Annotated in this window: 60 protein-coding genes (1 of these 60 only partly in view); 23 read left to right on the top strand and 37 right to left on the bottom strand. The window is 39.7% G+C overall.

All coding sequences use genetic code 11. The annotated features are described in order from the left end of the window. Positions 1–113: 113 nt before the first annotated feature. A complete protein-coding gene (gene tyrS / locus BLS33_RS07075; RefSeq protein ID WP_089886775.1) occupies positions 114–1,409 on the bottom strand; it encodes a tyrosine--tRNA ligase in 1,296 nt (431 codons plus the stop codon). Positions 1,410–1,512: 103 nt separating this feature from the next. Between tyrS and BLS33_RS07070 the strand changes: the two genes are divergently transcribed. Continuing rightward, positions 1,513–2,520 carry an NAD-dependent epimerase/dehydratase family protein gene (locus BLS33_RS07070; protein WP_089886774.1) on the top strand — a complete coding sequence of 336 codons (1,008 nt, stop codon included), beginning with the start codon at positions 1,513–1,515 and terminating at the stop codon, positions 2,518–2,520. Here BLS33_RS07070 and BLS33_RS07065 read toward each other — a convergent pair. From BLS33_RS07065 to BLS33_RS07055, 3 genes are read right to left on the bottom strand one after another with little or no spacing between them, the layout of a single operon-like run. After that, positions 2,501–2,935, bottom strand: coding sequence for a DUF4296 domain-containing protein (locus BLS33_RS07065; protein ID WP_089886773.1), 435 nt, complete (start codon positions 2,933–2,935; stop codon positions 2,501–2,503). The genes BLS33_RS07070 and BLS33_RS07065 overlap by 20 nt on opposite strands. Next, complete coding sequence (locus BLS33_RS07060) at positions 2,932–4,266, bottom strand: dihydroorotase (RefSeq protein WP_089886772.1); 1,335 nt, start codon at positions 4,264–4,266, stop codon at positions 2,932–2,934. Before BLS33_RS07060 ends, BLS33_RS07065 begins: the two co-directional genes overlap by 4 nt. A 2-nt stretch (positions 4,267–4,268) precedes the next feature. Further along, positions 4,269–4,997 (bottom strand): polyprenol monophosphomannose synthase, encoded by a 729-nt coding sequence (locus BLS33_RS07055; RefSeq protein WP_089886771.1) that lies wholly within the window; start codon positions 4,995–4,997, stop codon positions 4,269–4,271. A 235-nt stretch (positions 4,998–5,232) separates the two neighbouring features. Between BLS33_RS07055 and BLS33_RS07050 the strand changes: the two genes are divergently transcribed. The 3 genes from BLS33_RS07050 to BLS33_RS07040 are packed head-to-tail and all read left to right on the top strand — an operon-like array spanning position 5,233 to position 8,314. Then, a complete protein-coding gene (locus BLS33_RS07050; protein WP_089886770.1) occupies positions 5,233–6,903 on the top strand; it encodes an ArnT family glycosyltransferase in 1,671 nt (556 codons plus the stop codon). A 2-nt stretch (positions 6,904–6,905) separates the two neighbouring features. Further along, on the top strand, positions 6,906–7,562 hold the full coding sequence (locus BLS33_RS07045) for a DUF4271 domain-containing protein (protein ID WP_089886769.1): 657 nt from the start codon (positions 6,906–6,908) through the stop codon (positions 7,560–7,562). Between the two features lie 5 nt (positions 7,563–7,567). Continuing rightward, positions 7,568–8,314, top strand: coding sequence for a uroporphyrinogen-III synthase (locus BLS33_RS07040; RefSeq protein WP_089886768.1), 747 nt, complete (start codon positions 7,568–7,570; stop codon positions 8,312–8,314). A 43-nt stretch (positions 8,315–8,357) separates the two neighbouring features. On the opposite strand, the gene pckA is transcribed toward BLS33_RS07040, so the two are convergent. Beyond that, positions 8,358–9,956, bottom strand: a complete 1,599-nt coding sequence (gene pckA / locus BLS33_RS07035; protein WP_089886767.1) for a phosphoenolpyruvate carboxykinase (ATP) — start codon at positions 9,954–9,956, stop codon at positions 8,358–8,360. Between the two features lie 88 nt (positions 9,957–10,044). Next, a complete protein-coding gene (locus BLS33_RS07030) occupies positions 10,045–10,431 on the bottom strand; it encodes a DUF423 domain-containing protein (RefSeq protein WP_089886766.1) in 387 nt (128 codons plus the stop codon). A gap of 81 nt (positions 10,432–10,512) precedes the next feature. Here BLS33_RS07030 and BLS33_RS07025 point away from each other — a divergent pair, with 81 nt between their 5' ends. Both BLS33_RS07025 and BLS33_RS07020 read left to right on the top strand, forming a co-directional pair. After that, positions 10,513–11,886 (top strand): saccharopine dehydrogenase family protein, encoded by a 1,374-nt coding sequence (locus BLS33_RS07025; RefSeq protein ID WP_089886765.1) that lies wholly within the window; start codon positions 10,513–10,515, stop codon positions 11,884–11,886. A 74-nt stretch (positions 11,887–11,960) separates the two neighbouring features. Then, on the top strand, positions 11,961–12,953 hold the full coding sequence (locus BLS33_RS07020; RefSeq protein WP_089886764.1) for a Gfo/Idh/MocA family protein: 993 nt from the start codon (positions 11,961–11,963) through the stop codon (positions 12,951–12,953). Positions 12,954–12,955: 2 nt separating this feature from the next. Here BLS33_RS07020 and BLS33_RS07015 read toward each other — a convergent pair whose 3' ends face one another. After that, a complete protein-coding gene (locus BLS33_RS07015; RefSeq protein WP_089886763.1) occupies positions 12,956–13,393 on the bottom strand; it encodes a Rieske (2Fe-2S) protein in 438 nt (145 codons plus the stop codon). Between the two features lie 254 nt (positions 13,394–13,647). Between BLS33_RS07015 and greA the strand changes: the two genes are divergently transcribed. Beyond that, on the top strand, positions 13,648–14,124 hold the full coding sequence (greA, locus tag BLS33_RS07010; protein WP_089886762.1) for a transcription elongation factor GreA: 477 nt from the start codon (positions 13,648–13,650) through the stop codon (positions 14,122–14,124). 54 nt (positions 14,125–14,178) lie between these two features. Beyond that, entirely contained in the window at positions 14,179–14,571 is a 393-nt protein-coding gene (locus tag BLS33_RS07005) for an HIT family protein (RefSeq protein ID WP_089886761.1), read from the top strand. 56 nt (positions 14,572–14,627) lie between these two features. Here the strand turns inward: BLS33_RS07005 and BLS33_RS07000 are convergent, their stop codons facing one another. Both BLS33_RS07000 and BLS33_RS06995 read right to left on the bottom strand, forming a co-directional pair. Then, positions 14,628–14,981 carry a hypothetical protein gene (locus tag BLS33_RS07000; protein ID WP_089886760.1) on the bottom strand — a complete coding sequence of 118 codons (354 nt, stop codon included), beginning with the start codon at positions 14,979–14,981 and terminating at the stop codon, positions 14,628–14,630. A 2-nt stretch (positions 14,982–14,983) separates the two neighbouring features. Further along, positions 14,984–16,132 (bottom strand): sensor histidine kinase, encoded by a 1,149-nt coding sequence (locus BLS33_RS06995; protein ID WP_089886759.1) that lies wholly within the window; start codon positions 16,130–16,132, stop codon positions 14,984–14,986. A 114-nt stretch (positions 16,133–16,246) separates the two neighbouring features. Here BLS33_RS06995 and BLS33_RS06990 point away from each other — a divergent pair, with 114 nt between their 5' ends. From BLS33_RS06990 to aat, 4 genes are all read left to right on the top strand, one after another. Then, positions 16,247–17,116, top strand: coding sequence for a flavin reductase family protein (locus tag BLS33_RS06990; protein ID WP_089887137.1), 870 nt, complete (start codon positions 16,247–16,249; stop codon positions 17,114–17,116). Next, positions 17,116–17,919 (top strand): hypothetical protein, encoded by an 804-nt coding sequence (locus BLS33_RS06985; RefSeq protein ID WP_089887136.1) that lies wholly within the window; start codon positions 17,116–17,118, stop codon positions 17,917–17,919. The genes BLS33_RS06990 and BLS33_RS06985 overlap by 1 nt, the downstream gene beginning before the upstream one ends. 40 nt (positions 17,920–17,959) lie before the next feature. Further along, positions 17,960–18,337: a DUF3127 domain-containing protein gene (locus BLS33_RS06980; RefSeq protein WP_089886758.1), complete on the top strand. Its 378-nt coding sequence runs from the start codon at positions 17,960–17,962 to the stop codon at positions 18,335–18,337. Positions 18,338–18,639: 302 nt separating this feature from the next. Further along, positions 18,640–19,305, top strand: coding sequence for a leucyl/phenylalanyl-tRNA--protein transferase (aat, locus tag BLS33_RS06975; protein ID WP_089886757.1), 666 nt, complete (start codon positions 18,640–18,642; stop codon positions 19,303–19,305). On the opposite strand, the gene BLS33_RS06970 is transcribed toward aat, so the two are convergent. The 3 genes from BLS33_RS06970 to BLS33_RS06960 form a co-directional block, all read right to left on the bottom strand. Beyond that, complete coding sequence (locus BLS33_RS06970) at positions 19,302–19,895, bottom strand: hypothetical protein (RefSeq protein ID WP_089886756.1); 594 nt, start codon at positions 19,893–19,895, stop codon at positions 19,302–19,304. The genes aat and BLS33_RS06970 overlap by 4 nt on opposite strands. Continuing rightward, entirely contained in the window at positions 19,882–20,445 is a 564-nt protein-coding gene (locus BLS33_RS06965) for a DNA-3-methyladenine glycosylase I (protein ID WP_089886755.1), read from the bottom strand. The genes BLS33_RS06970 and BLS33_RS06965 overlap by 14 nt, the downstream gene beginning before the upstream one ends. Before the next feature lie 117 nt (positions 20,446–20,562). Continuing rightward, positions 20,563–20,943, bottom strand: coding sequence for a hypothetical protein (locus BLS33_RS06960; RefSeq protein WP_089886754.1), 381 nt, complete (start codon positions 20,941–20,943; stop codon positions 20,563–20,565). Between the two features lie 120 nt (positions 20,944–21,063). On the opposite strand from BLS33_RS06960, the gene BLS33_RS06955 reads away from it, so the two are divergent. Together BLS33_RS06955 and BLS33_RS06950 are read left to right on the top strand one after the other, a co-directional pair. After that, a complete protein-coding gene (locus tag BLS33_RS06955; protein WP_089886753.1) occupies positions 21,064–21,744 on the top strand; it encodes a TetR/AcrR family transcriptional regulator in 681 nt (226 codons plus the stop codon). 111 nt (positions 21,745–21,855) lie between these two features. Then, entirely contained in the window at positions 21,856–22,491 is a 636-nt protein-coding gene (locus BLS33_RS06950; protein ID WP_089886752.1) for a thioredoxin family protein, read from the top strand. On the opposite strand, the gene BLS33_RS06945 is transcribed toward BLS33_RS06950, so the two are convergent. From BLS33_RS06945 to BLS33_RS06925, 5 genes are all read right to left on the bottom strand, one after another. Then, complete coding sequence (locus tag BLS33_RS06945) at positions 22,468–23,199, bottom strand: hypothetical protein (RefSeq protein ID WP_089886751.1); 732 nt, start codon at positions 23,197–23,199, stop codon at positions 22,468–22,470. The two genes, BLS33_RS06950 and BLS33_RS06945, sit on opposite strands and share 24 nt — an antisense overlap. 69 nt (positions 23,200–23,268) lie before the next feature. After that, the gene (gene truB, locus BLS33_RS06940) at positions 23,269–23,982 is read right to left on the bottom strand and encodes a tRNA pseudouridine(55) synthase TruB (protein ID WP_089886750.1); all 714 of its coding nucleotides are present in this window, start codon (positions 23,980–23,982) and stop codon (positions 23,269–23,271) included. 48 nt (positions 23,983–24,030) lie between these two features. Continuing rightward, positions 24,031–24,825 (bottom strand): undecaprenyl-diphosphate phosphatase, encoded by a 795-nt coding sequence (locus BLS33_RS06935; RefSeq protein ID WP_089886749.1) that lies wholly within the window; start codon positions 24,823–24,825, stop codon positions 24,031–24,033. 2 nt (positions 24,826–24,827) lie between these two features. Then, the gene (locus BLS33_RS06930) at positions 24,828–25,097 is read right to left on the bottom strand and encodes a DUF3098 domain-containing protein (protein ID WP_089886748.1); all 270 of its coding nucleotides are present in this window, start codon (positions 25,095–25,097) and stop codon (positions 24,828–24,830) included. Between the two features lie 124 nt (positions 25,098–25,221). Next, a complete protein-coding gene (locus BLS33_RS06925; protein ID WP_089886747.1) occupies positions 25,222–26,100 on the bottom strand; it encodes a cell division protein FtsX in 879 nt (292 codons plus the stop codon). 80 nt (positions 26,101–26,180) lie between these two features. Between BLS33_RS06925 and BLS33_RS06920 the strand changes: the two genes are divergently transcribed. The 3 genes from BLS33_RS06920 to BLS33_RS06910 all read left to right on the top strand — a co-directional run bounded on the left by BLS33_RS06920 (position 26,181) and on the right by BLS33_RS06910 (position 30,648). After that, positions 26,181–29,240 (top strand): leucine--tRNA ligase, encoded by a 3,060-nt coding sequence (locus tag BLS33_RS06920; RefSeq protein WP_089886746.1) that lies wholly within the window; start codon positions 26,181–26,183, stop codon positions 29,238–29,240. Between the two features lie 303 nt (positions 29,241–29,543). Then, the gene (locus BLS33_RS06915; RefSeq protein WP_089887133.1) at positions 29,544–29,798 is read left to right on the top strand and encodes a SemiSWEET family sugar transporter; all 255 of its coding nucleotides are present in this window, start codon (positions 29,544–29,546) and stop codon (positions 29,796–29,798) included. A gap of 154 nt (positions 29,799–29,952) precedes the next feature. Then, positions 29,953–30,648, top strand: coding sequence for a zinc metallopeptidase (locus tag BLS33_RS06910; RefSeq protein WP_089886745.1), 696 nt, complete (start codon positions 29,953–29,955; stop codon positions 30,646–30,648). A gap of 84 nt (positions 30,649–30,732) precedes the next feature. Here the strand turns inward: BLS33_RS06910 and BLS33_RS06905 are convergent, their stop codons facing one another. From BLS33_RS06905 to BLS33_RS06885, 5 genes are all read right to left on the bottom strand, one after another. Beyond that, complete coding sequence (locus BLS33_RS06905; protein ID WP_089886744.1) at positions 30,733–31,245, bottom strand: ferritin; 513 nt, start codon at positions 31,243–31,245, stop codon at positions 30,733–30,735. Positions 31,246–31,444: 199 nt separating this feature from the next. Next, the gene (locus BLS33_RS06900) at positions 31,445–31,771 is read right to left on the bottom strand and encodes a hypothetical protein (protein ID WP_089886743.1); all 327 of its coding nucleotides are present in this window, start codon (positions 31,769–31,771) and stop codon (positions 31,445–31,447) included. Between the two features lie 40 nt (positions 31,772–31,811). Then, on the bottom strand, positions 31,812–32,285 hold the full coding sequence (locus BLS33_RS06895; protein WP_089886742.1) for an Lrp/AsnC ligand binding domain-containing protein: 474 nt from the start codon (positions 32,283–32,285) through the stop codon (positions 31,812–31,814). 13 nt (positions 32,286–32,298) lie between these two features. Then, on the bottom strand, positions 32,299–32,895 hold the full coding sequence (gene pnuC / locus BLS33_RS06890) for a nicotinamide riboside transporter PnuC (RefSeq protein ID WP_089886741.1): 597 nt from the start codon (positions 32,893–32,895) through the stop codon (positions 32,299–32,301). An 83-nt stretch (positions 32,896–32,978) separates the two neighbouring features. Further along, positions 32,979–35,153, bottom strand: a complete 2,175-nt coding sequence (locus tag BLS33_RS06885; protein ID WP_089886740.1) for a TonB-dependent receptor — start codon at positions 35,151–35,153, stop codon at positions 32,979–32,981. A gap of 326 nt (positions 35,154–35,479) precedes the next feature. Here BLS33_RS06885 and BLS33_RS06880 point away from each other — a divergent pair, with 326 nt between their 5' ends. Continuing rightward, positions 35,480–37,951 (top strand): hybrid sensor histidine kinase/response regulator, encoded by a 2,472-nt coding sequence (locus BLS33_RS06880; protein ID WP_089886739.1) that lies wholly within the window; start codon positions 35,480–35,482, stop codon positions 37,949–37,951. Here BLS33_RS06880 and BLS33_RS06875 read toward each other — a convergent pair. From BLS33_RS06875 to BLS33_RS06835, 9 genes are all read right to left on the bottom strand, one after another. Continuing rightward, positions 37,926–39,311, bottom strand: coding sequence for a sigma-54-dependent transcriptional regulator (locus BLS33_RS06875; RefSeq protein ID WP_089886738.1), 1,386 nt, complete (start codon positions 39,309–39,311; stop codon positions 37,926–37,928). The two genes, BLS33_RS06880 and BLS33_RS06875, sit on opposite strands and share 26 nt — an antisense overlap. A 339-nt stretch (positions 39,312–39,650) precedes the next feature. After that, on the bottom strand, positions 39,651–39,953 hold the full coding sequence (locus BLS33_RS06870; RefSeq protein WP_089886737.1) for a hypothetical protein: 303 nt from the start codon (positions 39,951–39,953) through the stop codon (positions 39,651–39,653). Positions 39,954–40,301: 348 nt separating this feature from the next. Beyond that, entirely contained in the window at positions 40,302–40,604 is a 303-nt protein-coding gene (locus tag BLS33_RS06865; protein ID WP_089886736.1) for a hypothetical protein, read from the bottom strand. 338 nt (positions 40,605–40,942) lie between these two features. Further along, positions 40,943–41,236, bottom strand: a complete 294-nt coding sequence (locus BLS33_RS06860) for a hypothetical protein (RefSeq protein ID WP_245731311.1) — start codon at positions 41,234–41,236, stop codon at positions 40,943–40,945. Between the two features lie 257 nt (positions 41,237–41,493). Beyond that, on the bottom strand, positions 41,494–43,035 hold the full coding sequence (locus tag BLS33_RS06855) for a DUF4301 family protein (RefSeq protein ID WP_089886734.1): 1,542 nt from the start codon (positions 43,033–43,035) through the stop codon (positions 41,494–41,496). Next, entirely contained in the window at positions 43,032–43,595 is a 564-nt protein-coding gene (locus tag BLS33_RS06850; protein ID WP_089886733.1) for an AAA family ATPase, read from the bottom strand. The genes BLS33_RS06855 and BLS33_RS06850 overlap by 4 nt, the downstream gene beginning before the upstream one ends. Next, positions 43,550–44,188, bottom strand: a complete 639-nt coding sequence (pnuC, locus tag BLS33_RS06845) for a nicotinamide riboside transporter PnuC (RefSeq protein ID WP_089886732.1) — start codon at positions 44,186–44,188, stop codon at positions 43,550–43,552. Before pnuC (BLS33_RS06845) ends, BLS33_RS06850 begins: the two co-directional genes overlap by 46 nt. Further along, complete coding sequence (locus BLS33_RS06840) at positions 44,172–44,432, bottom strand: thiamine-binding protein (RefSeq protein WP_089886731.1); 261 nt, start codon at positions 44,430–44,432, stop codon at positions 44,172–44,174. Before BLS33_RS06840 ends, pnuC (BLS33_RS06845) begins: the two co-directional genes overlap by 17 nt. 87 nt (positions 44,433–44,519) lie before the next feature. Beyond that, positions 44,520–45,152 carry a 4'-phosphopantetheinyl transferase family protein gene (locus tag BLS33_RS06835; protein ID WP_089886730.1) on the bottom strand — a complete coding sequence of 211 codons (633 nt, stop codon included), beginning with the start codon at positions 45,150–45,152 and terminating at the stop codon, positions 44,520–44,522. Positions 45,153–45,238: 86 nt separating this feature from the next. Here BLS33_RS06835 and ahcY point away from each other — a divergent pair, with 86 nt between their 5' ends. Next, entirely contained in the window at positions 45,239–46,555 is a 1,317-nt protein-coding gene (ahcY, locus tag BLS33_RS06830) for an adenosylhomocysteinase (protein ID WP_089886729.1), read from the top strand. 268 nt (positions 46,556–46,823) lie between these two features. Here ahcY and BLS33_RS06825 read toward each other — a convergent pair whose 3' ends face one another. The 5 genes from BLS33_RS06825 to BLS33_RS06810 all read right to left on the bottom strand — a co-directional run bounded on the left by BLS33_RS06825 (position 46,824) and on the right by BLS33_RS06810 (position 50,670). Next, positions 46,824–48,161 (bottom strand): Gfo/Idh/MocA family protein, encoded by a 1,338-nt coding sequence (locus tag BLS33_RS06825; RefSeq protein WP_089886728.1) that lies wholly within the window; start codon positions 48,159–48,161, stop codon positions 46,824–46,826. 533 nt (positions 48,162–48,694) lie between these two features. Next, entirely contained in the window at positions 48,695–48,856 is a 162-nt protein-coding gene (locus BLS33_RS24815; protein ID WP_176801349.1) for a hypothetical protein, read from the bottom strand. Positions 48,857–49,124: 268 nt separating this feature from the next. After that, a complete protein-coding gene (gene rpmA / locus BLS33_RS06820; protein ID WP_089886727.1) occupies positions 49,125–49,385 on the bottom strand; it encodes a 50S ribosomal protein L27 in 261 nt (86 codons plus the stop codon). A gap of 36 nt (positions 49,386–49,421) precedes the next feature. Beyond that, a complete protein-coding gene (gene rplU, locus BLS33_RS06815) occupies positions 49,422–50,120 on the bottom strand; it encodes a 50S ribosomal protein L21 (RefSeq protein WP_089886726.1) in 699 nt (232 codons plus the stop codon). Positions 50,121–50,217: 97 nt separating this feature from the next. After that, positions 50,218–50,670, bottom strand: coding sequence for a DUF4199 domain-containing protein (locus BLS33_RS06810; protein ID WP_089886725.1), 453 nt, complete (start codon positions 50,668–50,670; stop codon positions 50,218–50,220). A gap of 177 nt (positions 50,671–50,847) precedes the next feature. On the opposite strand from BLS33_RS06810, the gene BLS33_RS06805 reads away from it, so the two are divergent. The 4 genes from BLS33_RS06805 to BLS33_RS06790 all read left to right on the top strand — a co-directional run bounded on the left by BLS33_RS06805 (position 50,848) and on the right by BLS33_RS06790 (position 56,448). Next, the gene (locus tag BLS33_RS06805; RefSeq protein ID WP_089886724.1) at positions 50,848–52,170 is read left to right on the top strand and encodes a M16 family metallopeptidase; all 1,323 of its coding nucleotides are present in this window, start codon (positions 50,848–50,850) and stop codon (positions 52,168–52,170) included. Between the two features lie 21 nt (positions 52,171–52,191). After that, positions 52,192–54,264 carry a M16 family metallopeptidase gene (locus BLS33_RS06800; protein ID WP_089887130.1) on the top strand — a complete coding sequence of 691 codons (2,073 nt, stop codon included), beginning with the start codon at positions 52,192–52,194 and terminating at the stop codon, positions 54,262–54,264. 114 nt (positions 54,265–54,378) lie between these two features. Then, positions 54,379–55,848, top strand: a complete 1,470-nt coding sequence (locus BLS33_RS06795) for a sulfatase (protein ID WP_089886723.1) — start codon at positions 54,379–54,381, stop codon at positions 55,846–55,848. Between the two features lie 171 nt (positions 55,849–56,019). Further along, on the top strand, positions 56,020–56,448 hold the full coding sequence (locus tag BLS33_RS06790) for a hypothetical protein (protein WP_089886722.1): 429 nt from the start codon (positions 56,020–56,022) through the stop codon (positions 56,446–56,448). Here BLS33_RS06790 and BLS33_RS06785 read toward each other — a convergent pair. After that, a protein-coding gene (locus tag BLS33_RS06785) for an MBL fold metallo-hydrolase (protein WP_089886721.1) crosses the window boundary here: on the bottom strand, positions 56,441–57,425 show its 3' portion. It continues 125 nt past the right edge of the window; the window shows 985 of its 1,110 coding nt (coding positions 126–1,110); its start codon lies off the right edge, out of view — the gene reads right to left on this strand; the stop codon is at positions 56,441–56,443. The genes BLS33_RS06790 and BLS33_RS06785 overlap by 8 nt on opposite strands.

Here is a 57,425-nt window from a genome sequence, read left to right as displayed (position 1 = left end):
ACGTTACAATACCGAAAATATTTGGTTACAAAAACATAAAAAGACGGCGCAAGTGTAATATTACATCTGCGCTGTTAAATGAATAGGATTTTAATCAAAAGGAAATCGGATAATTACTGTGCGGTCAAAACAAAATAATTCTTTTTGCCCCGTTGTAAAAGCACGAATTTATCATTGATCAGGTCAGCAGTTGAAATAACATAATCTTCTTTGACCTTTTCTTTGTTCACCGAAATTGAATTCTGTTTTAATTCACGACGCGCCTCTCCGTTAGAACCAAGAAAACCGGTCTTCGCGGCCAAAGCCCCGATCATATCGAGTCCATTTTCCAGTTCAGAAATGGGAATCTCGGCTTGAGGAACACCGTCAAATACATCTAGAAAAGTCTTTTCATCCAGTTTTTTTAAATCTTCAGAAGTCGATTTTCCAAAAAGTATCGCACTTGCCTGAACGGCATTATCCAAATCTTCTTGCGAATGTACCATCACCGTAATCTCTTCGGCCAAACGCTTTTGTACAATCCGCAGATGGGGCATTTCTTGATGTTCTTGTATCAGCCCATCAATTTCTTCCTTTGATAAAAACGTGAAAATTTTGATATATTTCACGGCATCTTCATCCGAAGTATTCAACCAATACTGATAGAATTTATAAGGTGATGTCCGTTGTGCATCTAACCAGACATTGCCACTTTCAGTTTTACCGAACTTCGTGCCATCGGCTTTCGTAATCAGCGGGCAGGTTAAGGCATACCCCTTTCCTCCACCAATACGTCGAATAAGCTCTGTGCCCGTAGTAATATTGCCCCATTGATCGCTACCACCCATTTGCAAAGAACAATCGTACTCTTGAAAGAGGTGTAAAAAGTCATAACCTTGCACCAATTGGTAGGTAAACTCAGTAAACGACATACCTTCTTTGGCTTCGGCCGACAAGCGCTTTTTAACCGAGTCTTTGGCCATCATGTAATTAACGGTAATATGTTTGCCAACATCACGAATAAAATCAAGAAAGGAAAAATCTTTCATCCAGTCGTAATTATTTACCAAGACTGCCGCATTGGCTGCATCGGATTCAAAATCTAAAAACCGGGACAGTTGCGCCTTTAATGCATCTTGATTGTGTCGAAGTGTCTTTTCATCTAAAAGGTTACGTTCCGATGATTTCCCAGAAGGATCACCGATCATGCCCGTAGCACCGCCGACTAAAGCATACGGTTTGTGCCCGGCTAATTGAAAATGGCGCAACATCATAACCCCAACCAAATGACCAATATGCAACGAGTCAGCTGTGGGATCGATGCCTACATATGCCGATTGCATATCTTTTAACAAATGTTCTTCCGTGCCGGGCATTACATCGTGCAACATGCCCCTCCATTTTAGTTCTGCTACAAAATTTGTCGCCATTGGTTTTTATTCTTTAAATAATCGCTGCAAATATAAGGCAATTCAAGAGCTTTGTCTTGAAGAAAACCCGAATTTATCCATATCATTTGGCTAAATTAGCCCCATGATTTTAGTAACTGGGGGTACGGGTTTAGTAGGTTCACATCTACTATTGCAATTGGTCAGATCAGGCTTTACCGTGCGTGCAACATATCGACAGAACAGCAACTTAAAAAGAATTGAAAAAGTATTCGCATACTATGACCAAAAAGCTGGAGAACTCTTTGCCAAAATAGAATGGATTTTGGCGGACCTCAATGACATACCCAGCTTGGAAACGGCGTTTCAAGGCATCACCCATGTGTATCACTGCGCCGCATTAATTTCTTTCGACCCCAAAGATTATGACATATTACATAAGATAAATACACAAGGCACCGCTAACATTGTTAATCTGTGCCTTGCCAAAAACATTGAAAAACTATGTCATGTAAGCACTATTGGTGCCATCGGTAAAAGCTTGGACGGCAACGTTGCCACCGAAGAAAATGAATGGGCAGAAGAAGACACCAATGTATATGCAATGACAAAGCATGCCGCGGAAATGGAGGTTTGGCGCGGTTCGCAAGAAGGCCTGTCCGTAATAATTGTCAACCCTGGAGTAATTGTAGGACCAGGCTTTTGGGAAGATGGCAGTGGCAAGCTCTTTACAACGGCACACAAGGGTTATGCATATTTCCCTCCAGGGGGAACCGGTTTTATAACCATAGCGGATTTAATTCGGATTATGACAAAGCTTATGGATTCTTCGTCGATGAATCAACGCTACATTACGGTTGCCGAAAATGTCACCTTTGAGCATATGTTGGGTATGCTCACCAAGTACTTGGGCAAGCCTAAACCCACTAAAAAACTTGCCTTTTGGCAACTTGAAATCGGGCGTGTTTTCGATATGTTTTTTAGCTTTTTTACAGGAAGGGCAAGGCGTATTACCAAAAATTCGATCAAGTCACTAAAAACCCGGGATATTTATGACAATACAAAAATCAAAAAGGAATTGAATTTTGAGTTTGCGCCTTTAGAAGAAACCTTAAGCTTCTGTTGCGCTCGGTTTATGGAAGAGAATCTTTGATTTTTTTATCGGAAGTCTTAGATTTAACGTCAGCACTCTTTTTTACCGCGGCCAAACTATCATTCAATTGCCTCGCTTCTTCCAAACGCTTGGATTCATTCTCCAATTTTTGTTCCACCGCTTTGTAAATTGACTCGTATTCGCCACCTGGCAAAGAAGCATAATACGTATCGCTTTGGGTAAATTGAACGCTGTCTATTCCATGTTTTTCAAAAACATAGGTTGTCGGTTCTATATCGTTCTCCCGCAGAATAACAATATTTGTATTCTTAGCTGCATTGGCAATCGCCAAATCTTTTAATACCTCGATCATCTTCTCTTTGGCAATAAGGTTTTCAGGCTTATCAATGAGCTTTTCATTGCAAGAAAAAAACAACATTAAAGAAATCAAAAGAACAATCTTATTTAAGCTCATCGATTGAATGTTAGGCGTTGGCCAAATCGACCAACTGAAAACGCACCGTTATCGTAGGCCAAATGCCCGTTTACAAAAGTATGGGTTATTTTTGACCCAAACGTCTTACCTTCAAAAGGCGACCAACCACACTTATAAGCCACGTTACCTTGTTCAACTTCCCAAGGACTATTTAAATCTACAACGGCCAAGTCGGCGTAATATCCTTCCTTTATAAAACCCCGCTTTTTTACTTGAAAGAGAATAGCAGGATTGTGGCACATTTTCTCGGCAATTTTTTCCAGAGATATAACACCTTCATGGTATTTTTCCAACATTGCAGGGAGCGCATGTTGTACCAACGGGCCACCAGAAGGGGCTTTGGTGTACACATTATTCTTCTCTTCCCAAGTGTGCGGAGCATGATCGGTAGCTACTACATCAATACGGTCATCAAGCAACGCACTCCACAACAACCCTCTATCTTCCGCTGTTTTTACTGCCGGATTCCATTTAATGAGCGTACCCAAACTATCGTAATCGGCATCTGAGAACCAAAGGTGATGAATACAGACCTCTGCCGTTATTTTTTTCTCCGCTAAAGGAATGTCATTACGGAATAATTCAGTTTCCTTTCCTGTTGAAACATGAAAGACATGAAGTCGGGCACCAGTTTTCTTGGCAAGTGCTATCGCTTTTGATGAAGACAAGTAACAAGCTTCTGCACTTCGAATCAGCGGATGACATTTAATAGGAATATCTTCACCATACTGCATTTTGAATTTCTCAAGATTTCGTTTGATGGTCGTCTCATCTTCACAATGTGCTGAAATCACCATTTCAGTACTGCTGAAAATCTTTTCAATGACATCGGCATCATCGACCAACATATTTCCGGTTGAAGATCCCAGAAACAATTTCACTCCCGAACAGGCATTTTTATCCAATCGTTTTAACTCTTCCAAATTATCATTGGTACCCCCGAACAAAAAGGAATAGTTGGCAAAAGAGGTTTCCCTTGCTCTTTCGAACTTTTCTTCCAACTTTTTAATAGTGGTTGTTTGGGGGATGGTGTTCGGCTGTTCCATAAAAGAGGTGACGCCCCCAGCTATGGCTGCACGGCTTTCAGAAACTATATCACCTTTGTGGGTGAGACCAGGTTCCCGAAAATGTACTTGGTCATCTATTACGCCAGGAAAAACATGCTTGCCCTTCACATCAATAACTTGGGCATTGGGTTCAATAATATGCCTATCCAATTCTAGAATGACCCCATCACCTAATAAAATATCACTTTCGAATACCCGGCCTTCATTAACTACCACCGCATTTTTTATCAATGTTTTCTTCATGGTTAAAATTTACTTTTCTGAAAAAGACTACGCATTTTCATCATAAAAACTCCATAAATGGCCTCACTAACAATAGAGGAACTCATTTTCGATTTGCCCCTTACCCTGTCACGGAAAATAATCGAGACTTCTTGAATCTTGTAATTTTTAAGATAGGCCCTAAACTTCATTTCAATCTGAAATGCATAACCCACAAAGCGTACAGAATCTAAATCAATTGTCTCTAGAACATGACGCTTATAACAAACAAAACCTGCAGTAGGGTCATGAACGCGCATACCTGTAATTATTTTGACATAAAAAGAAGCCCCATATGATAATAAAACGCGATATAATGGCCAATCCACTACATTCACGCCCTTTTTATAACGTGATCCTACGGATACGTCGGCACCATCGGCGCAGGCGCGATATAACCGTTGCAGATCTTCAGGATTATGTGAGAAATCGGCATCCATCTCAAATATATAATCATATTTTCTCGCGATGGCCCATTTAAATCCGTGAATGTATGCCGTTCCCAGACCCGATTTTTCTTTTCTTACCTCTAAAAATAGCCTATCAGGAAAGTCCTTTTGCATACTTTTTACCTGGGATGAAGTACCATCAGGAGAATTATCGTCAACAATCAGCACATGAAAATTCTTCTCCTGTTTAAAAACAGCTTGTATAATAGCCTCGACATTTTCAATTTCGTTGTAAGTAGGAATTATAACTAAACTGTCTGACATTGATCCATTTGAATTTTAGCAAAAATAGTGTTTTCCAAACTTGACTAAGAAGACATTTTTGTGATTTAGCATTTTTTTTGGTCACTTTTGCGGGCATTTAGATTATAAATCCATTAAAACGCATAGAATTTGTAATTTTGGCGCCAAAGGTCACGCTTGGCACTTTCTCAAAAACGACAATCTCGGGTTTGTAGGTAAATAAAAGAGTTAAGTGAGTGCAAATCAACAAACCAGAATGCCGTTAAAATCACCAAAACTATTTCTATACTTTTTGAGTGCCGTTTTTGCCATTAATTTGTTGCAATCTTATTTCACCGAACTCATTTTTGACGAAGCCTACTATTGGCATTATGCTCAAAAAATGGCTTGGGGCTATTTCGACCACCCTCCAATGGTGGCTTTCTTAATACGGTTGAGCAGCTACTTTTTTGATGGGGAACTTGGGGTTCGTTTTATGAGCTGTCTACTTTCCGTTGGAACGCTTGTATTGCTGTGGCTGATGATCGACAATCCGAAAAAACGCGATTACGTACCACATTTCTTTATTTTGACCTTCTCCATGACCCTGCTCAATGCCTACGGGTTCTTTACGTTGCCCGATACACCCTTGTTGTTTTTCACCGCCCTCTTTTTGTGGATTTACAAAAAATTCATCGCCAATGCAACAGTGCTGTCGGCGATTTTTTTAGGCATTGTAATGGCTGCTTTAATGTATAGTAAGTATCATGCCGTTTTGGTCATTTTCTTTGTATTGCTTTCCAACCTCGCATTACTCAAAAACAAATATGCATGGTTAGCTGTAATTATTGCTCTTCTGTGTTATATCCCACACTTTTTATGGCTGTATGAAAATGATTTCGTCTCGATAAAATACCACCTCTTTGAAAGACCCAATGGGGCTTATGATTTCAACAAATACACCTTGGGCTTTTTCGTGAATCTCGTCGCTATCTTCGGGTTTACTTTCCCATGGATCTATAAAGCACTCTATAAAACAAAATCTTCATCACTTTTCACAAAGGCGCTATTGTACCTGACCTACGGTGTAATTTTGTTTTTTTTCATATCTAGTTTCAACCGCCGGGTACAGACCCAGTGGATTATCGTAATCTCCATTCCTTTGGCTATAATCGTTTTCAATTATATGTTGGAGAACACCAACACAAGAAAATGGATTTACCGAATGGGAATCATAAATTGTGTGGTTTTGCTTTTCCTTCGTATCGGACTCATATACGAACCTCTTTTTCCTATTTTTTACGAAACACATGGAAATAAACAATGGACCGAAGAAATACGAGCTGAAGCAGGCGATATCCCGATAGTTTTTGAAAATTCATATCGAAATGCGCCAATGTATGCTTTCTACTCGGGAAACCCCACATATTCGCTCAACAACATATATTACAGGCGAAATCAATACTCGATAGACAGTTCGGAGTATCAGGTACAACATAAAAAAATTATGTATGTTTCTAAAAGTGCCAAAAGCGGAGATGCTTCTTTTACTAGAATGAATGGAACCGTCTATCATGGGAAATTTATCGAAAACTTTGAATCCTTTAGAAAATTGAGATGTTTCTTGACCGAAGAAGAACCTCTTTCATTAGACCTGAAAAAAGTTATTAATTTTAAAGTATTCAACCCCTACGGAACCGATATTCCCCTAGAAAAAATAAAATTCGGCTTGGCCTATCTCAATGACCATAAGCAGGTGAAAGACGTACTGTCGGTTGATGCCATACCAACCAATGAAAATATTCTGACCTTAAAATCAAATGATACTACTAATTTCACGTTTACTCTACCAAAGCCCAACATGAAGAATCCTGGTTATTTTAGAATTGGTATTTCAGAGAATGGGCTGAACTATGGACTCAATGGAGAAAATATCAAATTAAAGTAATAATGGAGCCTATTCTAAGAGCCATCCCCACTGCTGATTGGATGACCATGCTCATATTTGGCAGTTTATTATTCTTGGTTATTGCCAAAAGTCTGTTCTATTCAAGATTTATGAATTTCATTATTCTGCCATTCAATAACAAATACATTTTCATGTATAACAAGAAGGAAAAACTATTGAACTGGTTTCATATTTTCTTCACCGTTTTTATGATTACCAATTTTTCGCTCTTTGTTTTTTTATCATGGCGTGCATTTTTTCAACCCGAATACACTTCCTACCCTTTTATATTCCCTATTATTCTTGGAGGATTATTACTCTTTCTTCTGACCAAAATATTCTTACAATTAGGCAATGGCTTTATATTCAATTCGAATAAAATTATAAGCGATCTGGTTTTTAAAAAACTTTCCTACTTAAATCACAGCGGCATTGTAATGCTTTTGGCAAATATTATACTCTGCTATATCGCAAAGGATTCAAAAATTGTGATTTATACCGCAACATTCTTAATTATATTAATAAACGGAATCGGCTGGGTCACAACAGTGAAGAATCATCAAAAATTCATTGCGAACAACTTTTTCTATTTTATTTTGTACCTTTGCGCTCTTGAAATTGCGCCGTTCATCATTATCGCAAGCTATCTAACAGACTAGGTTTTATGAAAGTAAAAACGATTTTGGTATCGCAACCCGAACCGAAAATGGAAAATTCTCCGTATTCAAAACTTATTGACAAGGAGAAAGTAAAAGTTGATTTCAGGCCTTTTATTCACGTAGAGGCCGTAGATGCCAAGAATGTACGCCAACAGAAGATTGATCTTAAAAATTATTCGGCCATCATTCTGACTAGCAGAAACGCAGTAGATCATTTTTTTAGAATTGCCGAAGAAATGCGCTTTAAGGTTCCTGATAGCATGAAATACTTCTGCCAATCAGAGGCCGTAGCCTATTATTTACAAAAGTATGTAGTCTACCGAAAACGTAAGATTTACGTAGGGAAAAGAGTTTTCCAAGATTTATTGCCGATGTTCAAAAAGTACAAGAATGAAAAATTCTTGCTTCCATCATCGGATGCTTTAAAACCGGATATTCCCGAAATTCTCGACGAAACTGGTGTTTCTTGGACGCGTGGAATCTTTTATAGAACGGTAATTAGTGATCTTTCCGACCTTCGCGACGTTTATTACGATGTATTGGTATTCTTTAGCCCATCGGGCATAGAATCCCTACTGAAGAATTTCCCCGATTTTGAACAAAACGATACGCGTATTGCCGTATTTGGAAATTCTACCGTAGATGCAGCCCAAGAAGCCGGACTTCGTATCGATATCAAGGCACCAACACCCGAAACGCCATCAATGACCATGGCACTGCAAAAGTATATTAACCAAGCGAACAAGAAATAGTTTAGGTTAATACGTTTCAGAGTTCCCCCTCTATATTGAAACGTTAAAATGCATAACGCTGCGGCCCACCGCGCCGAATTTCCTCACTGGCATAGGCTTCGAATTGTTTGAAATTTTTACGGAACGCATTTGTTAATTTAAATGCCATAGTATAGTACGCTTTATCATCATTCCATGTGCTACGGGGACTTAAAACATTTGTTGGTACTCCCGGGCAAGATCTTGGTTGAGCCACACCAAATACGGAATGAATATGGTAATCGTCATAATTATATAATCCTAGATCGCCGTTCAAGACCGCATTGATCATAGCGCGCGTATATTTCAACTTCATTCGCGTACCCACACCATAAGGTCCACCTGTCCAACCTGTATTTACTAGCCATACGTTAACCCCTGTATCTTTCATTTTTTTACTTAACATTTCGGCATACTCAGCAGGGTGCAAAGGCATGAACGGAGCACCAAAGCAAGCAGAAAAAGAGGGCACTGGCTCAACTACCCCTGCCTCTGTGCCTGCCACTTTTGCCGTATAGCCCGATATAAAATGATACGCAGCCTGACTCGGAGTGAGTTTCGATATTGGGGGTATTACCCCAAAGGCATCGGCCGTTAAAAAGAAGATATTCTTTGGGTTATTACCAATCGAAGGTTGTTGAATGTTTGCAATATGATAAATAGGATAACTGACCCTCGTATTTTGGGTAATTGAAGTGTTTGCAAAATCAACGTTGCCCTTTTCATCAAGCACAACGTTTTCAAGAATTGCACCCTTCTTTATAGCCCCAAAAATCTCGGGTTCCTTTTCTTCGGACAGGTTAATTACCTTGGCATAACACCCTCCTTCAAAATTGAATATCGCATTCTCATTGTTCCATCCATGCTCATCATCACCTATCAATTTTCGGGAAGCGTCAGTGGATAAGGTAGTTTTTCCCGTACCCGACAATCCGAAAAATATAGCCGTTTCGCCATTTTTTCCGATATTCGAAGAACAATGCATTGGCAAGGTTTTTTTATAGACCGGAAGTATAAAATTCAAGGCAGAGAATATTCCCTTTTTAATTTCGCCCGTATACCCTGTCCCGCCGATAAGCGCAATCTTTTTAGTGAAATTCAAAATGGCAAAATTGTGCTGGCGGGTACCATCGATTTCCGCATTTGCTGTAAACCCAGGGGCATTGATCACAGTCCATTCGGGTTCAAAATTCCGAAGTTCTTCCTTGGTAGGCCGAATAAACATATTATAGGCGAACATATTCGACCAAGGGTATTCGTTAACTACCCGAATATTCATTCGATAGTTCGCATCGGCACAGGCATAACAATCACGTACAAAAAGCTCCTTGCCATCTAAATATGAAATAACCTTTTCATAAAGTTTTTCAAACTTTTCGGGCTCAAAAGGAATATTCACAGGCCCCCACCAAACCTTTTCAGCGGTGACATTGTCCTTAACAATAAAACGATCTTGCGGTGACCTTCCGGTAAATTCCCCGGTATTCACGGCCAAGGCGCCGGAAACCGTTTCTTGGCCCATATTTTTCTCCAAAGTAATTTTATGAAGCTCCGTTGGTGTCAGTTGATAATGTACCGCACTATTGTTAATTCCTAAGCTAGCAAGTGTGATGCTTTTTTTCATTTTTTTTACGATATATTCATTATATAGGGTGATTATAGATACAAAATTATCATAAATATATTATTACAGCATAAATAATAAGAATATATTACACTTGTTCCCTGTACACACGGTAGCCTAATAACAACCATCCAAAAATAAGAAGCAGCCCTCCGATAGGAGTCACAAATCCAATGGACTTAAAATTAAAATCAGTTAAGGTATTCGTTGCCAATACATATATAGAGAAAGAGAATAATACAGTCCCAACAATAATCAAAATGAAAACCATTCTTTTGCTTTTTTCTGGTAATTGCTTCATACCTGCCAAGATCATTAAAAAAAGTGCATGATAAAGTTGGTATTTCACTCCGGTCTCAAATGTACCAATGGCATCGACATCCACCATTTTCTCTAAACCGTGGGCACCAAAGGCTCCCAGAATTATGGCTAATGCACCCAAGCAGATTCCAGAAAGAAAGATTGTTTTGTTCATAACACCGTGTGCTTTATTTCTTATAAATGTAACAATTTGATACCTTAGTATCTATTTTCACAGTAAAACTAAACAAAATCAATGGTGCGCAATATACTTGTGGTCGGAGCAGGTAAATCGACTTCCTATCTACTGGATTATTTTTTGGGCAAACTGACAGAGGAAAAGCTACACCTGACCATCGCAGATTTACATCCCGAGAACTTGCCGGATAGGATTACTGAGAATCCGTCATGCTCCATTATTACTTTGGATATCTTTAATAACAATGAGCGGAGAAATGTTATCGAAAAGGCCGACATAGTTGTATCTATGCTTCCGGCCCGCTTCCATTTAAAAGTCGCTGAAGATTGTTTGACCTTCGGAGTGCATCTGGTCACGGCAAGTTACATTAGTCCAGAACTTATGGCGTTGGACAAAAAGGTTAAAGAAAAAGGACTTGTTTTTATGAACGAAATAGGCCTAGACCCGGGTATCGATCATATGAGTGCTATGCAAATTCTCGATAGAATTCGCGCCCAGGGCGGAAAAATTCTTTTATTCGAATCTTTTTGTGGAGGCCTAGTGGCGCCCGAAAGCGATAATAACCTTTGGAACTATAAATTCACCTGGAACCCTCGTAATGTGGTTATTGCAGGTCAGGGAGGCGCCGCCCAGTTTATTCAAGAGGGTACTTACAAATACATACCCTATCATAAACTATTTCGTCGTACTGAATTTTTCGAAATCGAAGGTTATGGCAAATTTGAGGGCTATGCCAACCGTGACTCCTTAAATTATCGAGAGGCATACGGACTTCAAGATGCGCTTACATTATACCGTGGAACCATGCGCAGGGTGGGTTTTTCAAAAGCGTGGAACATGTTCGTGCAATTGGGCATGACAGATGACAGTTATATCATCGAAAATTCAGAAGGCATGTCATATCGCGAATTCACCAACCTCTTTCTACCATACTCCCCGACCGATTCTGTAGAATTAAAATTGCGACATTACTTAAAAATAGATCAAGATGATATTATGTGGGGGAAATTGCTAGAGTTACACCTTTTTGATGCCCAGAAGACCGTATCGCTAAAACGAGGTACGCCAGCACAGATACTCCAAGAAATTCTGGAGGAAAGCTGGACACTTGGTGACGATGACAAAGACATGATTGTGATGTACCATAAGTTCGGTTATGAAATTCATGGTAAAAAACAGCAATTGGATGCCAAAATGGTGGTAATCGGAGAAAATCGAAACTACACCGCAATGGCGAAGACCGTTGGGTTACCCGTGGCTATAGCGACCCTACTTATCTTGAATGGAAAAATCACAAAGCCTGGAGTACAAATCCCTATTGATAGTGAAGTATACGAACCCATACTAGAAGAATTGAAATCTTTTAACATCACCTTTAACGAATACAGCGTACCGTACCTGGGCTATAATCCGAATACCGTGGCCGGTTAAGCACTAAATTCTAAATATACTGTACACCATATTCTCTAAATAAACCGCTATTTTTGTTCCATACAGAGAGAAAAATGGCAAACACGAACAATATTGACAAAACTACACGTTGGGGTATCATTGGTTGCGGAGACGTAACCGAAGTAAAAAGCGGTCCCGCCTATCAAAACACCAAAGGATTTGAAATTATTGCCGTTATGCGGCGAAATGCGGAAAAGGCTGCAGACTACGCAAAAAGACATCATATTTCAAAGTTTTATACCAATGCCGATGATTTGATCAACGACCCTGAAGTTGATGCAGTCTATATTGCCACTCCTCCTGACTCACATAAATACTACGCGTTAAAAGTCGCAGAGGTCGGAAAAATATGTTGCATAGAAAAACCTATGGCCCCATCATATGCAGATAGTCTAGAAATCTATACTGCTTTTAATAAAAAAGAGATACCACTTTTTATTGCGTACTACAGGCGTTCACTGCCTAGGTTTACCAAGATAAAAGAATGGCTTAATGCCAAGAAGATTGGGGAAATAAGACATATCAAATGGCAGTTGAGTAAACCGCCATCTGAGCAAGATTTAAGCGGAGCATACAATTGGCGAACCGATGCAAAGGTTGCCCCAGGAGGATATTTCGATGATTTGGCCAGTCATGGACTTGATTTGTTTATCTACCTACTTGGAACAATTGACCAAGTTCATGGCATAAGCCTAAACCAACAAAATTTATATACCGCCAAAGATGCGGTAACTGCCTGCTGGTTACACGAGAAAGGTGTTACGGGCGAAGGGAGTTGGAGTTTTGGAAGTTGGGAACACAAAGATCAAGTAGAAATTATCGGTAGTTCCGGAAAAATTTCCTTTTCTATTTTTCATGAAAATCCTTTAAAAATTGAGGATAAAGATGGTGTTAAAACACTAGTGATAGAACATCCCAAGCATATTCAAGAATTTCACGTTCAAGATATTAAAAGTCATTTGCTCGGAGAAAAACCGCATCCGTCCTTAGGAAATTCAGGACTTCATACCAGTTGGGTAATGGATAAAATCTTAGGCGTATTGTAAATTTAATTTGAAATAATCACGGTATTTCCGCTGGCCCTCGCATGATACTCAAGCATATCGTAATACCGATTACCATCATCGGGGCGGTTTAGTTGTTGACCGGTAAACAAACTGTATTCATAGTCTTCACAAGAGCAAGTCGCCACTTGCCCATCGAAATCCATTGTTGAACAATCATTGGGGGCGTGATTGGGGCAACTTGCCTCAAATACCCTGAATTGATCAAAGCCAGAATTGATTACGAACACTCCCCGGTTACCAACACCTTGACTACCCACAAACACAACATTTCCAACGTTGGTCAAAGGACTATATAGCGGTAAATTTAGGTTAAGGTCGAACCGAAACCCAATTTCTTGCAAGAAGGGGTTTCTGACAGTCCGGTCGCTACTACATGAAAGAAGCAGCAGAAATATAAGTAGTACAAAAAAATGTCTCATAGCGTAATTTCAATTGCCCTATTGTTCGACAAAGTTGAACAAAAATTATGTATATTTGCGTTAAATCCTCTCTAAAAAGCCGGGTAAATCACGTGCAATGCAGAGGATTTTCGTATTAATGAAATCTTGTTAGACACACGCAACATAGAGCAATCATTTATACTTATAATGATGGGCACTTATGTTGCAATTCAGCAAGAGGTGTGTACTACTTGGCAAGGATTTGTTTGACTATTGTTTTAAACGTAAAAATCATGAGTAACGTATCATATTATACCCCAGAGGGACTGAAAAAATTAAGAGACGAACTAAATTACCTAAAAGATGTGGAACGCCCCAAAGCTTCACAAGCTATAGGAGAGGCTCGGGATAAAGGAGACCTTTCCGAAAATGCCGAATATGATGCCGCAAAAGAGGCACAGGGCCTATTGGAGCTTAAAATATCAAAGATGGAGGAAACCCTGTCCAATGCGCGGTTAATTGATGAATCGCAATTAGACACCTCCAAAGTATTGGTACTTTCTACCGTGAAATTGAAGAATCAACAGAATGGAATGGAGATGAAGTATACCTTGGTCGCAGAAAGCGAAGCCGATTTAAAGAGCGGAAAGATATCTGTGAATTCTCCTATCGGCAAAGGCTTGCTAGGTAAGAAAGTGGGAGACTCCGCAGAGATTACCGTTCCGAACGGCACCTTAAAGTTTGAAATTCTCGAAATCACAAGAAGGTAATAAAACAGGTCCGGTGAGGTTGAAACACCGAATGGCACCATTATATTAAAATTTATGTCAAGTATCTTTACAAGAATCATCAATGGCGAAATACCTTGCTACAAAATTGCCGAAGACGAAGCGTTTTTTGCTTTTTTAGATATTAACCCCAATTCTGTGGGTCACACATTATGTGTTCCCAAGAAGGAAGTAGACAAAATTTTAGACCTTGATGAAGCTACCTATATGGGTCTTATGGCCTTTTCTCGTAAAGTAGGGTTGGCCATTGAGAATGCCGTAGATTGTCAGCGCGTGGGAATTACAGTTATAGGTTTGGAAGTACCCCATGTGCATATTCACTTAATACCGCTGAACGGTATGGGCGATGCCACTTTTCAAAATAAAGTATCACTTACGAAGGAAGAGTTTGAAGCGACCGCGGAAAAAATTCGCACTAAACTGAAGTAATTGATCCAACCTCAATTTTCGAAAATTACTGCTATTACTACATTTTAAATAGCCGACTATTTTGGGCTTCCTTGCATAAGGAAATAGACTCCCGCACCAACTACGACGATTAACAAAAGCATTAAAACATAAAACAATAGTGTAAAGCGCATGGTGGTACGTTTGGGGGTCGCCATTTTCTGATAATACTTAAAAGTACGTTCAATATCTTCCGTCCAATTCACCGGATAAATAATCGAATCACACTTATTGCATTTGATTTGATAGCTGATTTCATCTGTTGTTTGATGGAAAAATTTGCCGTGTTTGTGCCTTTGATAGAAGGTAATCTTCATATCTTGATTAAAACATTCAGGGCAATTGTTAGTGAGGTCAGCCTCTTTGATGACTTCCAATTCTTCCTTTGCCATAATTAAGTATTTATTTTTAGCGAAATCTGCATAATAGTACCTTCCTTACTCGATGAAAGTACCTTTATTTTTCCTTTATGGTATTCCTCCACTATTCTTTTAACAAGACTTAGGCCCAAACCCCATCCTCGTTTTTTAGAAGTTACCCCAGGATTGAATATCGATTGAAAATTACCCTTTGATATACCATGGCCCGTGTCAGTGACCAGAATATTTACATATTTACCATCAGGAACAATCTCTATAGAAATACTACCTTTTCCTTTCATTGCATCGATTCCATTTTTGACAAGATTCTCGATAGTCCAATTATACAAGGGTTTATTCATTTGAACCGATAAGTTCTCAATTTTTGAATCAAAAGAAAAATGAATTAATTTAGAACTTCGATGCCTCAAATAGTCATAGGCCTCCCTAGTTTCCGTGACAATATCATATTCATCTAATTTAGGTAGCGACCCTATTTTTGAAAAACGCTCGGTTATCGTTTCCAAGCGTGAAATATCCTTTTCTATTTCCTTTGTAATATCAGGGCTTATTTTTTCGGTCTTCAGCAATTCGTTCCAACCTAACAGTGAAGAAAGTGGGGTGGCAATCTGGTGCGCCGTTTCTTTGGCCATACCTGCCCAAAGCTTGTTCTGCTCCGAAGCCTTGCTCGTTTTAAAAAAGAAGAAAATGACCGCTCCGAAAAGAAAAATAATCAGCAACAAAGCAATTGGGTAATACTTTAGCTTGGTCAAAACCTCTGAATTTCCGTAGTATAACGTGGCCAAGTGTTCCCCTTGCTGATCTATCGAAATGGGGATATTTTCATTCTTAAATCGCATAATTCGTTTTTGAATGTACAAACTATCGGAAGCCTGTTCGGCAGGCATGTTATTTGTCTTTGTAGAACCGTCTTTATTCACCAAAATCATAGGTGTAGAGGTATTGTTCTGTAATACCTTAATCGTGAGGTTCCCAGGGTCGTCGTCAATAGAAGATTGCAACAACTCTAGTTGCGCAGTGGCCCAAATCTCCATCTTGAGCCGTTCTTCTTCTTTGAACTTTTTAAAGAAACTGTTCGTATTCCAAAGAATAAGACTAACGATAACAAAAGATGCTATCAATAAGAAAATATTTGAGGTCTTCCCTTTAGGGTTAAAATTCATCGAGTGTGTTCTTGCATTAAAGATAACGTAAAATGATAAAAAATCGTACTTGGAACAAGCATGTACTCATTTCAAATAAAATTCAAATTGCATACCTTTATAGCTATGGCAAAAATGATTTCCATACTTCCGAATGAAATAGATACCAGCGTATTGCATGGCTACCTCTTGGGTGCCGTAGGCCCAAGGCCCATTGCCTTTGCAAGTACTATTGACGAGCAGGAAAGACCTAATTTATCGCCATTTAGTTTTTTCAATGTCTTTAGTTCGAACCCGCCAATTTTAATTTTCTCACCCGCCAGAAGGGTTCGGGATAATTCGACCAAACACACTTTGGAAAATGTATTAAAAACCAAGGAAGTGGTCATCAATATCGTCAATTTCGATATGGTACAACAAATGTCTTTGACAAGTACCGAATATGGGAAAGGAACAAATGAGTTCATCAAATCAGGACTGACGATGTTGCCATCGGATATCGTAAGGCCCTTTCGTGTCGGCGAATCCCCCGTACAGTTCGAATGCAAAGTGACCAAAGTAGAACCCTTGGGCGATAAAGGAGGTGCTGGCAATTTAATTTTCTCCCAGGTCGTCAAAATACATATTAACAGTAACGTGCTCGACGAAAATGGTTCTATTGACCAATTGAAAATAGATCAAGTGGCACGCATGGGCGGCAATTGGTATAGCCGAGCCAATCAAGGGTTATTCGAAGTACCAAAACCCCTCTCGACCTTAGGAATTGGGGTCGACCAAATACCAGAAAATATCCGTTTGAGCAAAATTCTGACGGGTAATGATCTGGGCTTATTGGGCAACGTGGCGAAAATCCCCGACGCACAAGAAATAGCCGATTTTTTGGCTGATCACCCCTCAGTTATGACACTTAAAATTAGCGCAGATATTGAAAAAATTCATAAAAAGGCCCAAGAATTTATACAGGATAACGAAGTGCTCTCCGCATGGAAATTGCTTTTACCCTAATGAAAAGAATACAACTGTTCGAGTTTGAAGATTTCAATTGGTTTCCGACCAATATTCGTAGCTACATGACGAACCTCATCGTTCAACTTCAACGAAAACTTGGCATAGGCGAGGTATTGGCCAATTTGATCGCCGAAATTCTAAAAGATAAAAACATATCACAAATTGTCGATGTGGGATCCGGCTCAGGAGGAGTGATGCCTGACGTCATTAAAATGATACATGAAGTTCATGGTTTGAGTGGGATAAAACTATTAATGACCGATTTGTATCCGAATCCTGAAATGGTTAAAAAATACAAGACTCAAAATGATGAATCTATCAGTTATCATGATATTTCGGTAGATGCTACAAACATCGCCACCGCTCCGACAGGACTCAAAACTATGGTCAATAGCTTTCACCATATGCCACCCAAAGAAGCACGGAATATTTTGGTCTCGGCCCAAGAAAATCGACAACCATTGCTCATTTATGAAATGGGCGAAAACAATATTCCACTATTGATATGGTGGCTTTTACTGCCAATATCGTTGATCGTGGTAATTATTATGGTTCTTTTTATGACACCATCGGTAAAACCCTTAACTTGGCAGCAAATTGTATTTACTTATTTAATTCCCATAATCCCGGTATGTTTTGCTTGGGACGGACAAGCCTCATTACCGAGGATGTACACCTTCAAAGACCTTGATGTGTTGCTAGACGGATTGGGAACAAGTAATTACATATGGAAGAAAGGACGGGCCAAAAAAAGTAACGGCAAAAAACAGGGAACTTATTTAATGGGAGTTCCGGTCTGAAAATCAAATAAAGAGAAAGTAGAACGTAATAAATAGTAACATGGAAGTACAAGGAAAGATTAAGGCAATAGGAGAGACACAGACATTCGGAAACAACGGATTTCGTAAAAGAGAAGTGGTCGTTACCACTGAGGAACAATACCCCCAACACATCATGGTGGAATTTGTACAGGATAAGACTGACTTGCTCAATAATTTTAATGTTGGCCAACAGGTAAAAATAAGCATCAACTTAAGGGGTAGGGAATGGACCAACCCACAAGGTGAAACTAAATATTTCAACTCAATTCAAGGCTGGCGTATTGAAAATCTGCAAACTGAAACGGCTAGCGGAAGCATTCCTCCAGTACCTCCGTCGGAAGCTTTCGAACCTGCGGACAATCTTAACGAAGAAGATCACGACGATTTACCTTTTTAAAAAAAAAGAATCGTTAGCAAATAAAATCTTTTTTAATTTAGGAAAAAGACCTGTCAGGTTAGCAAGATCCGACAGGTCTTTTTATTTACCACTATTCCACTTCTTCAAATCCATGACGGCCACCAAGGTCATAAAAGAATGTTGAACACAATTTTCCACTTATGTAATACTTGCGCTACCGACTTGTATTACAATGACACTTTTTGACAAGTATTACTATAAATCAATTCGTTACTTTCGTTCCTTTTATTAATTTAGGAGACCTATTTTTCCGGCGGTATAATTTCATACCTATACATTAAATGAACCAACAGAATCCACTCCCTTTTCTATCAGAAAAACTCGAATTTCCCCCAGTCGAAAATGCCAATGAGGAAGGACTATTAGCTGTTGGTGGAGATTTATCACCTGAAAGATTATTGTTGGCCTACCAAAATGGTATTTTCCCGTGGTTCAATGACGACGAACTGATACTTTGGTGGAGTCCCGACCCTAGAATGGTGTTATTTCCTGACAACCTCACAATTTCGAAAAGTATGCGAAAAGTTTTGAGGGACAAGCATTTCACCTTGACTAAAAACACACAATTTGAAGCGGTAATAACTGCTTGTGCCACAGTCGAAAGATTGGGACAACCCGGCACTTGGATTACGGAACAGATGAAGACTGCATACATGCGATTGCATACCATGGGTGTAGCCGTGTCGTATGAAGTTTGGGAGGCAGACCAACTCGTAGGCGGATTGTACGGCATAGATTTAGGCCATATCTTCTGCGGTGAGAGCATGTTCAGCAAATCGAGCAATGCCTCGAAATTTGCCTTTATAAAATTGACCCAAGAACTGCAGAAAAAAAACTATCAACTTATTGATTGTCAGGTATACACGAAACATTTGTCAAGTCTCGGTGCCATTGAAATACCCCGAACGTCTTTTATGAATATACTTCAAGGAAAAATTCAGCACTAGTACAATACCCTATCGTAGTTCGAGGGCAGGGCTTCCGTGAAGGCGTTCAACTCTCCTTCGGCATCGAATTTAGCCTCATACGCCTGGCGTCCAAGCTCATTTTTTCCCATAATCAGAAGACGATATTGATTTGTCGGCAACATCAAGTTTTGGAAAGCATTTTTAATCGTAGACTGTGCTTTTTCTTCGGATATAATGTGATATTCTTGATACATTCTCCGAATTTTTACGTTTTTAAACCGATTTTGAAGGTAATGCTGCATTGCGGCATAAGTGTCTGACGGCACATCTACTTCTTTTATCCCAAAACCTACTTTCAACAATTTTCCTTTCGAATAAAAATGCATTTGATAATGTAATCGTTGCATCTTGAATTTTAACGTATAGGTAGTTCGTGCAGTATCGACCGCTTTATAATAGCGAACTTTTTTTAATTCGGAGTCATTGACAGCTTTGAACAAGGTGTCTATAGAAATAGTTGGGAATTGTGCCTTTTTAATTCGATGTTGGCTTTCCTGACTTTTCTGACCAAAAATGGTCATATTGCCTAAAAACAGCAAAAGAAGCACACAAAGCTTATACCTCTTCATACCTAAAACAACTGGTTTCGTGATCGTTTACCATTCCGGTGGCTTGCATATAAGCGTACATTACGGTACTACCCACAAATTTGAAGCCTCTTTTCTTTAAGTCTTTGCTGACTTTATCCGAGACTTCAGTAGTTGCCGGGGCCTTTCGATAGTCTTCAACCTGATTTATGATGGGCTTTCCCTCTATAAAACTCCAAATATAGTTGGTAAAACTGCCGAATTGCTTTTGAATATCCATGAACGCTTTTGCATTGGTTATCGTGGCATTCACTTTGAGCTTGTTACGAATGATACCCGCATTTTGTAAAAGCTCATCCTTTTTAGCCTGATCGTATTGGGCAATTTTTTTATAATCAAAATCATCGAAAGCTTCCCGGAAATTTTCCCGCTTTCGAAGAATGGTTATCCAACTTAGGCCCGCTTGAAAAGTCTCTAAAACCAAGAACTCGAAACTGGTCTTATCGTCGCGAACAGGTACGCCCCATTCCAAATCGTGATATGCTTCGTAAAGTGCATCACCTATGCACCAGCCACACCGCTTCTTTTGCATGAGTCCTATTTTTTATTTTAAAGATATGGGAATAAATCGAAAAGGTGACCGCCCAATTCAAAAACATAGAAACTCCAGGCAAAAGTGAACGAGAACCGTACCAAATAATCGAGCTACTTACGGCTGAACAATAGCTTCCTGCTTTTTATGATTTATATATTTCAGCTCACCTTTGGCCAATGCTGTTTCAATATCTGAGGAAACCTTTGGATAAAATCTAAAAAAGGGCCGACCATCAAGACGTTCTAGCAGTGCCGTTAAATTATCTGTGCCTATATTTTTGACGACCACTTTTTCGCCAGCTAGATTATTAAAATTCGCAACTGCACCCCTTTTTAGAATAATGTTTTTCCGGGGAAAATCAATATGTTCATAACCGTTTACAGAAGGCTCGCCTAAAACCAATACGCTTCCCTCTTTAATAACAAGCTCGTTCTCTTGAGCATTTAGTGTTGCAAACGAGACAAATAATGATAAAACTAAAAATGTTTTTTTCATAACTCTTGTGTTTAATGATTTTTCGAAAATACTATTATTTAGCTATTCTGAAAAGTAACACCATCGTTAAAAATTAGTTAATATATTATATTATCATAGTAATACTATTAATTTTGACTAATGGACGAACTTCTACAAACTGTACGGATTCAAATCAACGAAAAAATCTATATCAAAGATCCCGAATCTTCCAATCTCGGTAAGCGCATAATTGAAGAGAGCATCATTATGATCTATGAGATTGGTTTTGAAAGTTTCACCTTCAAAAAATTGGGGGAACGCATAAAATCAAACGAAAGTTCTATCTATCGGTATTTTGAGAATAAGCATAAATTATTGCTATATCTAACATCTTGGTATTGGGGGTGGCTTGAGTATCAACTTGTTTTCACGACCAATGGCATGGCAGACCCAACTAAAAAACTGAGAAAAGCCATTGAAATTCTTACGAAATCTACCGAAGAAGATTCGGCCTATTCACACATTAACGAGGTATTCTTGAACAAAATCGTAATCAACGAAAATTCAAAATCGTATTTGACCCAGGAAGTCGATGCCGAAAACAAAGACGGCTATTTTGTAATCTATCAGCGGTTGGTCAAACGTTTGAGCACCATGATAACTGCGGTAAACAGCGATTTCCTATATCCTGCAAGTTTGGCAAGTACAATTTTAGAAGGTTCTTTGCACCAACATTTTCTTAAAGACCATTTTGCTTCGCTGACCGATTGTCATGAAAACAATCACCCTACCCAATATTTTACACAACTTGTTTTCAGCACGCTACAGAACACCCCGTAACTGCAGTAATAGCAACGTCCATTATTAAATAAACTTCCGCTTAACGAATAGTTTGTAAGGTTGCATACCAAAAGGCTACCAATGAACTTTCAAATCAAAAATTGATATACTATGATTCCCTCAACACAAGAGCTCACAAAAAAAACAACCGAAGAACTATTAGAGGAAAGTCTCCCCCAGGCGATGACCTACATCGAATATCGTGAAATGGTCGGCCAATTAGTATTGGAGGGGAAATCAACAGGTAACGACCAAACAGAGGCACTTATTGGCTATACCTTATTAAACCATAACCGTATGAAACGATGGGACAAAACGCTACGCTTGTCTGATGATATCATCACTGAGGTTTCAAAATTAGATAAGAAGCGAACTTGGGTCGTATTGACAGAAAGTTGGTGTGGTGACGCCGCGCCATCACTTCCTGTAATGAACAAAATAGCCTCTTTGAATTCCAATATCACCTTTAAAGTTTTATTGCGAGACGAAAATATCGAATTGATGAATCGTTTTTTGACCAATGGATCAATGGCCATTCCTAAATTAATAGTTATCGATGACGCAACGAATACGATTTTGGGGGAATGGGGGTCTCGACCAGAACAAGCGGCCGAAATGGTGAAAATTCAGAAAAACAGTCCTGAAGGTTTGACTCCGGAATTCAGGGAAACACTTCAATCTTGGTATAATAAGGATAAGGGAAAAAGTATAGCCAATGAGCTCTTAGCGAGCCTTTTGCTGAAATAAATAGGTAATCGTACCTTTTTGCTGGCTTTTATCGGAAGAATTAAATTTCGCCTTATAGGCATAGGTAATCGCGTTATCGACCAAACAACCGTTCGATGTACCCGAACTTTTCGAGTTAAAATGTGCATCAAGAACATTGCCTAATCCATCGACTGTAATATTAATGACCACTTTGCCGCCTTCGATACAGGTATAAATTGGAGGTGGCAGTCTGTAATTATTTCGATTGACCAACGAGTAGGAAACTGATGTTCTTCGTTTTGCCAGGTTATTGGTAAACTCTTTTTTCTGCGCTTCTTTCTCGCCCAATAATTGTTTTAGTTCCCGTCGTTTTTTGGCCATTTCCTTTACACGTGCGACATAATCGCTATCTGTGCTCAATACATCGGTATTTTCTTCGTTTTCGTTGGCCGCTTCCTTCTCCTCCATCAGCTCTTCCAAAGTTTTCAGGGGTTCAGGATTACCATAACTCGGTTTTGCCGTTTCATTAAAAGCCATATGACTCTTTATAGGATCGGCTTCGGCCATTTCTTCCAATAATTTCTCTTCTTCGACAAGTTCTTCCTCATCATTTTCCAAAACCATTTCTACTACATACTCCTCCTTCTTCTCTTCCTTACCCAAGTGAATGTTGAACAAAACCAACACCACGATGGACATGGAAAAAAAAGTAATCACAAGTGATAATTGTTTGCGATTCAGATTCATAGTGCTATAACCACATTTTTATAAAAATATTTTACTTTATCGTTAAACGGAACACGCTACCTTATCTTTTTACAAATCGGTGGAATCTCCGAGCAGACTTTCCCCAAAAACAAGAGGGTCTAGCGCTTTATCTACGTTAAAAAGACCTATTTTGGTTCTCCGAAGCTCCGATAAATGTGCTCCACTCTTTAGAACTAACCCCAAATCATGTGCCAAAGATCGTATGTAGGTTCCTTTACTGCAAACCACGCGAAATTCAACTTCTGGCAGTTTTATACCAGTTATTTCAAATTCTGAGATGGTGATGACCCTTTTTTTAATTTCTACCGTCTTTCCCTCCCGTGCATATTCATACAACCGCTTTCCATCTTTTTTTAAGGCAGAAAAAATAGGTGGCACTTGTTCAATATCCCCTACGAAACCTGCAGCTGCGGCCTTAATCTGCTCTTCAGTGATATGATCGATAGGAAAAGTATGATCTATTTCGGTCTCTAAATCATAGGACGGAGTGGTGGCCCCTAACGTAACCGTACCCGTATACTCTTTCTCTTGCCCCTGAAACTCGTTGATTTTTTTCGTGAATTTCCCGGTACAGATCAACAGGAGGCCTGTAGCCAAGGGATCTAAAGTTCCGGCATGACCGATTTTTATTTTTTTGAGTCCGAACTTTTTGCGGATAACCCACTTTAATTTGTTAACGGCCTGAAAAGATGACCAACCGAGCGGTTTATCAATCAATAGCAGTTGTCCGTTAAGAAAATCTTCTTTTGTTCGTACATCCATATGGAAAACTTATTGCTCCCTCATGAAAAAGGAGCCGAAAATGGCGCCTTATCCCCAAAAACTATAGGTAATGGCAATAATGCCAACAATCAAACAATAGATTGCAAAATAGGTGAGTTTACTTTTTTTGACCAATTGAATCATCCATGTACAGGCAGCGAGACCTGCAATAAAAGCAGCAATAAACCCGGCACCCATGGCAAAATTGTTCTCACCATCAAAGTTCAATTCGCCACTCATCAAGTCTTTCCCGATTTTCCCAAAAATCAACGGAACCACCATCAAAAAGGAAAAACGTGCAGCCTTGGTCTTATCGACGCCCAACAAAACCGAGGTAGAAATTGTCGCACCACTTCGCGATATCCCCGGAAGCATCGCGATGGCCTGTGAAACACCCACAATAAGGGCATTCGAAAACGTTACTTTTCTATCGGTATCCTTAGCCTTATCGGCAAAATACAAGAGCACCGCAGTAATCAATAACATAAAACCAACAAACCGAATGTTGCCCCCAAAAAAGGCTTCCAACTCCTTTTCAAAAAAGAGTCCGACCATTACGGCAGGCAACATAGAGACAATGATTTTTAGGGTGAACTGGGTTTCTTCGTTCCAAGTAAAACTGAACAGCCCCCTGATTATTTCCCAGATATCCTTTCGAAACACCACTATGGTACTCAACGCTGTCGCGAAATGTAAGATTACAGTGAACAGCAAGCTTTCCTCGGGAACGGAATGGTCTCCTAAAATGGCTTTTCCTAATTCTAAATGCCCACTTGAAGAAACGGGCAAAAACTCGGTCAATCCTTGAATTATACCAAGTATTATAGCATCTAAAGTATCCAAAATTAATTACGCTTCTTATGGGGGTTCAACAATATGGCGTATACTTCGATACCCAATCCGATAAGCACCATAGTCGGTGCCAAGCGTATGCGCCTGAAATTATAGATGTCTTCGTTGAATACATTGGGATCATCACTTCCGCCACCACTCATTAGAATAAAACCTATTACTATAAAAGCGACACCCAAGAACATGAACATATAATTCTTCTTTTGAAAAATAAATTCTTGCTGGGGTTGTTGATCATTCTTATTTCTATTTTTTTTGCCCATGCCGCAAATTTAGGAAAAAAGTTAATGGGTATTACGTTGTTCAATTTTCGTGATTACAAACCTTAACCATGTATTAACGCTTTTGCCGAAAGAATACATGTCGTCTAACAAAACCAAGTCACTATTAATAATAGAGTTCATCGGTTCTCAAATTTAAAAAACGTTGGGCCGCCATATAGGTACTTATCCATGAAATTAAAACCCCTAAGACAAATACACTACCAAAAAGTATAGCCAATTGGGGAATATCATGAAAAAGATCCATTTCAGGGAAATTCTGATCTAAATAATACAATACGCCCCCCAAACCGAGCAGTGCTAGTATGGCGCCTAACATACCTAGTTTAACGTTCGTCCAAATAAATGGTCTTCTGATAAAGGTTTTGGTAGCCCCTACCATTTGCATGGTCTTGATTATAAATCGTTTGGAATATATCGATAATCGAATGGAACTATTGATCAACAGCATGGCGATAAAGGTAAAAACAGCACTGGCGACCAAGATCCAAAAACTTATTCGTTTGACATTCTCACTCAACAACCCGACAAGGGGCTTATCATAACTCACCTCGTCAACATGCTTTTTTTTGGAAAGTTCTGCGGCGATTTCTTCGATTTGCTCCGGAGAGACAAAATCGGCGTTCAATTGAATATCGATTGAATTTTTCAGCGGATTGTATCCTAAAAACTCCAGAAAATTCTCCCCAATTTCTTCGCTGTGCTTTTCAGCGGCCGCTTCTTTAGAGACGTAGGTGGCCAATTTGGTATACTCCATGACCTCCAAACTCTTCAATAATTGATCAACTTCTACTTCTTTGGCACTGTCTTTCAAGAACAACGATATGGTAATCTGTTCTTTAAAATGATCTGCCATCTTTTTGGTATTCAACAGCAGCAGTCCGAGAGCGCCCAAAAGAAAAAGCACAAGACCAATACTCAGTACGACCGAGAAATAAGACGATATCAGCTTTCGTTTTTGGTACTGTTCAAATGATCTACCCATGGTCTGCTATACGGTATGAAGATGTAAAAATAGGAAAGTAAATTGAATAAACTTATTTTTGCCGAATAGCAAAAACAGGCATGAACTACGATTTTAGAGAGATAGAGGCCAAATGGCAAAAAATTTGGGCCGACAAACAAACTTTTAAGGCAGAAAACCATTCAGACAAACCGAAATATTATGTTTTGGATATGTTCCCCTACCCCTCCGGTGCAGGCTTGCATGTAGGCCATCCGTTAGGGTATATTGCTAGTGATATCTATGCCCGCTATAAAAGACACAAAGGTTTTAATGTGCTGCACCCCATGGGCTACGATTCTTTCGGATTGCCTGCCGAGCAATATGCCATACAAACTGGACAACACCCCGCTGACACCACCAAAGTTAACATCGAGGGCGGAGTCGATAAAGAAGGAAATAAAATTGAAGGCTATAGAAAACAGCTCGACCGTATGGGCTTTTCTTTCGATTGGAGCCGCGAGGTACGTACTTCAGACCCTAAATATTATAAATGGACACAGTGGGTCTTTATTCAACTATTCAATTCATGGTACAATAAGGATACTGATAAGGCGGAACCCATCGAGAGTTTGATTTCGATATTTGAAAAAGAAGGAAACGTGTCTACCAATGCCGTTTGCGATGAAGACACCCCCATTTTCTCCCAAGCAGATTGGAAAAACTATTCCGATACCGAAAAACAACGGTTGTTATTAAAATATCGATTGACCTATTTGGCCGATACCGAGGTCAACTGGTGCCCTGCCTTGGGTACGGTACTGGCGAACGATGAAATTGTAAATGGTGTTTCGGAACGCGGAGGCCACCCGGTGATCCGCAAAAAAATGACGCAATGGAGCATGCGCATCACGGCTTATGCCCAACGTTTACTTGACGGACTTGACAAAGTCGATTGGCCACAACCGTTAAAAGACTCACAAACGAATTGGATCGGAAGAAGCGAAGGCGCGGAAGTCGAGTTTTCCATAAAAGGTTCAGCGCATAAAATAGCTGTTTTCACCACACGCCCCGATACCATATTTGGCGTTTCGTTTATGACATTGGCGCCCGAGCATGACTTAGTTTCTCAAATCACGACCCCAGAACAAAAAGCCGAGGTTGAAGCCTATGTCGAAGCTACCGCGAAACGTTCGGAACGGGATCGTATGGCGGACGTAAAAACAATTTCCGGAGCATTTACCGGTGCCTATGCCGAGCATCCGTTTACAAAAGAGCCTATTCCTGTTTGGATAGGAGACTATGTGTTGGCTGGTTACGGTACGGGAGCCGTAATGTCGGTGCCCTGCGGTGATCAACGCGACTATGACTTTGCGAAGCATTTTAATATTCCCATTCCGAATATTTTTGAGGGAATCGATATTTCAAAAGAAGCTTTTTCCGACAAGGCCACTACGGTGATAACCAATTCCGATTTTCTAAACGGACTGAATTATAAGGTAGCCACAAGCAAGGCCATTGCCGAGCTCGAGAAGTTGGGCCAAGGCAAGGGCAAAATTAATTACCGGTTGCGCGATGCCGTTTTTAGCCGTCAGCGCTATTGGGGCGAGCCTTTCCCAGTATATTATGTGAATGGCATGCCGCAGATGATCGACGAAAAACACCTACCCATCAAATTACCGGAGGTCGAAAAATACCTGCCTACCGAAACGGGGGAACCACCCCTTGGGAATGCCACGGTTTGGGCTTGGGATGTTAAGAAGAATGGAGTAGTCAGCAACGACTTGATCGACCATAAAACCGTTTTCCCTTTAGAATTGAATACGATGCCCGGTTGGGCCGGCAGTTCACAATACTTTAATCGGTATATGGACCCGCATAATGAAGACGCCATCTATTCACCAGAAGCCATCAATTATTGGCAAGATGTAGATTTGTATATCGGCGGTAGCGAGCATGCCACGGGGCATTTGTTGTATAGCCGATTTTGGCAAAAGTTTTTATTTGACAAAGGGGTCGCCCCCAAAGATGAGTTTGCCAAAAAACTGATCAACCAAGGGATGATTACGGGGACTAGTGCTTTTGTTTATAAGCTGTTGTATGAAATAACGCAAACCTACGAGCATTATGATAAAAAAGAGGTTGTTGATTTTCATACTGAAATTATAAATAGGAATCCAATATTTGTTTCGCAAAGTATAAGAAATAGACTCGTGGATCCTGATAATCTAGATGATTTTCAAAATTTGACGCCTGAAATTCAAGAGGTTCTAGATGAGATTAAAGAAAAAGTTATAGAGAAATTTCCCAGAACAAAAGTAATTCGGGTTGATTTGGACCTAAGGAAAAACTTTGCTATTCCCCTTCATGTAGATGTTGGTTTTGTCAATGCTTCAGATGAACTAGATGAGAAGGCATTTAAAAATTGGAGGGAAGAGTATAGCGAAGCCGTTTTAGTAGCAGGAGAAGATGGAACTTTTAAAGTTTCCCGCGAAGTCGAAAAAATGTCCAAGTCCAAATACAATGTGGTGAGTCCCGATGCGATTTGTGAGGAGTATGGGGCTGATAGCCTACGACTTTATGAAATGTTCTTAGGGCCACTGGAGCAGTCCAAACCATGGAACACGGCCGGGATTACCGGTGCCCATGGTTTCTTGAAAAAACTATGGAAATTATATTTTGAGGAAAGTGGCATAAAGGTTACCGATGAAGCACCGTCTGCGGAAAGCCTTAAAACCTTGCACAAGACCATCAAAAAGGTCGAGGAAGACATTGAAAACTTTAGTTTTAACACCTCGGTTTCCACCTTTATGATCTGCGTGAACGAACTGACCGCCCAAAAATGCAGCAGCCGTTCGATACTGGAACCTTTAGCCATTTTAGTATCGCCTTATGCACCGCATATCGCCGAGGAGCTTTGGGAGCAATTGGGACATAATGAATCGATTGCCACAGTGCCTTTCCCGAAATTCGAACAAAAGTATTTGGTGGAAAGCAGTAAAGAATACCCCATTTCGTTTAATGGAAAAATGCGGTTTAAGCTGGAGCTTCCGATGGATCTATCAAAAGAAGAAATCGAGGCCGAAGTAATGGCCCACGAAAAAACTCAAGCGCAGTTACAGGGCCGAACGCCTAAAAAGGTTATTGTCGTACCCGGGAAGATCGTGAATATTGTAGGGTAATTGGTATAATGCTGAATTCAAATTGGCTCCTCCCTTTGGTAAAGGGAGGTGGATCTCGACTTTTTCAGTCGGGAGACGGAGGGTTATGTTTAATTGTTGTTTGTGAGCGCAAACTCCCCATTCTACTGCTGCATTACATTCCGCAGGATTCATTTCCCTCTTTTAAAAAAAGGAGAGCATTTGAATCGGTTAATTTATAAATTTTGAAAGAAGGTGATCCTCCCTTTAAAAAAGGGAGGTGTCCCGCCTAAGCGGGGCGGAGGGTTATATAAACAATCAATAAGACGCCCAAGGCAAAAAATTATGCAAAACATTGAAATATTGGGCTTGGTAGCCGCGGTCTTTACCACATCGGCGTTTGTACCCCAGGTTTTTAAAATTTGGAAACATAAATCGACCAAAGACATTTCGTTGGTGATGTACCTGGTGTTTTTTGCAGGCACCTCACTTTGGTTCGTTTATGGCATGTATCATGAAAGTGTTTCGATGATCTTGGCCAATGGAATCACATCTGCTTTGATTCTTGTCGTCATCGGACTCAAGCTAAAATATAAATAACTGTCAGTACATTTTGTCAGTTTAAGTTGGCCGACATAATATGGCGGGGTTTTTGCTAATTATTTAACCGTATCGCCACTTACAATTGGAAAAGTTATTTGGTCAAGAGGTGATCTTTAGTATCTTTAAATTCAAATTTTAAAACGTATAGACTATGATAGGATATTATATATTAATCGGTGCTATTGCCCTTGTAAGTTGGTTGGTCAGTAGTAAATTAAAAAGTAAATTCAAGTTTTACTCGAAAGTACATTTACAAAATGGTATGAGCGGTGCCGAAATTGCCGAGAAGATGTTGGCTGATCATGGCATTCGCGATGTAAAAGTAATTTCTACGCCGGGTATGTTGACGGATCATTACAATCCGAAAAACAAAACGGTAAACCTCAGCGAGAGCGTATACAGTCAACGCAATGCCGCTTCAGCTGCAGTAGCTGCACACGAATGCGGCCATGCCGTTCAGCATGCACAGGCGTATGAATGGCTGACCCTACGTTCTAAATTGGTGCCTGTGGTGAGTGTCACTTCAAGCATGAGTATGTGGGTCGTTTTTGGCGGATTGATGTTGGGTGCCGCTGCCGGTGTAGGTTTTGGCTATTGGGTAGCAGTTGCCGGCTTGGTAATGATGGGAATGGCAACCCTCTTTAGTTTTATTACACTACCGGTGGAATACGATGCCAGTAAACGTGCGTTGTTATGGTTAAAGCAGAAAAATGTGGTGACCCAACAAGAATACAAAGGTTCGGAAGATGCTCTCAAATGGGCCGCAAGAACATACCTTGTTGCAGCCATAGGCTCATTGGCCACATTGGTCTATTGGGGAATGCAAGTCTTCGGAGGAAGGGATTAATTCCTGTTAAAAAAGAAGCGAATAAAAAAGACCGGCTAAAATTTTTAGCCGGTCTTTTTATTTTATAGCGGAAGGAAATAATATTTATTCCACTTTGATACGCTCATCTATTAGTTTTAAAGCGATACCGTCTCTTCCCATTATCTCAAAAAGATCAAGAATATCACGCATGGTTTTTTCCTCTTCCAATTGTTCTTTTACGAACCATTGTAAAAAGTTTTCTACTGCGTAGTCATTATTCTTCTTCGATGCGGCCACAATTCTGTTGATGGCCTTGGTAACCTCTACCTCTTGGCTGAGGGCTGTCTCAAATATTTCTTCCAAAGAAGAGAAATCGTGGTTTATTTGGGTGATTTCAGGTGACATTGCATTACCTCCACAGTCATTGATGAATTTGAAAATTTTCATCATGTGGCTCCGCTCTTCACTTGCTTGATGGTAAAAGAATTCGGCACTTTGAAGATAGGCATGCTGGTCACACCAAGAAGCCATTGCCAAGTAGGAGGCCGATGCCTTACCTTCCATCTGTATTTGTGCGTTAAGCATATCCATACTTTCCACTTTAATACTCATCAGTTGTCTTGCTATATCTTTCATATATTTTATCTTTTTTATGTGTTAAAAACGAATAATTACAAATTAGAATATACACAACATAAATTTCGCACACTAAAATTTTATTGCTCGTTTCTGCTATTGTAGTCCATTTCTGTAAAGCTACCAAATAAAAGCATGCATGTCTAGTGCTGAAACCAATTTATAACTGGTTTTAGATTGATTAAAAATAGTCTTAAACTTATATTTTCTGGGGAATAGAAGAAGTAGATAAGCCCATATCAAGAACCAAAAATGCACCCACAAGTAATTCTTTTAAATCTAAAATTTCATGGGTATTCAATATGAAGAGGTGCTCTTTGTTACAAAGGGCTAAAATCTCGAAACCATGCTTATTGCCGTCACCATCAAAATGGTCTTCTATATCAATGTTCCGTATCTTTTGGCGCAGGGAGAGGAGTTGGCAAAATGACAATCGCACGGTCTTCTGACCAAGGTCTATATAGAAGCATCTTTCTTTATCGGACTGAAAGAATGAATAAAATCTTGATGAATGAATTATTTCCATTGGGTGCAAAAATAATCCTTATTTAGATTTAATACAAATATTAAATCTGAATTTGTCGATCAATCTGTTGTGCCAAAGAAATAAAGGTTTCTGTTCGTGACACTCCTTCGATTTGTTGTATCTCTTTGTTCAAAACCTGCATAAGGTGTTCGTTATCGCGACAGAGCACTTTGATAAGAATAGACCAATTGCCCGTGGTATAATGACATTCAAGAACTTCAGGAATCTTTTCCAAGGCCTTTACCGCTTTCGGGTTGCTCATGGCCTTATCTAAAAATATTCCAATATAAGCCATGGTACTATAGCCCAGCGCCTTAGGGTTAATTATAAATTTTGAACCCGAAAGTAGTCCCGATGCTTCCAGTTTGCGCAAACGTTGATGAATGGCCGCTCCTGAAATACCAATACTTCTAGCTATCTCTAAAATGGGTTTTCTCGCATCTTCCATTAAAAATCTTAGTATTTTCTTGTCAATACCATCGATTTTCACGTTTTCGTTATCATATTTAGCCATTATGCCTTCGATTTTAAGGTAAATGTACCAAATTAACTACTGTATTTAACTTGTTGTATTTCTGTTTCCATGAAAAATACCCATAAAAAGAAACTCCAAAATAAATAACCGCCAAGGCCGCATAAACAAACAACCCTTGACCGGCATATAGAAAGATACTGAGACCATTCAAAATAATCCAATACACCCAAGTTCGCAAAATCTTCTTTGCTTCAAGATAGCTTGCCAAAAAACTGAATACCGTAGTAAACGCATCAAAATATGATTTTTTGGCATCTGAATAGTTGTCAAAAACATAACCGAGGAGGAATACTAAAACAAGCCCTACTAAAACAATTATGACGTGTATTGAAGGTTTCCATTTTATGATTTTTGGGGCACCTTTGTCATGGTGATCACGCTGTTGCCAAAGATAATAGCCATAAAAACCAATGAATACATAATACAAACGTAAAATGCATTCGGAATATAGTTTGGTCGAATAAAACAGGTAAATGCTCAACAGCGAACCGAGAATTCCGAATAGCCAACATATCTTTTTCTCCCGAATTAAAAAATAGAGAAATGCCAAACTCAAAATAGTACCTATAATCTCAAAAGCCAAGTTCATAATCTCTTCTGAATAAGATTGTTAAAACAAAGAAATCCCCAACAACACGATGTGCTAGGGATTTAAAGTAAATTTTACCTCACCTAAAAGCTTACGGTAGCCCCTAGCAAGAAATTGGTTCCCGCCTGTGGATAATAGCCGCTGTAGAACCCTGTCGTGGTTCCGGTAGCACTGGTAGTATCATCATAGTCAAAAGACCCAAAATAGCCGTTCGACACATATTTGGCATTAAACATATTATTGACCAGCGCCGAGAACACAATATTTTTTACGAAAGAATCGATATTGATCTCATACTGCACATTAAAATCGGTAGTTGAATACGAATCGAGCACCGAATCATCGGCATCTATGTTGCCCATGTACTGCTTGCCCACATATTTGGTGAGCAACGAAAGTTGTATGCGCTCCGTGGGGAGATAGTTCAGTTTGTTTCCAATTACGATATCAGGGGAAAAGGCAATGTGGGTATTGCCCAATTCTTCAAGCGTTCCATTTCTTTCAAAAACGAAATCTTCATTTCTATTCGTACTTAATGCCAAGTTAGGTTGCCATTGAAAATGTTCCCCAAGGTTCAGGTTGGCGTCTATTTCCAGTCCCAAGCGATAACTATCGCCGATATTGGCACGAAGCGGCGCGCCCACGTCGTTCAACTCGCCTGTTAAGACCAGTTGGTCTTTATACTTCATGTAGTACAGATTTGAATTTACCTGGAAGTCAGAAGAAACATACCGCCAGCCCAACTCAAAATCGTTCAACTGCTCTGGTCGTGGGTTACCACTTTCGTAATCATTCCTATTGGGTTCGCGATGGACCATGGCATAAGAAAAATACAAGTTGTTATTCTGATTTAGGTCAAAGGTCAACCCGGCTTTCGGGTTGAAAAAATCAAAAGTATCGTCAACTAACCCTGTATCTTCCCCATTGGCTTTATACCCCACGGAACGATATTGCAAGTCTCCGAAGAGGCTCCATCGTTCGTCTAAGGCATAGTTCAGTTTGGTATAGAAGTTAAAATCGGTTTTTGACGAATTATTGTCATAATAACGATCTCGATAATTGGTATTGTTGGCAAAGCGTGCCCAAATAATTTCCCCAAAATGACCTCCTTCGTATTTGTTCCATCCACCTCCCAGAATAAGGTTAAAATTTTTGTTCACATAATTGGCCGAAAAAACAGCTCCATAGAAATGATTGTCGAGCCAGCGTCTTCGAATCAAATCGGTCGTATTTACGTCTTCACCGTCGATAACTGCCGGTGCAATGCCATAGGTGCTCAGATCATCGTCTTCTTTGTACTGTTCGAAAAAGCCACGGCCACGGGTGTAATGAAGTGCTATATTCGTGCTCCACGAAGCTGTTAATCTTTCATTCCATAGCAATTGGGCATGGTTTTGCTTGTAGTTGTCTACTTCGTTACCATAGTACTGGGTATCTCCGTTTTCATCGGTATATTCTCCTGCAGAATTATAAGTCCGGTTTGTTCTCAAGCTGTCGGCATTGATGCCGTTCCAGGCTTGATAGGTAACCTCGTGCCCCCCGAACAATAGCGCCTTAATCAAGGTATTATCATCTTTATAGGCCCCTTGTAAAAAATAGGAATCAAGTGAAGAGGCCGCCCTATCGACATATCCATCAGAATTAATTCGCGATAATCTCCCTGAAATTTCTACATGCTCGTTCAGTAGTCCCGTACTAAACTTGATGTTGTTCTTCAGCGTATTGAAACTACCGATCGATGATGAAATCTGCCCGTATGCCGTTTTCGATATGGCATCGGTCAAGATATTGAGACTTGCGCCAAACGCTCCCGAACCATTGGTAGAAGTACCCACCCCACGTTGTAACTGCAAGTTTTCGGTCGAAGATGCGAAATCGGGCATATTCACCCAAAACGAACCATGCGATTCGGCATCGTTATAGGGTATGCCATTAATGGTCACATTGACGCGAGTGTTATCACTGCCCCGCACCCGAATGCTCGTGTAACCAATGCCCGCACCGGCATCGGAAGTGGTGACTACCGAAGGTAAAAAATTCATAAGTATGGGAATGTCTTGCCCTAAATTTCTTGGTTTTACCTGATCCTTTCCCAAGTTGGAGAAAGTAACAGGAGATTCTTTAGTGACTCGAATTGCCGATACCAACACCTCATCTAAAACGATTTTTTTTCCTTCTAGTGAATCTGATGGTTTTTCTTGGGCCCAGAGACCCATGGTCAGCCCAAAAAGGGCCGGAATTGTGAATATAGTTTTCATTCGTAATACGATTGTTACGAATAAAAGGGGCTATTATTCTAGATTAAAACATGATTTTGCCCATCTAAGGACGGTTGAAATTCCAAATAGCGACTTCCGCATTCCTTGGCAGCATTACCCGCCCAGGTTCCTTGGGTATAATCTCAGCCTTGTCCTAAACCTGTATCAGAATATACCTGAGACAAGTTTGGGATTCAGCACCCCTTTGAGATGGAGCAAAACTACTGCAGGAAAATTAAATATCATAACAAATATTAACTATTCTTTATAGTCAATTTTAGCGATAAATACGTATCTATACTATACAGTCAAAGGGGGCGAAGTTTATGAGAGAAGAGTCTAATAACAAATTCAACGCGAAAATAATATTCAGTTACCTGGTGCTGTGCGTTCTTGCCTTTGTTGCCGGATATTTTATTTATTCTGAAATACGGGTTTTTATAACCAATGAAACCGTTGAGGAAAATGACAATAAATTATTAAAAACAGGCTCACTGATTGCAGAACTGTATGAAGTAGAGGGCGTATCAAAGCGCGTATCCCAGGTTAAAACGAAAGAAAGTCTCGCTGCTTACGAGCAAAAAATAGATACCATATTTGCAGAAATCGATTCGTTAAAACTACTTTCGGAATATGCTTCCCAGAAAAATCTTTTAGACAGCCTTCAAGTGCTTTTGCAGAAAAAAGTCGCCAATAGCAAACAGCTTTTTACACTTAAGGCACAAAGCAAGAATAACAATTCTATTGACAAGGCACTCAAGGAATTCGATAAGATAGAGGAGTCTTACGGAAAATTTTCGGCTGAAAACCTGTGGCCAAATTTTGATGAATATTCTCCAAAAATACAGCAGTCACTTCGCGGAATTGCCTTGCTCTTTACAGATAACTCGCCCAAGAAAGCAGATGGCAGGGAAGATGCGGCTTATATCGATTCAATTTTAAATGCCTCGAAGGCACAATTGCTGAGTGCAAAACGTAAAAGTGCAGCAACAGAGAACAGCTTGGCTAGAAAAGAGCTTGAAATCAGCAAGAACGACCTAGAGTTATCTCAACAGTTGCGTGCCATAATTTCAGCCTTTGAGCAAGAAGTAATGACCAGCACTTATAACGACAATCTTAAAAAGGAGGCTGCCCTTAAAAAAACTATGCGTCTTGCCGGAATTACGGCAATTCTAGGCTTTATCATTGTTGGGCTGTTTACTTTTCTGATAAATCGTGATTTTTGGAAGGTGCAGACCTATCGTGAGAAACTCGAAAAAGAAAAGAAGTATTCAGAATCACTTTTAAAGAGTAGGGAACAGCTCATCTCTACGGTAAGTCACGACCTTAGAACTCCTTTGCATACGATCACCGGTTATACGGAATTAATGGAAAGTACAGAGCTAACCAAAAAGCAACAACGATACCTGAGAAATGTCAAATCTTCAACACAATATGTTGGGAATTTGGTCAATGATCTCCTCGATTTTTCAAAACTGGAAGCTGGTAAACTAAACATCGAAAAAGTACCTTTTGTAGCGGCCCATCTCATACAGGAAACCGCCGAGAGCCTCCAAGCTCTTCACAGTAATAAAAATCTAAAGTTATTTTTGGAGATAGGCCCCGAATTACACAAGACCGTCTTGGGCGACCCCTTCCGTATAAGGCAAATACTGACTAATCTCATTGGTAATGCCTTTAAATTCACCGAGAACGGTCATATAAAAATAAGGGCCACGGCAACTCTTGGAAGAGAAAAATCGATGGTCGCCAAAATCGATATTATCGATACTGGAATCGGGATCGCCAAAGAGAAGCAAGAGCATATTTTCAAGGAATTTACCCAAGCGGATCACGATACCGAGAAAAAATTCGGGGGCTATGGCCTTGGGCTGACCATATCTAAAAAACTTACAGAACTTTTAAAGGGCTCTTTGAGTTTACATAGTACTGTAGGTCAGGGTAGCACTTTTACCATACAAATTCCATTAAAAATTGCCGATGCCAAAGAGGCCAAGCAAAAAGAAAAGCCTTATATGGCGCCGAAATTGCGCATGCTCATCATTGATGACGACACCTCTTTGCTACGTATGCTGCAAGAGTTGGCGGAAAGTATGGGCATTACCGCTCATGCTTTTACTAATTTCCTACGTGTCGAAGAAGATGCACATTTAGCCTATGACATTGTGTTGACGGATATTCAAATGCCTCAGGTCACTGGTTTCGAAGTACTGAAAAAACTTAAATCGGGAACTTACAAACATTATAAGAACCAACCAATTATCGCCATGACCGGAAGGCGTGACCTTGAGCCCGAAGCTTATTCTAAACTGGGTTTTGCACAAGTAATTCAAAAGCCCTTTTCAAAAGGTGAATTAATCGGTATATTAAAATTGTTGGGAATAGAGACCAATAGTGCGCCAGACACTCCGGCACACAAAACTGCTGAAGATGAGAAATCGGAAATCTACAGCTTAGATACCATATATTCCTTTTTGGGAAAGAACGAGGATGCCATACAAGAAGTGCTCGATACTTTTTTAAGGGATACCCATACCAATATGAGGCTATTGAATGAGACCATAGACGCTACCGATTACAAACAGATCAATCACGTCGCCCATCGCATGTTACCTATGTTTAGACAATTAAGGGTACGTGGAGCAATTACTCCATTGGAGCAATTGGAGTTGGCTAAAAGCACCACTATGGATTCAGAATCTTTAAATATTGCACTACAAAAGTTAATTTCGGCAGTAAATGATTTAGTGAAAGCGCTAAAAGAACGAAATACTATAAGTCCAAGTTATAGTGATTGATGCGATTATATAGCGTCTTGCGGGTAACCTGCAACAATTTTGCCGCTTTCGATTTATTGAAGTTTGTTTTCTTCAAAGCTTTGAGTATTTGCTCTTTTTCAAATTCAGATTTTGATAAATTTTCTGAGGACTTGCTCCCTGTATTTTCTGCATTGGAGACTTCCCTAGGCAGCGCATCTGCCTCGACTTTGTCCCCCGTGCTCAAAAGTACCGCTCTCTTTATTACATTTTGTAGTTCCCGTAAGTTTCCGGGCCAATGGTATCTTCTAAAAATATCCCATACTTCATTAGAAAAGCTTTTGATATTTTTATCCAAATCAAGGTTGGCTTTATTTAAAAAATAATCGGCAAATAAAGTCAAATCTTCAAAACGTTCTTCCAACGAGGGGATTTCTATGGAAAATTCGTTCAACCGATGAAACAAATCTTCACGAAAAGTTCCCTTTTCTACAGCTTCGGTCAAATCTTCATTGGTAGCGGTAATAATGCGCAGATCAACAGTAATCTCTTTGGTACTACCTACCCTTTTTATCTTTCGTTCTTGCAATGCCCGCAACAACTGTATCTGGTTTTCATAGGAAAGATTACCTACCTCATCTAAAAATAGGGTTCCACCATTGGCAGCCTCGAAATTACCAATCTTATCTTCTATAGCGCCTGTAAAACTTCCCTTGATATGACCGAAAAACTCACTGGTCGCCAATTCTTTAGGAATAGCACCACAATCGACCGCAATAAAATTAAAATCTCTTCGCTTACTACTGTCGTGTATGGCTTTGGCGGTCACTTCTTTGCCAGTACCACTCTCACCGGTAATCAAAACGGACATATCTGTCGGGGCAACCAATTTAATATATTCTTCCAATTTTTTAGACGCCTCACTTATACCCTGCACAGTATTGCCCTTTCCAATGGAAGCAGTAGGTTGTGGTGTAGTTGTTTTTTCTGATGCAGTGATTGCCCGTTCTTCGATATTATCGGATAAATCTTGGGCCTCGCTTTTTGATTTCAACGCATTCTTAATGACCATTACGACCTCATCAGGTGTAAAAGGTTTCGATATATAATCGAAAGCCCCTTTCTTCATGGCATTCACCGCAGAACCTACTTCGGCATAACCGGTCATCAAAATTACAGGTATGGTCGGATTGATTTCTTTAATATAGGATAACAACTGTATTCCATCATAATCAGGTAATCGCAAATCGGTCAACACCAAATCAAAATTGGTATTCTTAATTTTTTCTTTGGCGTCAGGAGCGGTAAAACTGATTTCCGTGTCATACCCGTTCCTAATCAAAAACTTCTGTAGCATTTGACAAAAAGCAGCATCGTCCTCAATTATCAAGATGTTTGGCATAAAAATTTTCTAGTCTATAGGTATCTACGTAAAAATACCATAAGAAAGCCGTTATTCATCAATATTACTTTAAAAATATTTCATGAAAAGTGAGAAAATACCGCGAATTAAAAGGCCTGTTTAAAATACAAAAAATGCCCGAAAGGCATTGCAAGTCCAATTGATATACTATTCGAAGAAGCGTTCGAAAAAGTTATTATCATCTCTAAGTTTATATTTTAAAAAAATAACCGCAAGGTTAATAAATTTCAAAGACTTTAATAAAAAAAGAAAGAGGTTGTATTGCTACAACCCCTTTCTGACCAAACCAACTTGATACAAAACAAATAACTCAAGTTATTACATTTCAATCCAGTTTCCACTTTCGTCAGCATATAATGTTCCGGCAGTACCATCTTCCAATGATACTTCTAACTTATATTGCTTTTCTTCGTTAACATAGGCCTTGTCGATACTAGCTGTTGGATAGTTCTTAGAAACGGCAGCAGTAACAGCTTCTGGTAATTCATCAGCAGCTACTTCGTTAAAACCATCTTGAGTTGCTACGACTTCAGTTGCCTCTTCTTGAACTGATTCAGCATCTTGAGCGAATGCAGTAAAACTTCCTAGTGACAGTGCTAATACAAAAACTAATTTTTTCATGATATTTATCTTTAATAGTGTTATTAATAATTGAACTCTCTATATACATAGAAAATATGATACCAATCTCAACATAAATTATAATTGATTGATTATGAATACTTTGAAAAATGACGACTTGTTTTAATGTGTGTAATTCTGTGAACTTTCGTGAAAAAATGTGTAAAATGTAAACGCAAGGATGTTGTATTTCTAAACACGGAGTCATGGTCATTTCTAACATAAACATCTTATGAGTTACAGTGTGATATATGTAAACATGAAAAAAGCCCTAACGTTTCCGTTAGGGCTTTTTCTTTCCACAAAATAATCTAAACGATCACTCTTGGAAAATTATTGAGTGCCTGATTACATGTCAATCCAGTTACCTTCAGCATCTGCATACAATTCAACTGCAGAACCGTCTTCTTTGGCAACTTCCAACTTGTATTGAGCCTCTTCGTTAACATAGGCCTTAGAGATAGCAGCACCTGGGTGAGCAGCTTCTAGAGCGGTAGCAATAGATTCTGGTAACTCTTCGATTGCTACTTCGTTAAAACCATCTTGAGTGGCCACAACTTCAGTTGCTTCTTCTTGAACTGATTCAGCATCTTGAGCAAATGCAGTAAAACTTCCTAATGACAATGCTAATACAAAAACTAATTTTTTCATGATTCTTATTTTTAATAGTGTTATTAATAATTAAACTCCTTATGTATATAGAAAATATGATACCAATCTTATCAAAAATTACAATTTGTTGAATATCAACATGTTACAATATACACCTCTACTTTAGTGTGTGTAATTTTGGGGAGGTAGCACTAAAACTGTGTAATATGTAAACAACATTTGACTTTTAAAGCAATGTGAGTTATGAAGGGATATCTCAATCAATTACGTAAGACAGTAAGTATAAAAGGAAGACCATTAAAAAAGCCCCAACGTTTACGTTGGGGCTTTCCTATTCATTTCTACGATTAAATCGCAGAAAATCAATAGACGCCTAATTACATATCGATCCAGTTGCCTTCAGCATCTGCATACAATTCTACAGCAGAACCGTCTTCTTTAGCAACTTCCAACTTGTACTGTGCTTCTTCGTTGGCATATGCCTTAGAAATAGTAGCACCAGGATGTGCAGCTTCTAGAGCGGCAGAAATTGCTTCTGGCAACTCTTCGATTGCTACTTCGTTAAAACCATCTTGAGACTCAACTACTTCAGTTACTACCTCTTCAACGGCAGGAGCTTCTTCTTGTGCGAAAGCAGTCATAGTTCCTAGAGACATTGCTGCTACAATCATTAAATTTTTCATCTTTGTGTGTTTTTAAATTATTGTTTTTGTTTTGAAATCATATAGTATAAAGGAAAAATAATGCCAACCTACATTTTTTGTTTAAACAAGAACTTAAAATACTTATTATCAGATGTTTAAATAAAATATTTCGCGAACAAGATATGTATATGGATGTGTAAAAACCCGAAAAAGTGTGTAAGACTTACACACTTTTTCGGGTTTTCGGCCCCATGAGGCACAAGGTAAGATTTACCTATAATTACCTACTTTACCTGATGAGCCGGTTTCAAGAGGTCATTAACAGTTTTTACCGGATTAAAGGTAACCAATGGAACTTCTACAAAAATGGTATTCCAAAAAGCCATAGCACCGTTCCAAAGTCCGGGCAGTTCCAATGCCTTTAGTGCTCTTCCTTCTTTGGTCTTGCTTGTTATAAAACCTTGTTTTCGGTTTACAAAGTTCAAAAGATTATACTTCTCTCCCTTATAATTTTTTATCCCACAAACTAGATCTACCGGGTTAAAATGTGTTGAATTCTTCAAAATAGCCAATTGGTTTTCATCTGCCATATCGATTTGCGCCGACTCTACGATTTGCAACGACACATGGTTATTTTGGTCAAGTATCCAAAATGGTCCGCCACCGGGTTCTCCCTCATTTTTCACCATACCACAAATACGTATGGGTCGATTAATTTTGTCTTTTAATATGTCTAATTGATCTTGAAGACTAAATCCGGAAAAGTTCTCGGGTAAGCGAACATTCAATTCGTCTTTCAGAAAACGTTCGATCTCTTCCATCAATTCAGCCGTCATGTCACCTTCGTCCAATTGTTTGGCGTAAGCAAAGGCTTTTTCTTGCACCCGTAATAAGAGACCCGCAAGTATCTTTTTATTCTTCGCGATAGCCGCAGCGAATTCTGGTGCCACCACATTATCAATATTTTTTACAAAAATAATATCGGCATCTTGTTCATTCAGGTTTTCAATAAGTGCCCCGTGTCCGCCAGGCCTGAACAATAAGGACCCATCCGAATTTCGAAAAGGTTTGTTATCCATATCTACCGCAATGGTATCGGTAGAAGGTTTTTGATAGGAATAGCTAACATCAAATGACGTTTTGGTCGCATCGGATACTCTTTGCTTGATTTTCTCAAACTCTTTATTAAACAGTTCCCCATGTTGTTCAGAGATGGTAAAATGTAGTTTGGCCGAATGATTGTTTTTGGCATAGGCTGCAGCCTCTTTTAAATGCTCTTCGAAAGGGGTGGCAGTATAATCTCCATAATTGTGAAAAGGCAATAATCCTTTAGGGTAAAAACCGTAATTCAGGGCTTTATCAGACAGAAGTTCTTTCACAAAGAGATATACTTCTTCATCTTTTGAGTTTGTTCTACCCGCAATCCTATTTTTCACAAGATCGTAAAATGCAAAATTCTGCATTCCTTCGGAAAACCGTTTGATATCACTATCATTTGTACGCTCGATATAGGCCTCTAGGCTTTCTTTGGTGAAATCATAATTCTCAAGAAAATTGAACAAAGCCTTGAACATTCGAGATGCTGCACCAGAAGCGGGCACGAACTTAAGCAATGAAAACTGATCATGTGAATTATCAAAGCGCTGTACCAATACGTCTTCCACCCCTTGTGAAAACTTGGAAATACCGTCACCGACCACCGCCGCTTTTAACAAATGTACAAACGGCACACCCTCTTTAAAGGTCTTGATCTGGTTTGCTACTATTTCAGTTTCTATTTTCTTCTTTGAAAGCTGTGCTAAATCGTTTTCTGAAAATTGTGTCATTTGCTCAATAGTTTATCAATGTGTTTAACGGCCTTAGCCATTCGTTCTTTTTTATCACCCTTTAAAATAACAAAATTTCGTTCATACTTTTCCAACGTAAGTTTAAAATACTCGAACATTCTTTCCCTTTCATTGGGTTTATCACGCAAATCGTCTCCTACCCACGGTATATCGACAGAAGTCAAAAAATATAGATCGTACGTATTTTTTAAGGCATGCTGCTCTAAAATCGGGTTGCAATGACCAAGATAATAGGCCTCGGAGTATACTTTTGTCTCCAACAGATCGGTATCACAGATTAAGACATTAGTTGCCTTTTTCGCCAATTCGTTTTCAAGTTGCATCTGACCTTTGGCAATCGGAAGCAAATCTTCCGGCTCACAAGTCTTACGTTCGTTGTTCCATTTCTCTTGAAGATACGCCCGTGCGTATTCTGGCACCCAAACCGTATTATAATGGCGAGCCAATTGTTCCGATAGTGTTGTCTTTCCAGTCGATTCAGGACCGAAGAGTACTATTTTAATAATGTTCGAGGGCTCTTGTTCAAACTCTTTTTCCATGCATGGTACCCGTAAATGGCGATTATGGTAAACAAAAAGTACTGTATGGCCGTAAATATAAGTCCTTTGTATAAATAAAGTGGAACTGATATAATGTCACCAATGATCCAATACGTCCAATTTTCGAGTTTCTTCTTTGCCATAAGCCACATTCCTATAAAAAAGATGGCGGTAGTAAGTGCGTCGACATAGGCCGTCCAATTATTGAACTTGTCGAAGAAAAGATATACTAAACAGACGAATACTATAGTACTGACAAATAGTATGACCGACCACTTTTTTTCTTTTAATGTAGTTCGGGTTATGGGTATAAAATGATCCTCATCTGTTTTTCTCGTCCAGATATACCATCCGACAATGCTCATCGTAAAATAGTAGGCATTTATGAGCATATCACCCAAGAGTCCGTAAATCAATAGAATATAAACGAAAATGGCAGTACTGATGATACCCGTAGGAAAAACCAAAATATTCTCTTTCTTAGAATACCAGACACTCAAAAAACCAAAGAACACACCAATCATCTCCAATACGATCAAATGTATTGGAACACCTTGGTACTGAGAAAAAATCCAATCAAAAATGTGGCTCATACCCGCTTCGGTCACTTTTTACAATTTTCATAAAAAGCAGGCCTCGATCCATTAGTTCAAAAGCAGTCTTTATTTCGGTTTGAAGTAATTTCATTACCGCATCGTACTCACCGTAGACCTGAGTGCTTAATGGATTTTCAAGAACAGTAAGATCCGAAGCTCTAAGTTTTTTGATAAAATCGATGATGCGTTCTTCGAAATCATTCTGTAATGGAGAAAAAGTCAGTTCTACGGAAATATCCATTTAATATTGCTGTTAAAGATTACTAGGCAATTAATACAAAAAAAGAGATTGCGTCAATTCTAAAATACCGTTTACGGAAAATTAGCCCTAAGTCTTGAGGGCGTATACGCAGGTAAAGCCTTCGAACTCTAAAAAGTGTATATCATAAGAAGATGTATCACCATGGTAAAGTACTTCAGCAGTGGTTTGATTGTCGGAAAAAGAAAAGTCTTTCACATCTACGTGGTGTAAAAAGCTGAGCCCGTGCTTGGCGTAAATTTTAAAAATTGACTCCTTGGCACCCCAAACGATCGTCAGTTTCTGAATTAGAGCATCGGTATTGGCAATAGTACGGTATTCTTCTATCGGTGTAAATTTATTGGCAATACGTAATATCTTTTCCCGTTGCATTTCAATATCGATTCCCACTTCTTGCGTATCGCTGATAATTATACCTGTAAATTCGTGGGAATGCGTAATCGATATATGTCGCCCATCCTTTAAATGGGGTTTGCCTGCTTCATCATAGTATAGGTCTTCATCCACATAGCCCGCCTCTGCCATTAAATGACGAATGCTCAAAAACCCGCGACGATGCAATTCAGACTTCATGCCATCCATGCGATTTTGACAATGAGGGGTCAACCTGATGCCTTCAGAAAGTTGGGCTTCAGACTCTTCGATCTTCCAAATGTACAGTTTGATCGAGGAACTTACGGTTATTGTCTTATATAGTGGCATTTTGTTTGTTAAGTAATTTGTAACTTTGTATGCGCTAAAAATGACAGAAAAACTGTCATATAACGAAAATAAAAATAAAAAAGGATATGAGCACCAAAACTATTGCCTATGTGCCTTATAAAGTAAAAGATATTTCACTTGCCGCATGGGGAAGAAAGGAAATTGACCTTGCGGAAGCAGAAATGCCCGGTTTGATGTCATTACGGGAAGAGTATAAAAATGAGCAACCATTAAAGGGTGCACGCATTGCTGGATGCCTGCATATGACCATACAAACAGCGGTATTGATAGAGACTTTGGTCGCTTTGGGTGCCGATGTTACTTGGAGCTCGTGTAACATTTTTTCTACGCAAGACCATGCCGCGGCCGCAATCGCAGCAGCTGGTGTTCCCGTCTATGCCTGGAAAGGAATGAACGAGGAAGAATTTGATTGGTGTATCGAACAAACCCTTTTCTTTGGCGAAGACCGACAACCTTTAAATATGATTTTGGACGACGGTGGAGATCTTACCAATATGGTACTGGACAAATACCCTGAATTGGCCACGGCGATCAAAGGACTTTCTGAAGAAACTACCACAGGGGTTCACCGTTTATACGAAAGGGTGAAGAAAGGCACATTGCCGATGCCTGCTATAAATGTGAACGATTCTGTTACCAAGTCGAAATTTGACAATAAGTACGGATGTCGTGAAAGTGCCGTAGATGCCATTCGTAGAGCTACCGACACTATGTTAGCCGGAAAAAAAGTAGTTGTAGCCGGTTACGGCGATGTCGGTAAAGGTACTGCCGCTTCTTTTAAAGGAGCCGGTTCTATCGTAACGGTAACAGAAATCGATCCGATTTGCGCACTTCAAGCCTGTATGGACGGATTTGAGGTTAAGAAATTGGAAAATGTTATTGGTAAGGCCGATATTGTGATTACTACTACTGGTAACAAAGACATTATACGGGCCGAACATTTTAAGGCTTTGAAAGATAAAGCCATCGTTTGCAACATCGGACATTTTGATAATGAAATCGATATGGCTTGGCTAAACGGAAATTACGGCAGCACCAAAGACGAAATAAAGCCCCAAGTAGATAAATACACGATTGACGGCAAAGACTTGATTATTCTAGCTGAAGGCCGTTTGGTCAATTTGGGTTGTGCTACGGGGCATCCTAGTTTTGTAATGAGCAACTCGTTCACTAACCAAACCCTGGCACAAATCGAACTTTGGAAGTTTAGCGACAAATACAAAAACGACGTATATATGTTGCCAAAGCATTTAGATGAAAAGGTAGCAAAATTACACTTGTCCCGTTTGGGCGCCGAACTCACTGAACTTAGCGAAGATCAGGCCGAGTATATTGGTGTAACTGTTCAAGGCCCATACAAGCCAGAGTATTACAGATACTAAATTATTCATCTCCCTTTGCATGCATGCAGTTCAAAGGGCAGTCAGACATTGTAAAAAACCTCCACAGCAATTGTGGAGGTTTTTTTTATAAAGCTAAGTGACGTGCAACTACTTTTTGATAGACCTCCCAGTATGCAATCGTTTAAACAAGGCGCCCTAAACTCTTTCCTGATAAACAAAAAAACATCGGCCAGTGCACAATGCAATAGCCGATGTCTTTAATTTCAAAGAACCCTTCAGTTCAATCTGTTATATCGATTTGTTCGACTTAAACATTCTGAGGAACTTCAAATCCTGGTCGATAGTTCCGAGTTAAATATTTATCGGCCTCGGCATCATTGACAAACTTCTCGGTTTTTGGATCAAAGTTCAATACACGGCCTGTTCGATAAGCAATATTACCCAAATGAGCCAAGCCTGAAGAAAGATGCGCCGTTTCAACCGGTCCGTTAAGGATTGATTTATCATGTTTGCGAACTGCTTCGATAAAGTTGGCAAAATGGCCATCAGTACCACCGTCTCCTCTGTCCATGCCCGTACCAGATTCTCCTCCGTCTTCACCAGATTTACCTGGAGTACGGTCTTGACCCAAATACGTTTTATATTTGTCATAACCATCTACCACAAGTATCCCTTTGTCCCCATAGAAAATATTACCTACAGTAGCCCCTTCTTCGGTGTTCGTACACCAAGGACGTACTTCAAATTGTATGATTTTATTTTCATCTGGGTAATTGTATACCGAGGTAAGTAATTCGGGAGTCTCTTTACTATCATTCCAAAGAAATTTACCTCCCATAGAGGTAATTTGGGTTGGAAGACCGACATCTAAGCCCCACATGCAGAGATCCGTCTCGTGAATACCTTGGTTGCCGACATCTCCATTTCCATAATCCCAATGCCAGTGCCAATTGTAATGCACCAAATTTTCGGTAAATGGCTGTTTTTGGGCCGGGCCAGTCCATAAATCATAATCTAGACCAGCAGGAACAGGAGAAGTCCCTTTATCACCGATATCTCCTCTCCAGCGAAAAACAAGTCCTCGCGCCATATAAACACGCCCGATGTAACCATCACGCATTAATTCAATGGCTTCATTCACGGCGGGAGAACTTCTCAATTGTACACCGTGCTGAACAATACGATCATATTTTGTGGCGGCTTCGACCATCTTACGTCCTTCCCAGATATTATGTGAGCCCGGTTTTTCGACATAAACATCCTTACCAGCCTGACAAGCCCAAATAACAGAAAGTGAGTGCCAGTGGTTAGGGGTCGCAATACTGACGACATCGATATCCTTGTCATCAAAAACACGACGAAGATCTTGCTCAAGCGCTACATCTTTATTGTACGTTTCCTTAAACGATTTTTGACGCTGTTTCAAGAGGTTCATATCAGGGTCGCATAGTGTGGCGATGCGTACATTGTCCTGTGCCATGAAACTTTTAATATGACTTTTACCACGACCATTAACACCCAACACCGCGGCATTTATTCGGTCGTTAGCTCCAAAAACACTTGCTGAGATAATGGTTGGCGCCGTTATTACAGCCGATGAAGCTACGGCCGTTTTCTTAATAAAGGACCTTCTCGTTGATTTCATTCGCTATTATATTTAGTTAAACTTAAAATTCTTTGAATACTGCCATTACGAACTCATTTATTTGAAACCTTACCAAAGTCCAAAACGACTTTTGATTGTGATAAAAAATTAAGCGATGCCTTATTTCTCTTCTTTCTATTTAGACGGCCTCTTTGTGAAAAAATCGAGCAAAAAATACAGCATTGTCTTTAAGACAAGGAAAGTTAACACTATTTTTTAAAATCGGTAAAAATGTGGAGCTGGGAATAGGAAAAGTTTAGTAATTTAACATTTAGGGCACCGTTTCAGAACCTTCGTCTAGAGCAACGGGAAGCTCGGCGCCATATATGGGCTCTATTCAAGCCGCTTAAATAAAACAGTGATGTTGTAAATCTTTAGATTGGGTGGATATGGAATTGAAACAGCTGCTCTAAAAAATAAAGAGCGATGCCCAGTTTCTATTGCATGCAAGATTCTCAACCCCCTTCAGCTTTTATTTCTTCTTGATTCCAGAAAAAATACGAAACTGTTTAATTTTATCGATGGCTCACCCCCTAGTGGTTGTGTCTTGACATCAAATCTCTATACTTCTCAGAATCTTCCTTTGAGTGATTTCCATAATCATCGATTATGACGTGTGGTATACTGTTAGCCTTCAAAAATATTGCGATTCTATCTAATTTCTCCGGTGTACCTTTTATTTCAATCTTGGCCATTTTGTAATAATTTAATCAAGTTACATTATAATGTATTAAGCCATCGTATGCTCTTCGGGAAGTACCGAAGAAATTATGAATAAGAGTGGGGAATAGTCATAATTTTAAGTCCTCAATGAAAAAATGGAGGTATTAAATATAATAAAAAAATCTTTATCCTTATATAAAAAAGGGAGTTATATACTCTCTTTCAATCCGTTAGCGTACGAAAAAACCCTTTCCGTTTCCAAAAAGGGTTTTCACTATCTACTATGTAAAGAAAATTTTACTAAGCCTCGAAAGGCTCTATGGAAACATAAGACTTTCCACCTGATTTCTTTTCAAATTTTACAAGTCCGTCAACACGGGCATGTAATGTATGATCTTTACCGGCATATACGTTTTCACCTGGGTTATGCCTAGTTCCCCTCTGTCGAACGATAATGTTTCCAGCAATTGCAGCCTGACCACCGAAAATCTTAACGCCTAAACGTTTCGATTCCGACTCCCTACCGTTCTTAGAACTACCTACACCTTTTTTATGTGCCATCTTCTAAAATTTTATATGTTACTTGGGAAAGCAGTCTTACTTTCCTCCGTTCAATTCGTCTTGTAATTTCTTTAACTCATCCCACTTACCATCGGCAGCCAATTGTGCCTGTTGTGGCCATGTTGTTGGATCTAAATGAGCCATTCTTGAGCTTGCCTCAGTCAATATCTCTTTAATATTGTCTGGTTCTGCCTTTGCCAACTTGGCATAAGTTCCAATACCGGCATTTGTCAAGGCTTCTGCCGCCTTCGGTCCGATACCTTCAATTTTTTTCAAATCATCACCCTTGGCAGCTGATTTCTTTGGTGCCGCTTTCTCGGCTTTCGCCTTCGATGCAACGGATACTTCTACAGGTGCTGCTTTACCTTCTGCTTTTTCCTTAGGTGGCTTAGCCTCCTTTTTGGGTTCTGCTTTTTTAGCACCTTTAGATACAATACTTTCGATTACGATTTCCGTCAATGACTGACGATGTCCGTTTTTCTTACTGTACCCTTTTCGTCTTTTCTTTTTGAAGACGATTACTTTGTCACCTTTTAGGTGCTTAATGACTTTCGCCTCAACAGCGGCTCCGTCTATAGCTGGGGCGCCAATAGTAATGTTCTTTCCGTCATCTAAAAGAAGTACATTGTCAAAAGTTACCTTTTTACCTTCTTCTGTCTGTAAACGGTGAACATACACTTTTTGGTCTTTCGCAACTTTAAATTGCTGCCCTGCCATCTCTACAATTGCATACATAGCGTGTATATTAGTTATATTACCACCTATTATTTTTCAATAAGCGGATGCAAATATACTGCTAAATATCAAATGTACAAGTGATTTTATCGAGTTTTTAAACCGAACGCTTCTTTAGGTTGTTGCTTGATTTAAAGAGCTGCATAAAAGATAGGGTCAATACCAAAGTAGTTGCAAAGCCCATAATGGCCACTGTCACAAAAACGATGCCCTCAAAACCTGCGTAATCTTTTGCCCAAGCTGTAGATAGTTCACTTAAAAAGCTGGTATTCAATTCCGTAGAATACAAAGCAAAAAATACGGTGAAAATAAACGTTGCCACTCCCCCGGTAACCAACCCGGCTATAAAACCCTTTCCATAATCGAAACTGGGGTCTTTTAACCTCAAATATTTGATAGCCTCATAAATTCCGAACCCAGTGATTATAGCATTAAAAAGGCTGTAAAACACATTTGTGTGCAAATTAAATAGCGAAAGAATCAAAAAATATGCAATAAGACAGCCACTTGTGGCTATCCCAAAACGAATTGGAAGCGCAAATTGTTTCATTTATCACAGTTTTCAAGTTGACACCTTCAAATTACATAAAATTTACAAATTAACGTTACAAAATCTTGTTAAAGCACCATACCTTCCAACCCAAGCACCAAAAAAAAATTATATTCGTTGTAACGAATCGCGACAATGGACTACCTACATTATACACGAACTAAACACTATATCAAAATGAAGGCAAATTTATTATTAACGATTTGTTTGATGCTACTTGCGACTATCTCCAAGGCGCAGGAAGTTGCCTATCAAGAATACAATCTCGACAATGGATTGCATGTAATATTACATCAAGATAACGCCGCACCAGTCGTTACCACTTCGGTAATGTACCATGTTGGAGCCAAAGACGAAAATGAAAATAAAACAGGCTTTGCCCATTTCTTTGAACACTTGCTCTTTGAGGGTACGGCAAATATTGAACGAGGGGAATGGTTTAAAATCGTTTCTTCGAACGGAGGACAGAACAATGCAAATACCACCCAAGATCGCACCTATTATTATGAAGTATTTACTTCGAACAACTTAGAATTGGGCTTGTGGCTCGAGTCTGAACGTTTAATGCACCCTGTTATCAATCAAATAGGGGTCGACACCCAAAAGGAGGTTGTTCAAGAAGAACGCCGCATGCGCTACGATAATTCCCCCTATGGTCGATGGCAAGAACAAATGGGTATCAATTTATATAAAAAACACCCTTATCGTTGGCAAACCATTGGTTCATTGGAACATCTGGCCAGTGCCAGTCTCGAAGACTTTAAGAATTTCAACAAAACATATTACGTTCCGAACAATGCGGTTCTCGTCGTGGCAGGTGATATCGATATAGCAACCACAAAAAAAATGATTAACGACTATTTCGGACCAATTCCTAGAGGAGAAAAAATTCAGCGTAAAACAATCACCGAAGACCCAATAGCACAGACGATAAAAGCCAGCTATAAAGACCCCAACATTCAAATACCTGCAATTTTCGCCGGGTACAGAACACCAAAAAATACAGATAGGGAGGCTTACGTTCTCGATATGATTTCTACCTACCTAAGCAGCGGAAAAAGTTCAAAACTCTATAAAAAACTGGTTGACGAAGAAAAAAAGGCCGTACAGGTCTTTGCCTTCAATATAAGTCAAGAAGATTACGGTTCCTATGTTATCGGCGCACTTCCTTTAGGCGAAAATTCACTACAAGACCTTTTGAATGAAATCGATGAGGAAATAGTAAAGCTGCAGACCGATTTGATATCTGAAAAAGATTACCAAAAAATTCAGAATAAATTCGAAAATCAATTTGTGAATTCGAACAGTAGTATCGCAGGCATTGCCAATTCATTGGCCCGCTATTACCTACTCTATGACAATACTGATTTAATCAACTCTGAAATCGAAATATATAGGTCGGTTACCAGAGAAGAAATCAAAAATGTAGCTAACAAATACCTCAACCCCAATCAGCGCGTAGAATTGCAATATTTACCAGGGGAATCTACCGGAAAGTAATTGCTGAAAACACAAAAACAGATGAAAAAACATATAGCCCTTTCGCTAACAATTTTATTTTTCGGCCTATCGTTACATGCACAGATCGATCGTAGCCATGCCCCAAAACCAGGACCAGCACCCGAAATCAACCTAAAGGACCCGCAACGCTTCGAAATGAAGAATGGTTTGAAAGTTATGGTAGTAGAAGACCATAAACTACCAAAAGTGTCCGTTCAATTGTTGATTGACAACCCTCCTATCTTGGAAGGCCAAAAAGCTGGGGTGTCGAGCTTGACCGCCAGCTTACTGGGTAAAGGCTCAACATCAATCTCGATGGATGATTTCAATGAAGAGGTCGATTATTTGGGCGCCAGTATTAATTTTGGTTCACAGAGCGCATTCGCCAATTCGCTCAGCAAGTATTTTCCGAGAATCTTTGAGCTTATGGCCGATGCGGCCCTAAACCCTAATTTCACGCAGGTCGAATTCGACAAGGAAAAGGCCAAATTGCTAACCAATCTTAAAAGTCAAGAGAAAGATGTCTCAGCAATTTCCAATAGGGTTCAAAGTTCACTGGCCTACGGAAAAGATCATCCCTATGGGGAGTTTGTGACGGAGCAAAGCGTCATCAATGTAACCCTGGAGGATGTTAAGCAGTTTTATACCGATTATTTCGTTCCTGCCAATGCCTATTTGGTAATCATCGGAGACGTAAACTTTAAAGACACCAAGGAATTAGTGGAAACCCATTTCACACCATGGACAAAGGCCGTACCACCATCATTTCAATTTTCAAGACCTTCAAATGCACTATATACCCAAATCAATTTTGTCGATGTGCCCAATGCCGTTCAATCGGAAGTGGCAGTGGAAAATTTGGTGAACTTAAAAATGGCTGACGATGACTACCTTTCGGCCCTTATGGCCAACCGTATTTTGGGAGGGGGTGCCCAAGGAAGACTTTTTCAAAACCTCAGGGAAGACAAGGCCTACACCTACGGAGCTTACTCTGGTATGGGCAATGATAAATACGCCCCTGCCAGTTTTAGCGCTTCGGCAAGTGTTCGTAATGCGGTGACCGACAGCACTATCGTAGAGATTTTGGGCGAGATTGACAAAATTATAAAAGAGCCCGTTTCCGAAGAAGAATTAAAGAACGCAAAAGCCACGTACATCGGTAATTTCGTACTGGCCTTGGAACGGCCCGAAACCATGGCGCGATATGCCATCAATATGGAAACGGAAAACTTACCCAAGGACTTTTACAAAACGTATCTCGAGCGAATCAATGCCATCACTATTGAAGATGTTCAACGCGCAGCAGAAAAATACTTCACAGTAGCTAATGCCCGTGTTGTGGTCACAGGAAAAGGCAGCGATGTTTTAGAAAATCTAGAGAACATCACCTTTAACGACAAACCCTTACAGGTTAAATATTTTGACAAATTTGCCAATCCGGTAGCCAAACCAAATTATGAGACCGCACTTCCAGAAGGAGTGAATGTGAATACGGTATTGAACAAGTATATCGAAACCATCGGAGGTAAAGAAAAATTAGAAAGTGTAGCGTCATTGGCGATGATGGCAGAGGGCGAAATGCAGGGAATGAAGCTCAACCTAGAACTTAAAAAGACTTCGAAAGACCAGTTCATGCAAGACATAAAGGTCATGGGCAATTCTATGACCAAACAGGTTTTGAATGGCAATCAGGGCTACATTATTATGCAGGGACAACGAAAAGAAATGAGCGATGAAGAAATCAAGAAAGTAAAAGATGAATCTATGCTATTTCCTGAATTAAGGTATCTTGATAGCGATGTGTCTTTGGAAAGTATTGAGGATATTGACGGGAAAAAGGCTTATAAAATCAAAGTTTCGGAAGAAAAATACATGTTCTACGAAGTGGAGACCGGTTTGTTGGCCCAAGTAGTAACAAGCACTGAAATGGGCGGACAAACAATGACAAGCACAATTAGTTATAGTGACTATCAGGAAATTTCCGGAATACAATTCCCGTTTACGATCTCACAAACCATGGGTCCTCAAAAACTTGACTTTGCCGTAAAGGAAATGAAGGTCAACAAAGGAATTTCAGATACCGATTTCGAGTAGTGGTGTGTTGAAAAACTCATGTCAAGTAGCTTTGATATATTGCCGCAACACATTTGATAAAAACAGTAAGCTTAAGGTAAAATTGGTCAAAAAATCAAAAAACATTCACTTATAATGAAAGATTTTTTAATCAATTCTTTTATAATTATCGGATTGATTTCCGCTAATCCTTTATCTATACAAGCACAAACGAAATCCGATAAGGTTAAAAAACCGAACATCATATTTATCATGGCCGATGATATGGGGTGGACAGGTTTGAGCGGGTTTGGAAGTGATTTACACGAAACACCGATAATCGACAAGCTTTCCAAGGAAGGAATGAAATTTACCAGCGCCTACAGTGCAGCAGCCATTTGCACCCCGACTAGGGCGTCCATTTTGACTGGAAAATGTCCGGCCCGGTTAAATATGACCACTTGGCACGAGAATGCCGGACCACCGCCCCCCAATACGGAATACAAGCTTCTTCCTCCCACTACCTTGCCCAACCTTCCGCTTGATGAAGTTACCGTGGCCGAAATGGTAAAAAAGGCAGGATACTTTACCGCCCACATCGGGAAATGGCATTTGGGCGATGCAAATCATTATCCCGAAACACAAGGATTCGATATAAATATCGGCGGAACCATGTGGGGAATGCCGCAGACGTACTGGTACCCATTCAGAGGATGGAGGGAAAGTGATCAAGAAATCAGATATGTTCCTGGCCTGGATAATATTGACGGAAACAATGCGAATGTCTATTTAACGGATCGGTTGACAGACAAAGCTATTGAGGTGATAGAGGCAAAAAAAGATAGTCCTTTTTTTCTGAATTTATCCTATTATAATTGTCATGTTCCGATAGAAGGAAAGCCAGATTTGATCAATTATTTTCAAAATAAACTTACTTCTGAAAATATAAAACTTTATCATACCAATCCCGGATATGCCGCTATGATAGCCTCACTCGATGAAAATATCGGAAGAGTCTTCAAAGCAATCAGGAAAGCCGGCATAGATGATAATACAATCATATTTTTTTATTCAGATAATGGCGGACAGGTCAATTCAAGGGTGAACATACAAAATAATTATCCATTAAGGTCTGGGAAAGGTTCGCTATACGAAGGAGGTATAAGGGTGCCTCTTATTATTAAATGGCCAGGAATTACAAAGCCGGGCGAAGTATGTGATTATCCCGTTTCGTCTATTGACATTTTGCCAACCATTCATGAAATGATCGGTTTGACCGATGAAGGAAACCAAGTTGAAGAAATAGATGGCGTTTCAATGGTACCATTACTAAAAAACCCTTCTTCAACTTTAGACCGGGCAGCATTATATTGGCATTTCCCACACTATTACCCCAATACAACCCCAGTGAGTGCAATCCGAAAAGGAAAATGGAAATTGCTTCAATTTTTTGAAGACAATCATCTCGAGCTCTATGATCTCGATAGTGATCTAAGGGAAGACCATAATTTGGCCGATAGATATCCCGATATTGCAGAGAATCTTTACCATGATCTTAAAGTGTGGCGAAAAGCCAGTGATGCAAAGCTCCCAAGCCTGAATCCACAGTACGTACCAGCACCCTGATCAAGGGTATAGAACAATTATTGAACCCACTATTCGAAAGGCAGAACCGTTGAGAAATCACCCATACAAGAGGGGGCATAAAAACACATTTGATAGAAATTTAAACAGGGGGCTAAACCAAAGATTCATCTTTGAACTCATAATCACTTATATTTGCAATAAACACGACCCATGAAGCGTATCCTGTCATTTTTAAGTGCCGTAGTAGTACTATTCGCCGTAATTGCGTGCAAAAAAAACAAGAAGCCAGATGGCAATGCCGATCAAATGAATCAGGTCATGGCCATACATGATGAAGTAATGCCTAAAATGAGCGCTTTCGGTAAACTTGTAAAAGAACTTAAAAGCAAGGAAGACAGTACTGCGATGGGGCTGGAATACAAAAAAGCACGGGAAGACCTACAAGCTGCCCATAACAACATGATGGACTGGATGAAAGGTTTTGGAGACCGTTTTGATTCTGACGAAATTTTGAACGGAAAGGCCTTATCAGAAGAAAAGCAAGCGTGGCTTGACGAGGAGGAGCAAAAAATAAAAGAGGTACGCCAAGACATTAATTCAAGTATTGAGAAAGCGGAAGCCTTGTTGTCGCCTAATTAAATTCGTTCCACCATTCAGTAATTGCCATAGGCTCTTGATTCAAAACCACGGGTTGCCCGATTCTTGGCACAACTATCGAAACATCAAGTTCGGCCGCCCTAATGGCCAGACGCTCTACCGGTTCTGACCAAGGATGCATCGCCAGCTTAAAAGCGCCCCAATGAATTGGCATTATTGTTTTCGCCTTCACATCAACCCCGGCTTGGGCAGTCTCTTCCGGTAGCATATGTATTTCTTGCCACAAAGTGTTATATTGGCCACATTCCATCATAGCAAAGTCAAAGGGTCCGTATTTTTCTCCGATGTCTTTAAAATGAGATCCGTAGCCACTATCGCCACTGAAAAAGATATTTTCCGAAGCAGATTTAATAACCCAAGAACTCCATAGGGTTTTCCCACCATCAGTCAGGCCTCTTCCCGAAAAATGTTGCGCAGGGGTACATGCAAGTATGAGCTCCCCAAAGGTGGCTTCTTCCCACCAATCCAACTCCTTGATTCGGCCAGGTTCAACTCCCCATTCCGAAAGATGCACTCCAACGCCTAAAGGAGTATAGAACACTCCCACTTTATCCTTCAATTTCAAAATTGATCCGTAGTCTAAATGGTCATAGTGATCATGCGATAGAATGACGGCATCAATTTTCGGTAGTTTTTCAATTTCAATAGGCAAATTTTTACTGAATCGTTTCGACCCAAGCAACGGCGATGGCGCAGGAACCTCGCCGAACATAGGGTCTATCAATATACTTTTACCATTTATTTGCAGTAAAAAGGTTGAATGACCAAACCAAATCAAACGGGTATTGCCACTATATTGGGCAATATTCAATGAATCTGCCTCTTGCACGGTAATATTTTCCTTTGGCTTTGATTTGGGCTGTGGCCCAAAGAACCCTACTAAACTTTTGATATAGTCGTTAAAGCCCATGTTCATTTTTACGTCACCGATATTGGCAAAAACTCCATTTCTGTACTGT

It is taken from the genome of Kriegella aquimaris (assembly GCF_900103215.1).
GTDB lineage: Bacteria > Bacteroidota > Bacteroidia > Flavobacteriales > Flavobacteriaceae > Kriegella > Kriegella aquimaris.
Note: the sequence above shows the minus strand (reverse complement) of the source record. Positions and strands in the feature narration are given on the sequence as shown.

Bases quoted from the DNA above. Each gene is read 5' to 3' on its own strand.
- BLS33_RS06790 (WP_089886722.1), top strand. From the start codon at position 56,020: ATGAAGCGTATCCTGTCATTTTTAAGTGCCGTAGTAGTACTATTCGCC.
- BLS33_RS06870 (WP_089886737.1), bottom strand. From the start codon at position 39,953: ATGAAAAAATTAGTTTTTGTATTAGCACTGTCACTAGGAAGTTTTACT.
- BLS33_RS06960 (WP_089886754.1), bottom strand. From the start codon at position 20,943: ATGAAAAAAACATTTTTAGTTTTATCATTATTTGTCTCGTTTGCAACA.
- BLS33_RS06965 (WP_089886755.1), bottom strand. From the start codon at position 20,445: ATGCAAAAGAAGCGGTGTGGCTGGTGCATAGGTGATGCACTTTACGAA.
- BLS33_RS07040 (WP_089886768.1), top strand. From the start codon at position 7,568: ATGAAAGTAAAAACGATTTTGGTATCGCAACCCGAACCGAAAATGGAA.
- BLS33_RS06905 (WP_089886744.1), bottom strand. From the start codon at position 31,245: ATGAAAGATATAGCAAGACAACTGATGAGTATTAAAGTGGAAAGTATG.
- tyrS (WP_089886775.1), bottom strand. From the start codon at position 1,409: ATGGCGACAAATTTTGTAGCAGAACTAAAATGGAGGGGCATGTTGCAC.
- BLS33_RS06860 (WP_245731311.1), bottom strand. From the start codon at position 41,236: ATGATTGTAGCAGCAATGTCTCTAGGAACTATGACTGCTTTCGCACAA.
- ahcY (WP_089886729.1), top strand. From the start codon at position 45,239: ATGAGCACCAAAACTATTGCCTATGTGCCTTATAAAGTAAAAGATATT.
- pnuC (WP_089886732.1), bottom strand. From the start codon at position 44,188: ATGAGCCACATTTTTGATTGGATTTTTTCTCAGTACCAAGGTGTTCCA.
- BLS33_RS06800 (WP_089887130.1), top strand. From the start codon at position 52,192: ATGAAAAAACATATAGCCCTTTCGCTAACAATTTTATTTTTCGGCCTA.
- BLS33_RS07045 (WP_089886769.1), top strand. From the start codon at position 6,906: ATGGAGCCTATTCTAAGAGCCATCCCCACTGCTGATTGGATGACCATG.
- BLS33_RS06995 (WP_089886759.1), bottom strand. From the start codon at position 16,132: ATGAATTTTAACCCTAAAGGGAAGACCTCAAATATTTTCTTATTGATA.
- BLS33_RS06945 (WP_089886751.1), bottom strand. From the start codon at position 23,199: ATGAATCTGAATCGCAAACAATTATCACTTGTGATTACTTTTTTTTCC.
- BLS33_RS24815 (WP_176801349.1), bottom strand. From the start codon at position 48,856: ATGGCCAAGATTGAAATAAAAGGTACACCGGAGAAATTAGATAGAATC.
- BLS33_RS07005 (WP_089886761.1), top strand. From the start codon at position 14,179: ATGTCAAGTATCTTTACAAGAATCATCAATGGCGAAATACCTTGCTAC.
- BLS33_RS06810 (WP_089886725.1), bottom strand. From the start codon at position 50,670: ATGAAACAATTTGCGCTTCCAATTCGTTTTGGGATAGCCACAAGTGGC.
- BLS33_RS07000 (WP_089886760.1), bottom strand. From the start codon at position 14,981: ATGGCAAAGGAAGAATTGGAAGTCATCAAAGAGGCTGACCTCACTAAC.
- greA (WP_089886762.1), top strand. From the start codon at position 13,648: ATGAGTAACGTATCATATTATACCCCAGAGGGACTGAAAAAATTAAGA.
- BLS33_RS06865 (WP_089886736.1), bottom strand. From the start codon at position 40,604: ATGAAAAAATTAGTTTTTGTATTAGCATTGTCATTAGGAAGTTTTACT.
- BLS33_RS06835 (WP_089886730.1), bottom strand. From the start codon at position 45,152: ATGCCACTATATAAGACAATAACCGTAAGTTCCTCGATCAAACTGTAC.
- BLS33_RS06970 (WP_089886756.1), bottom strand. From the start codon at position 19,895: ATGAAGAGGTATAAGCTTTGTGTGCTTCTTTTGCTGTTTTTAGGCAAT.
- BLS33_RS07050 (WP_089886770.1), top strand. From the start codon at position 5,233: ATGCCGTTAAAATCACCAAAACTATTTCTATACTTTTTGAGTGCCGTT.
- BLS33_RS06805 (WP_089886724.1), top strand. From the start codon at position 50,848: ATGAAGGCAAATTTATTATTAACGATTTGTTTGATGCTACTTGCGACT.
- BLS33_RS06825 (WP_089886728.1), bottom strand. From the start codon at position 48,161: ATGAAATCAACGAGAAGGTCCTTTATTAAGAAAACGGCCGTAGCTTCA.
- aat (WP_089886757.1), top strand. From the start codon at position 18,640: ATGAACCAACAGAATCCACTCCCTTTTCTATCAGAAAAACTCGAATTT.
- truB (WP_089886750.1), bottom strand. From the start codon at position 23,982: ATGGATGTACGAACAAAAGAAGATTTTCTTAACGGACAACTGCTATTG.
- BLS33_RS06980 (WP_089886758.1), top strand. From the start codon at position 17,960: ATGGAAGTACAAGGAAAGATTAAGGCAATAGGAGAGACACAGACATTC.
- BLS33_RS06930 (WP_089886748.1), bottom strand. From the start codon at position 25,097: ATGGGCAAAAAAAATAGAAATAAGAATGATCAACAACCCCAGCAAGAA.
- BLS33_RS06855 (WP_089886734.1), bottom strand. From the start codon at position 43,035: ATGACACAATTTTCAGAAAACGATTTAGCACAGCTTTCAAAGAAGAAA.
- BLS33_RS06950 (WP_089886752.1), top strand. From the start codon at position 21,856: ATGATTCCCTCAACACAAGAGCTCACAAAAAAAACAACCGAAGAACTA.
- BLS33_RS07015 (WP_089886763.1), bottom strand. From the start codon at position 13,393: ATGAGACATTTTTTTGTACTACTTATATTTCTGCTGCTTCTTTCATGT.
- BLS33_RS07030 (WP_089886766.1), bottom strand. From the start codon at position 10,431: ATGAACAAAACAATCTTTCTTTCTGGAATCTGCTTGGGTGCATTAGCC.
- BLS33_RS07060 (WP_089886772.1), bottom strand. From the start codon at position 4,266: ATGAAGAAAACATTGATAAAAAATGCGGTGGTAGTTAATGAAGGCCGG.
- BLS33_RS06840 (WP_089886731.1), bottom strand. From the start codon at position 44,432: ATGGATATTTCCGTAGAACTGACTTTTTCTCCATTACAGAATGATTTC.
- BLS33_RS07055 (WP_089886771.1), bottom strand. From the start codon at position 4,997: ATGTCAGACAGTTTAGTTATAATTCCTACTTACAACGAAATTGAAAAT.
- BLS33_RS06915 (WP_089887133.1), top strand. From the start codon at position 29,544: ATGCAAAACATTGAAATATTGGGCTTGGTAGCCGCGGTCTTTACCACA.
- BLS33_RS06885 (WP_089886740.1), bottom strand. From the start codon at position 35,153: ATGAAAACTATATTCACAATTCCGGCCCTTTTTGGGCTGACCATGGGT.
- BLS33_RS06985 (WP_089887136.1), top strand. From the start codon at position 17,116: ATGAAAAGAATACAACTGTTCGAGTTTGAAGATTTCAATTGGTTTCCG.
- BLS33_RS07065 (WP_089886773.1), bottom strand. From the start codon at position 2,935: ATGAGCTTAAATAAGATTGTTCTTTTGATTTCTTTAATGTTGTTTTTT.
- BLS33_RS07025 (WP_089886765.1), top strand. From the start codon at position 10,513: ATGGTGCGCAATATACTTGTGGTCGGAGCAGGTAAATCGACTTCCTAT.
- BLS33_RS07020 (WP_089886764.1), top strand. From the start codon at position 11,961: ATGGCAAACACGAACAATATTGACAAAACTACACGTTGGGGTATCATT.
- BLS33_RS06920 (WP_089886746.1), top strand. From the start codon at position 26,181: ATGAACTACGATTTTAGAGAGATAGAGGCCAAATGGCAAAAAATTTGG.
- pnuC (WP_089886741.1), bottom strand. From the start codon at position 32,895: ATGAACTTGGCTTTTGAGATTATAGGTACTATTTTGAGTTTGGCATTT.
- BLS33_RS06990 (WP_089887137.1), top strand. From the start codon at position 16,247: ATGATTTCCATACTTCCGAATGAAATAGATACCAGCGTATTGCATGGC.
- BLS33_RS06925 (WP_089886747.1), bottom strand. From the start codon at position 26,100: ATGGGTAGATCATTTGAACAGTACCAAAAACGAAAGCTGATATCGTCT.
- pckA (WP_089886767.1), bottom strand. From the start codon at position 9,956: ATGAAAAAAAGCATCACACTTGCTAGCTTAGGAATTAACAATAGTGCG.
- rplU (WP_089886726.1), bottom strand. From the start codon at position 50,120: ATGTATGCAATTGTAGAGATGGCAGGGCAGCAATTTAAAGTTGCGAAA.
- BLS33_RS06880 (WP_089886739.1), top strand. From the start codon at position 35,480: ATGAGAGAAGAGTCTAATAACAAATTCAACGCGAAAATAATATTCAGT.
- BLS33_RS06850 (WP_089886733.1), bottom strand. From the start codon at position 43,595: ATGGAAAAAGAGTTTGAACAAGAGCCCTCGAACATTATTAAAATAGTA.
- BLS33_RS06900 (WP_089886743.1), bottom strand. From the start codon at position 31,771: ATGGAAATAATTCATTCATCAAGATTTTATTCATTCTTTCAGTCCGAT.
- BLS33_RS06910 (WP_089886745.1), top strand. From the start codon at position 29,953: ATGATAGGATATTATATATTAATCGGTGCTATTGCCCTTGTAAGTTGG.
- rpmA (WP_089886727.1), bottom strand. From the start codon at position 49,385: ATGGCACATAAAAAAGGTGTAGGTAGTTCTAAGAACGGTAGGGAGTCG.
- BLS33_RS06955 (WP_089886753.1), top strand. From the start codon at position 21,064: ATGGACGAACTTCTACAAACTGTACGGATTCAAATCAACGAAAAAATC.
- BLS33_RS06795 (WP_089886723.1), top strand. From the start codon at position 54,379: ATGAAAGATTTTTTAATCAATTCTTTTATAATTATCGGATTGATTTCC.
- BLS33_RS06895 (WP_089886742.1), bottom strand. From the start codon at position 32,285: ATGGCTAAATATGATAACGAAAACGTGAAAATCGATGGTATTGACAAG.
- BLS33_RS06875 (WP_089886738.1), bottom strand. From the start codon at position 39,311: ATGCCAAACATCTTGATAATTGAGGACGATGCTGCTTTTTGTCAAATG.
- BLS33_RS07070 (WP_089886774.1), top strand. From the start codon at position 1,513: ATGATTTTAGTAACTGGGGGTACGGGTTTAGTAGGTTCACATCTACTA.